The 57,671-nt window shown below is 52.6% G+C and carries 51 protein-coding genes, 1 tRNA gene and 2 rRNA genes (1 of these 54 running past the window's edge); 40 read left to right on the forward strand and 14 right to left on the reverse strand.

Going from position 1 to position 57,671, the window contains the following annotated elements; all coding sequences use genetic code 11:
• From C9J03_RS15420 to mepA, 5 genes are all read left to right on the forward strand, one after another.
• A 23S ribosomal RNA gene (locus tag C9J03_RS15420) occupies window positions 1-257 on the forward strand; the annotation flags it as partial.
• 85 nt (window positions 258-342) lie between these two features.
• Window positions 343-458, forward strand: a 5S ribosomal RNA gene (gene rrf / locus C9J03_RS15425).
• A 14-nt stretch (window positions 459-472) separates the two neighbouring features.
• A tRNA-Asp gene (locus C9J03_RS15430) sits at window positions 473-549 on the forward strand.
• 593 nt (window positions 550-1,142) lie between these two features.
• Window positions 1,143-2,123, forward strand: coding sequence for a sugar-binding transcriptional regulator (locus C9J03_RS15435; RefSeq protein WP_044624122.1), 981 nt, complete (start codon window positions 1,143-1,145; stop codon window positions 2,121-2,123).
• A gap of 116 nt (window positions 2,124-2,239) precedes the next feature.
• Window positions 2,240-3,085, forward strand: a complete 846-nt coding sequence (gene mepA, locus C9J03_RS15440; protein ID WP_044624121.1) for a penicillin-insensitive murein endopeptidase — start codon at window positions 2,240-2,242, stop codon at window positions 3,083-3,085.
• Between the two features lie 35 nt (window positions 3,086-3,120).
• Here mepA and C9J03_RS15445 read toward each other — a convergent pair whose 3' ends face one another.
• The 3 genes from C9J03_RS15445 to rdgC all read right to left on the reverse strand — a co-directional run bounded on the left by C9J03_RS15445 (window position 3,121) and on the right by rdgC (window position 5,955).
• Window positions 3,121-3,375: a YfhL family 4Fe-4S dicluster ferredoxin gene (locus tag C9J03_RS15445; protein WP_044624120.1), complete on the reverse strand. Its 255-nt coding sequence runs from the start codon at window positions 3,373-3,375 to the stop codon at window positions 3,121-3,123.
• A 5-nt stretch (window positions 3,376-3,380) separates the two neighbouring features.
• A complete protein-coding gene (trhP, locus tag C9J03_RS15450; protein WP_044624119.1) occupies window positions 3,381-4,778 on the reverse strand; it encodes a prephenate-dependent tRNA uridine(34) hydroxylase TrhP in 1,398 nt (465 codons plus the stop codon).
• Window positions 4,779-5,043: 265 nt separating this feature from the next.
• Window positions 5,044-5,955, reverse strand: a complete 912-nt coding sequence (gene rdgC, locus C9J03_RS15455) for a recombination-associated protein RdgC (protein WP_197078642.1) — start codon at window positions 5,953-5,955, stop codon at window positions 5,044-5,046.
• Window positions 5,956-6,108: 153 nt separating this feature from the next.
• Between rdgC and C9J03_RS15460 the strand changes: the two genes are divergently transcribed.
• From C9J03_RS15460 to C9J03_RS15480, 5 genes are all read left to right on the forward strand, one after another.
• On the forward strand, window positions 6,109-7,353 hold the full coding sequence (locus C9J03_RS15460; protein WP_044624118.1) for an exonuclease SbcCD subunit D C-terminal domain-containing protein: 1,245 nt from the start codon (window positions 6,109-6,111) through the stop codon (window positions 7,351-7,353).
• 29 nt (window positions 7,354-7,382) lie between these two features.
• Window positions 7,383-11,168 carry an AAA family ATPase gene (locus C9J03_RS15465; protein WP_044624117.1) on the forward strand — a complete coding sequence of 1,262 codons (3,786 nt, stop codon included), beginning with the start codon at window positions 7,383-7,385 and terminating at the stop codon, window positions 11,166-11,168.
• A gap of 167 nt (window positions 11,169-11,335) precedes the next feature.
• Window positions 11,336-12,025, forward strand: coding sequence for a phosphate regulon transcriptional regulator PhoB (gene phoB / locus C9J03_RS15470; RefSeq protein ID WP_039469114.1), 690 nt, complete (start codon window positions 11,336-11,338; stop codon window positions 12,023-12,025).
• A 52-nt stretch (window positions 12,026-12,077) separates the two neighbouring features.
• On the forward strand, window positions 12,078-13,382 hold the full coding sequence (gene phoR / locus C9J03_RS15475; RefSeq protein WP_039469116.1) for a phosphate regulon sensor histidine kinase PhoR: 1,305 nt from the start codon (window positions 12,078-12,080) through the stop codon (window positions 13,380-13,382).
• Window positions 13,383-13,503: 121 nt separating this feature from the next.
• Window positions 13,504-14,499, forward strand: a complete 996-nt coding sequence (locus tag C9J03_RS15480; RefSeq protein ID WP_420813013.1) for a PstS family phosphate ABC transporter substrate-binding protein — start codon at window positions 13,504-13,506, stop codon at window positions 14,497-14,499.
• Between the two features lie 72 nt (window positions 14,500-14,571).
• Here the strand turns inward: C9J03_RS15480 and ppx are convergent, their stop codons facing one another.
• From ppx to C9J03_RS15495, 3 genes are read right to left on the reverse strand one after another with little or no spacing between them, the layout of a single operon-like run.
• On the reverse strand, window positions 14,572-16,080 hold the full coding sequence (ppx, locus tag C9J03_RS15485) for an exopolyphosphatase (protein WP_044624116.1): 1,509 nt from the start codon (window positions 16,078-16,080) through the stop codon (window positions 14,572-14,574).
• Window positions 16,077-18,167, reverse strand: a complete 2,091-nt coding sequence (gene ppk1 / locus C9J03_RS15490; protein ID WP_044624115.1) for a polyphosphate kinase 1 — start codon at window positions 18,165-18,167, stop codon at window positions 16,077-16,079. Before ppk1 ends, ppx begins: the two co-directional genes overlap by 4 nt.
• A 34-nt stretch (window positions 18,168-18,201) precedes the next feature.
• Entirely contained in the window at window positions 18,202-18,705 is a 504-nt protein-coding gene (locus C9J03_RS15495) for a glycine cleavage system transcriptional repressor (protein ID WP_044624114.1), read from the reverse strand.
• A 262-nt stretch (window positions 18,706-18,967) separates the two neighbouring features.
• On the opposite strand from C9J03_RS15495, the gene C9J03_RS15500 reads away from it, so the two are divergent.
• From C9J03_RS15500 to phoU, 4 genes are all read left to right on the forward strand, one after another.
• Window positions 18,968-21,190 carry an ABC transporter permease subunit gene (locus C9J03_RS15500; protein ID WP_082060670.1) on the forward strand — a complete coding sequence of 741 codons (2,223 nt, stop codon included), beginning with the start codon at window positions 18,968-18,970 and terminating at the stop codon, window positions 21,188-21,190.
• Between the two features lie 64 nt (window positions 21,191-21,254).
• Window positions 21,255-22,868 carry a phosphate ABC transporter permease PstA gene (gene pstA / locus C9J03_RS15505; RefSeq protein ID WP_044624112.1) on the forward strand — a complete coding sequence of 538 codons (1,614 nt, stop codon included), beginning with the start codon at window positions 21,255-21,257 and terminating at the stop codon, window positions 22,866-22,868.
• A gap of 18 nt (window positions 22,869-22,886) precedes the next feature.
• Complete coding sequence (gene pstB / locus C9J03_RS15510; RefSeq protein WP_039469130.1) at window positions 22,887-23,705, forward strand: phosphate ABC transporter ATP-binding protein PstB; 819 nt, start codon at window positions 22,887-22,889, stop codon at window positions 23,703-23,705.
• A 10-nt stretch (window positions 23,706-23,715) separates the two neighbouring features.
• Window positions 23,716-24,426: a phosphate signaling complex protein PhoU gene (gene phoU / locus C9J03_RS15515; protein WP_039469132.1), complete on the forward strand. Its 711-nt coding sequence runs from the start codon at window positions 23,716-23,718 to the stop codon at window positions 24,424-24,426.
• 62 nt (window positions 24,427-24,488) lie between these two features.
• On the opposite strand, the gene C9J03_RS15520 is transcribed toward phoU, so the two are convergent.
• The 5 genes from C9J03_RS15520 to C9J03_RS15540 form a co-directional block, all read right to left on the reverse strand.
• A complete protein-coding gene (locus C9J03_RS15520) occupies window positions 24,489-25,049 on the reverse strand; it encodes an outer membrane beta-barrel protein (RefSeq protein WP_044624111.1) in 561 nt (186 codons plus the stop codon).
• Window positions 25,050-25,116: 67 nt separating this feature from the next.
• The gene (locus C9J03_RS15525; protein ID WP_044624110.1) at window positions 25,117-25,656 is read right to left on the reverse strand and encodes a porin family protein; all 540 of its coding nucleotides are present in this window, start codon (window positions 25,654-25,656) and stop codon (window positions 25,117-25,119) included.
• 271 nt (window positions 25,657-25,927) lie between these two features.
• The gene (gene ppk2, locus C9J03_RS15530; protein WP_044624109.1) at window positions 25,928-26,731 is read right to left on the reverse strand and encodes a polyphosphate kinase 2; all 804 of its coding nucleotides are present in this window, start codon (window positions 26,729-26,731) and stop codon (window positions 25,928-25,930) included.
• Window positions 26,732-26,861: 130 nt separating this feature from the next.
• A complete protein-coding gene (locus tag C9J03_RS15535) occupies window positions 26,862-27,608 on the reverse strand; it encodes a copper homeostasis protein CutC (RefSeq protein ID WP_044624108.1) in 747 nt (248 codons plus the stop codon).
• A gap of 221 nt (window positions 27,609-27,829) precedes the next feature.
• Window positions 27,830-28,438 (reverse strand): peroxiredoxin, encoded by a 609-nt coding sequence (locus tag C9J03_RS15540; protein WP_039469144.1) that lies wholly within the window; start codon window positions 28,436-28,438, stop codon window positions 27,830-27,832.
• 132 nt (window positions 28,439-28,570) lie between these two features.
• Between C9J03_RS15540 and C9J03_RS15545 the strand changes: the two genes are divergently transcribed.
• The 3 genes from C9J03_RS15545 (at window position 28,571) to aceA (ending at window position 33,207) form a co-directional block, all read left to right on the forward strand.
• Window positions 28,571-29,467 carry a hydrogen peroxide-inducible genes activator gene (locus C9J03_RS15545; protein WP_044624107.1) on the forward strand — a complete coding sequence of 299 codons (897 nt, stop codon included), beginning with the start codon at window positions 28,571-28,573 and terminating at the stop codon, window positions 29,465-29,467.
• 667 nt (window positions 29,468-30,134) lie between these two features.
• Complete coding sequence (gene aceB / locus C9J03_RS15550) at window positions 30,135-31,745, forward strand: malate synthase A (RefSeq protein ID WP_044624106.1); 1,611 nt, start codon at window positions 30,135-30,137, stop codon at window positions 31,743-31,745.
• 154 nt (window positions 31,746-31,899) lie between these two features.
• Window positions 31,900-33,207, forward strand: coding sequence for an isocitrate lyase (gene aceA, locus C9J03_RS15555; RefSeq protein WP_044624105.1), 1,308 nt, complete (start codon window positions 31,900-31,902; stop codon window positions 33,205-33,207).
• A gap of 76 nt (window positions 33,208-33,283) precedes the next feature.
• Here the strand turns inward: aceA and C9J03_RS15560 are convergent, their stop codons facing one another.
• Both C9J03_RS15560 and C9J03_RS15565 read right to left on the reverse strand, forming a co-directional pair.
• Window positions 33,284-33,874 carry an acyl carrier protein phosphodiesterase gene (locus tag C9J03_RS15560; RefSeq protein ID WP_044624104.1) on the reverse strand — a complete coding sequence of 197 codons (591 nt, stop codon included), beginning with the start codon at window positions 33,872-33,874 and terminating at the stop codon, window positions 33,284-33,286.
• 48 nt (window positions 33,875-33,922) lie between these two features.
• Window positions 33,923-34,381, reverse strand: coding sequence for a CBS domain-containing protein (locus tag C9J03_RS15565; RefSeq protein ID WP_039469155.1), 459 nt, complete (start codon window positions 34,379-34,381; stop codon window positions 33,923-33,925).
• A gap of 228 nt (window positions 34,382-34,609) precedes the next feature.
• On the opposite strand from C9J03_RS15565, the gene C9J03_RS15570 reads away from it, so the two are divergent.
• From C9J03_RS15570 to secF, 6 genes are all read left to right on the forward strand, one after another.
• Window positions 34,610-35,716 carry a S1 family peptidase gene (locus tag C9J03_RS15570; protein WP_044624103.1) on the forward strand — a complete coding sequence of 369 codons (1,107 nt, stop codon included), beginning with the start codon at window positions 34,610-34,612 and terminating at the stop codon, window positions 35,714-35,716.
• Between the two features lie 65 nt (window positions 35,717-35,781).
• Window positions 35,782-36,834, forward strand: coding sequence for a tRNA preQ1(34) S-adenosylmethionine ribosyltransferase-isomerase QueA (gene queA / locus C9J03_RS15575; protein ID WP_044624611.1), 1,053 nt, complete (start codon window positions 35,782-35,784; stop codon window positions 36,832-36,834).
• 267 nt (window positions 36,835-37,101) lie between these two features.
• The gene (tgt, locus tag C9J03_RS15580; protein ID WP_039469158.1) at window positions 37,102-38,232 is read left to right on the forward strand and encodes a tRNA guanosine(34) transglycosylase Tgt; all 1,131 of its coding nucleotides are present in this window, start codon (window positions 37,102-37,104) and stop codon (window positions 38,230-38,232) included.
• 16 nt (window positions 38,233-38,248) lie between these two features.
• Window positions 38,249-38,581: a preprotein translocase subunit YajC gene (yajC, locus tag C9J03_RS15585; RefSeq protein ID WP_039469161.1), complete on the forward strand. Its 333-nt coding sequence runs from the start codon at window positions 38,249-38,251 to the stop codon at window positions 38,579-38,581.
• Window positions 38,582-38,604: 23 nt separating this feature from the next.
• Entirely contained in the window at window positions 38,605-40,452 is a 1,848-nt protein-coding gene (gene secD, locus C9J03_RS15590; RefSeq protein WP_039469163.1) for a protein translocase subunit SecD, read from the forward strand.
• Between the two features lie 12 nt (window positions 40,453-40,464).
• Window positions 40,465-41,412: a protein translocase subunit SecF gene (secF, locus tag C9J03_RS15595; RefSeq protein ID WP_039469166.1), complete on the forward strand. Its 948-nt coding sequence runs from the start codon at window positions 40,465-40,467 to the stop codon at window positions 41,410-41,412.
• A gap of 335 nt (window positions 41,413-41,747) precedes the next feature.
• On the opposite strand, the gene suhB is transcribed toward secF, so the two are convergent.
• Window positions 41,748-42,548 (reverse strand): inositol-1-monophosphatase, encoded by an 801-nt coding sequence (suhB, locus tag C9J03_RS15600; protein ID WP_044624101.1) that lies wholly within the window; start codon window positions 42,546-42,548, stop codon window positions 41,748-41,750.
• 336 nt (window positions 42,549-42,884) lie between these two features.
• On the opposite strand from suhB, the gene trmJ reads away from it, so the two are divergent.
• The 17 genes from trmJ to hisS all read left to right on the forward strand — a co-directional run.
• Window positions 42,885-43,616, forward strand: a complete 732-nt coding sequence (trmJ, locus tag C9J03_RS15610; protein ID WP_044624099.1) for a tRNA (cytosine(32)/uridine(32)-2'-O)-methyltransferase TrmJ — start codon at window positions 42,885-42,887, stop codon at window positions 43,614-43,616.
• 113 nt (window positions 43,617-43,729) lie between these two features.
• Window positions 43,730-44,236, forward strand: coding sequence for a Fe-S cluster assembly transcriptional regulator IscR (gene iscR, locus C9J03_RS15615; RefSeq protein WP_082008684.1), 507 nt, complete (start codon window positions 43,730-43,732; stop codon window positions 44,234-44,236).
• Window positions 44,237-44,266: 30 nt separating this feature from the next.
• Window positions 44,267-45,481, forward strand: a complete 1,215-nt coding sequence (locus C9J03_RS15620; protein ID WP_039469177.1) for an IscS subfamily cysteine desulfurase — start codon at window positions 44,267-44,269, stop codon at window positions 45,479-45,481.
• Between the two features lie 33 nt (window positions 45,482-45,514).
• The gene (gene iscU, locus C9J03_RS15625) at window positions 45,515-45,901 is read left to right on the forward strand and encodes a Fe-S cluster assembly scaffold IscU (RefSeq protein ID WP_039469180.1); all 387 of its coding nucleotides are present in this window, start codon (window positions 45,515-45,517) and stop codon (window positions 45,899-45,901) included.
• Window positions 45,902-45,919: 18 nt separating this feature from the next.
• Window positions 45,920-46,243, forward strand: coding sequence for an iron-sulfur cluster assembly protein IscA (gene iscA, locus C9J03_RS15630; protein ID WP_044624098.1), 324 nt, complete (start codon window positions 45,920-45,922; stop codon window positions 46,241-46,243).
• A gap of 94 nt (window positions 46,244-46,337) precedes the next feature.
• Complete coding sequence (hscB, locus tag C9J03_RS15635) at window positions 46,338-46,853, forward strand: co-chaperone HscB (protein ID WP_044624097.1); 516 nt, start codon at window positions 46,338-46,340, stop codon at window positions 46,851-46,853.
• A gap of 38 nt (window positions 46,854-46,891) precedes the next feature.
• Window positions 46,892-48,742: a Fe-S protein assembly chaperone HscA gene (hscA, locus tag C9J03_RS15640; protein WP_044624096.1), complete on the forward strand. Its 1,851-nt coding sequence runs from the start codon at window positions 46,892-46,894 to the stop codon at window positions 48,740-48,742.
• 2 nt (window positions 48,743-48,744) lie between these two features.
• Window positions 48,745-49,083, forward strand: coding sequence for an ISC system 2Fe-2S type ferredoxin (fdx, locus tag C9J03_RS15645; protein ID WP_039469191.1), 339 nt, complete (start codon window positions 48,745-48,747; stop codon window positions 49,081-49,083).
• Window positions 49,084-49,272: 189 nt separating this feature from the next.
• The gene (gene iscX, locus C9J03_RS15650) at window positions 49,273-49,473 is read left to right on the forward strand and encodes a Fe-S cluster assembly protein IscX (protein WP_039457914.1); all 201 of its coding nucleotides are present in this window, start codon (window positions 49,273-49,275) and stop codon (window positions 49,471-49,473) included.
• A 378-nt stretch (window positions 49,474-49,851) separates the two neighbouring features.
• Window positions 49,852-51,147, forward strand: coding sequence for an aminopeptidase PepB (pepB, locus tag C9J03_RS15655; protein ID WP_044624095.1), 1,296 nt, complete (start codon window positions 49,852-49,854; stop codon window positions 51,145-51,147).
• A 58-nt stretch (window positions 51,148-51,205) separates the two neighbouring features.
• The gene (gene pepB, locus C9J03_RS15660) at window positions 51,206-52,483 is read left to right on the forward strand and encodes an aminopeptidase PepB (RefSeq protein ID WP_044624094.1); all 1,278 of its coding nucleotides are present in this window, start codon (window positions 51,206-51,208) and stop codon (window positions 52,481-52,483) included.
• Between the two features lie 27 nt (window positions 52,484-52,510).
• Window positions 52,511-52,939: a nucleoside-diphosphate kinase gene (ndk, locus tag C9J03_RS15665; RefSeq protein WP_044624093.1), complete on the forward strand. Its 429-nt coding sequence runs from the start codon at window positions 52,511-52,513 to the stop codon at window positions 52,937-52,939.
• Window positions 52,940-53,269: 330 nt separating this feature from the next.
• Entirely contained in the window at window positions 53,270-54,391 is a 1,122-nt protein-coding gene (rlmN, locus tag C9J03_RS15670) for a dual-specificity RNA methyltransferase RlmN (protein WP_044624092.1), read from the forward strand.
• Window positions 54,392-54,468: 77 nt separating this feature from the next.
• Window positions 54,469-55,227 (forward strand): type IV pilus biogenesis/stability protein PilW, encoded by a 759-nt coding sequence (gene pilW, locus C9J03_RS15675; RefSeq protein ID WP_044624091.1) that lies wholly within the window; start codon window positions 54,469-54,471, stop codon window positions 55,225-55,227.
• Window positions 55,217-56,182, forward strand: coding sequence for a cytoskeleton protein RodZ (rodZ, locus tag C9J03_RS15680; protein ID WP_044624090.1), 966 nt, complete (start codon window positions 55,217-55,219; stop codon window positions 56,180-56,182). Before pilW ends, rodZ begins: the two co-directional genes overlap by 11 nt.
• A gap of 12 nt (window positions 56,183-56,194) precedes the next feature.
• Window positions 56,195-57,310 (forward strand): flavodoxin-dependent (E)-4-hydroxy-3-methylbut-2-enyl-diphosphate synthase, encoded by a 1,116-nt coding sequence (ispG, locus tag C9J03_RS15685; RefSeq protein WP_039457928.1) that lies wholly within the window; start codon window positions 56,195-56,197, stop codon window positions 57,308-57,310.
• A gap of 102 nt (window positions 57,311-57,412) precedes the next feature.
• A protein-coding gene (hisS, locus tag C9J03_RS15690; protein WP_039457932.1) for a histidine--tRNA ligase crosses the window boundary here: on the forward strand, window positions 57,413-57,671 show its 5' end (the start). The gene runs 1,010 nt beyond the window's last position; 259 of the gene's 1,269 nt are visible here — the first part of the coding sequence; the start codon lies at window positions 57,413-57,415; its stop codon lies beyond the right edge, outside the window.

Below are 57,671 nucleotides of genomic sequence, written 5' to 3' on the forward strand. Positions count from 1 at the left end.
GCTCCTAGTACGAGAGGACCGGAGTGGACGAACCTCTGGTGTTCGGGTTGTGTCGCCAGACGCATTGCCCGGTAGCTAAGTTCGGAATCGATAACCGCTGAAAGCATCTAAGCGGGAAGCGAGCCTCAAGATGAGTCATCCCTGAACCTATAAGGTTCCTGAAGGGTTGTTGGAGACTACGACGTAGATAGGCAGGGTGTGTAAGCGTTGTGAGGCGTTGAGCTAACCTGTACTAATTGCCCGTGAGGCTTAACCATACAACACCCAAGGGGTTTTAGCGGACTCCACGAACACTTGGATGAGTGTTGAGAACATCAGCTTTCTAAGATTGTAAGAATTTTGCTTGGCGACCATAGCGCTGTGGACCCACCTGATCCCATGCCGAACTCAGTAGTGAAACGCAGTAGCGCCGATGGTAGTGTGGGGCCTCCCCATGTGAGAGTAGGACATCGCCAGGCTTCCAATTTAGTGCGGAGTGGTAGTTCAGTTGGTTAGAATACCGGCCTGTCACGCCGGGGGTCGCGGGTTCGAGTCCCGTCCACTCCGCCACTTATTAAGAAGCCTCGTCGAAAGACGGGGCTTTTTTACATCTGTCGGTTATGTTCGCCTTGTTGGCGAATGAGTCCCGCTGGTGCGCCAGCCCGGCCCTCCGCCAATCATTAAGTCCCTAGCAGCAATGCTGGGGACTTTTTGTATGTGCAGTACAGAGCGGTAGTTCAGTTGGTTAGCCTATTAACCTTGAAGACAGCGGCCTGTCACGCCGGGGGGCGCGGGTTCGAGTCCCGGTCGTGTGCGACCCCAGCCCTCCGCCACTTATTAAGTCCCTAGCAGCAATGCTGGGGATTGTTCGTATGCACAGTACAGCTATTTTAGCTTTTTGACTATAATGCCACAAAAGCTGCGCGTGAATTTAAGTTGTTTAAAATCATATGCTTACTTGAGGTTTGGTGACGGCCAAGTTTAGGTTTTTCTTCTTGTGCAGCAAAAGGGATATTTTACTTCCGGGAGCTGAACGAAGGACGGTGTTTCATTTCGGCAGGCTGTCCGAGTCTGGCTCTCGCTGTCTTTTCCGATAACCGCTAAAATAGCCTTTCAGATTAATCCCTATTTGTAACCCTTAGTTAGTAATAAAAGGTATGGCCATGACAGCGCCCCATAATGACACCACCCATGTAGACAGCGATCTGCTTACTGAGATTGCCATCGCCTATTATCAGGATGGGGCTACCCAGGAAGAAATCTCCAAGATGTTTGGGATGTCTCGTGCCAAAGTCGGCCGTTTGCTGCGCCGTGCCAGAGACGAGGGGGTAGTTGAAATTACCGTGAAGTATCACCCGGTATTTAGTGAGAAACTGGAGCAGCAGCTGGTAGATCGCTTTAATTTGAAGCGGGCGCTGATTGCCCTTGATCAGCCTGATGATGAAAGCCAGCGTCAGCAGGTGGCCAGCCTGGTGTCGAGTTATCTGTCCTCCATACTGACCGATGATATGGTAGTCAGCGTCGGTCAAGGACGTAATATTGCCTCAATCGCCAGCCATGTCGGGGTTGTTCCTCACCGTAATTGCCGCTTTGTCTCGGGGATTGGGGGAACTCACCGCTCCGGTAATGCGATCAATGCCGATCATATCTGCCGCCAGCTCGCCAAGAAATACGATGGCATCAGTGAGACTTTGTATGCGCCAGCCTATGTGGAAGATATCAAGGTAAAAGAAGCCTTTATGAAGAATGGTACGGTGAAGGAGACCCTTGATCGGGCAAGGCGCGCTGATGTGGCACTGGTTGGTGTCGGGGATATGAATGAGAACAGCCACATGGTGAAGTTGGGCTGGTTTACCCCTCAGGAGATCGTCGAAGCTAGGATCCGCAAAGGAGTGGTAGGTGATATCGCCGGTTATGACTTTTTTGATAGCCAGGGCCTACGTGCCGATACCATGATGAGCGACAGGGTGATCGGATTGACGATGGAAGAGCTGCGCCATATACCGACAGTTGTGGTAACCGCTGCCGAGAACAGTAAGGCACTGGCCCTGCTCGGTGCACTGCGCTCTGGTGTGGTTGATGTACTGGCAACCAGCGTCAGCAATGCCCTGACCATTTTGAATCTGGATCAGCAGATGAAATAAAGATCGCCATCTTGTTTGCCGATCCTAAATGATCAAGCTGCCTGCGGGCAGCTTTTTTGTGGCTTGCTATGCTCAAAAGTATGCGGATAAAAAAGTGACAAAAGGAACAGATAGGCATGAGGTACTTTTTTTCCCTATTGCTGGGTATTGCGTTGGGCTTGCCGGTATCTGCCAGCCCGTGGGAAACTGTGAAGGTTCCGAGTCAGGGCGAGTCGGAGTCGATTGGTACATACAATAACGGTTGTCTAGCAGGTGCCGAACCTTTGCCGTTAGAAGGGGAAGGGTATCAGGTGATGCGATCGCAGCGAGGGCGATATTATGGTCACGAGTCGATGATCCGTTTCCTTCATGATTTATCAAACAGTGTTCATAAATTGGAGTTGGGTCAGTTGCTGGTCGGTGATATTGCGATGCCAAGGGGCGGACGTTTCTCATCGGGACATAACAGCCACCAGACCGGGCTCGATGCGGATATTTGGCTTAAGCTCAGCGATGGCCCTCTTAGCGAGGAAGAGCTGATTGATGTCCAGCCCTTGCCCATGGTGCACATCAAGCAATACAAGATAAACAAGAAAAACTGGGGGGAGCAACAAGCCTTGATGGTCCAGTTGGCTGCAGCGGATGAGCGGGTCGCCAGAATATTTGTCCATCCGGTGATTAAAGAGCAGCTGTGCCAGCGGGAATGGACAGATAGGACTTGGCTACAGAAAGTCAGGCCTTGGTGGGGGCATTATTACCACTTCCATGTCAGATTGCATTGCCCTGACGGGGACAGCAATTGTAAAGCACAACCCGCACCACCAGCGGGTGATGGGTGTGGTGCCGAGCTTGCTTCTTGGAAACCTAAGCCAAAACCGAAAAGGGAAAAAGTTGCCAAGGTGAAGAAAAAGCCCAAAGCAAAGCCCATTCCGCCATCACAGTGCTTGGCCCTGCTTAGAAAACCGAGTGAAGGGCCAAACTGAAGAGACAAAAAAAGCGCCTTTCGGCGCTTTTTCTTTTATGCCAATCCCTGCAGGGTGACAAATTTTTCGAACAGGGCTTCTTCTGTCTCGATGTTGTCGGGATCGGTAATGATACAGTTGGTGATCGGACACACCGACTGGCACGTCGGCTTGTCGTAATGTCCTTTACACTCGGTGCATTTGTCCGGGTCGATTTCGTAGATTTCGGCCCCCATGGTGATCGCCTCGTTCGGACACTCGGGATCACACATGTCGCAGTTAATGCACTTACTGGTAATAAGTAGTGCCATGGCGATTACTTACCGTCTTTTGGTGCGTGTGGGTTACGGGTGTTCTCACCTGAGTTTAGGTTACGCATCAGTAGGCCGTATGCCAGATCCATATCTTCTGGTACTGGGATAAACACGAAGTGGCCGTTACCCTTGGCGTCAGTTACCGCTTCAGACTTGCGGTTTTCCATCGCTTCAAGGGTGAAGATCACGTTGCCCTGCGGCGTCATTAGCTCAAGGCTATCACCAACTACAAACTTGTTCTTCACTTCGACTTCAGCCAGATCGCCACGGCGCTTACCGGTGAACTCACCCACGAACTGCTGGCTGTCAGAGATTGAGTAGCCATAGTCGTAGTTCTGGTAGGCATCATGGGTGTGTCGGCGCAGGAAGCCTTCGGTGTAACCACGGTGGGCTAGGCTTTCCAGAGTACCCATCAAACTTTCGTCGAATGGCTTGCCAGCAACAGCGTCATCAATCGCTTTACGGTAAACCTGTGCAGTACGGGCACAGTAGTAGAATGACTTGGTACGACCTTCGATTTTCAGCGAGTGAACACCCATCTTGGTCAATCGCTCGACGTGCTGGATAGCACGAAGATCTTTCGAGTTCATGATGTAGGTGCCGTGCTCGTCTTCGAACGCTGCCATCTTCTCTTCCGGACGGTGCGCTTCGCTTAGCAGTACCACTTCATCGGTTGGCTTGCCGCGGCCGATTGTTGTCTCAGGGCGCTCGTCCTGTACTTCGATAGCCTGGGCATCGCTAGGGTTGAATTCTTCAACGATCTGGCCGGCGTCGTTTTCAGTGCCTTTTTCCACTTTGTATTCCCAGCGGCAGGCATTGGTGCAGGTACCCTGGTTAGGGTCACGCTTGTTGATGTAGCCAGATAGCAGGCAGCGGCCAGAGTAAGCCATGCAAAGTGCACCGTGGACGAATACTTCCAGCTCGGTGTCAGGGCAGTGCTCGCGGATCTCTTCGATTTCTTCCAGAGACAGCTCGCGAGAGACGATCACGCGCTCGACGCCATTGGCGGCCCAGAACTTCACGGTTGCCCAGTTGACGGCATTGGCCTGAACCGACAGGTGGATCGGCATCTCAGGGAAGTTCTCACGCACCATCATGATAAGACCTGGGTCAGACATGATCAGTGCATCCGGCCCCATTTCCACAACAGGCTTCAGATCGCGGATAAAGGTTTTCAGTTTCGAGTTATGCGGCTGAATGTTACATACCACGTAAAGCTTCTTGCCCTGGGCATGCGCTTCGTCGATACCGATCTTCAGGTTCTCGTGGTTGAACTCGTTGTTACGAACGCGAAGGCTGTAACGTGGCTGGCCGGCGTAAACAGCATCTGCACCGTAGGCAAATGCGTAGCGCATGTTCTTCAGGCTGCCCGCAGGCGATAACAATTCAGGTTTAAACATAGCTCTTATATTCCAGTGTCTGATTGCAAATCAGGCCGTATCGCAGGGGGATACGGAGTTGAGGCGGGATTTTACTGTGATCTACCCCTCAATAGCAATGTTATTGCCGAATTAGGCAAAGTTTAGTCGTTGGTGACTGTAAACAGTTGATTAGAAGGTTTCACTGCAGGGGGGCATCAGGTGGTTTAATTGTATTGCGAGGGGGGAACGAGATAGGCAGAGAATGTGGCATCGAGTAACTCAGTGCCACAAATATACATGCTGACTAAGCTTTGGCTTCTAGGCCGCCTAGTACTTCGAACAGATTCGGCAAGAAAGCAGAGAATTCGCCAGCCATCAGTGATAGATCGGCATCGATACGCTGGGCCATTTCATCGCGGTCGATATCGTCGTTCTGCTCTTTCAGCTCGTCGGAGAACTTCAGGCGCTTGATGGACAGATCGTCAGCCAGTACGAAATCGATGCGGTCCTGCCAGTTGATAGACAGCTTGGTCACCAGCTTGTCGGCTTCGATGTGGGCCATGATTTCATCGCTTGATAGATCCTGCTGCTTACAGCGGATCACACCGCCATCTTCCAAAATGGCTTTCAGCTCCGCTTCTTCGCCGATGGTGAAACCGTCAGGTGAGGTGTTCGAGCGTACCCACTCGGTCATAGTCAGCTCGGCAGGTTTTTCTGGTGTGACCGGGATAACTGGCAGGCTGCCGATAGATTTGCGCAGTAGCGCCAGCAGATCTTCGGCTTTCTTGAAGCTACCAGCATCAACCAGTACATAGCCTTCTTTTGGCATGATCAGTGCGTAGGTCTGGCTCTTGCGGCTGAAGGCACGCGGCAGCAGATCCATCACGATTTCATCTTTGATGGTGTCTTTTTCGCTTTTCTTCAGCTTGCGGCCTTGCTCGGCTTCCTGGGCCTCTACTTTCTCGTTCAGTGTCTCTTTGATCACTGACGCCGGCAGCATCTTTTCTTCTTTGCGCGCACAAATCAGGATGTTGTCACCAATTACATGGGTGAACATGTCGCCGTGCTTACCCAGCGCATGAACCCAGCCAAACTTTTGCTGATCCTGGCTGCCACACGGGGTGAAGCGGAACTCTTCCAGCTGTTTTTCCAGTTGGTCAGGATTGAGGTCGATCTCGCGGCTGAAGCGATAGGTAAGTACGTTTTTAAACCACATCATGGCTGTTACAAATCCTTGGTTGTGCATTTGGCTGTCAATCTTATTGCATTGGTCGGCTTTTGTCTTAAGTTTTCGTGCTCTGCTGCTTGGGCATACCGCAAAGTGCGGTACAATCCTAACAAGTGTTTCCATAACGGCATATCGACCGCAATGAAGATCCTCCATACCTCAGACTGGCACCTGGGTCACCAGCTGCACGGTTATAACCGCGATTTCGAGCACCAGGCATTTCTTGATTGGCTGGCGCAAACCCTTGAACAAGAGCAGGTCGACGCCCTGCTGGTGGCCGGTGACATTTTTGATACCGCCAACCCGCCGGCGAGTGCCTGGCGGATGCTGTACCGTTTCTTGGCCCGAATGGCGAAAAGTATGCCGGCGTTGAATGTGGTGATGATCGGCGGCAATCACGATTCGCCGAGCAAGCTGGATGCCCCGCATGAACTGCTCAGGGCATTCGACCTGCACATCGTCGGTGGCATTCATCGTCTTGCCGACGGCGAGCTGGATACCGAGCGGATGCTGGTCCCGCTGACCAACAAGGCGGGTGAGCAAGCTGCCTGGGTACTGGCGGTGCCGTTCCTGCGCAGTGCTGATTTGCGAACTGAAGATCTGGATGAAGAAGATGATCGCCTGATCAAAGGGGTGGAGACTTTGTATGACGAGGTGACCGAGGCGGCGCGCCAGCTTCAGCAGCCGGAACAGGCGTTGATTGGCATGGGCCACGCCTACATGGCCTCGGGCAAGCTGTCGGAAATGTCCGAGCGCAGGGTGCTCGGGGGGAACCAGCACGCTTTACCTGCCTCGATCTTTGCCGATGATATGGCATACGTGGCGCTGGGCCACCTGCATTTGGCCCAGCGTGTGGCGAAGAAGGAACAGGTGCGTTACAGCGGCTCGCCGCTGCCGCTGTCGATGTCTGAGCGGGGATACAACCATCAGGTGGTATTGGTGGAGCTCGATGGCGCATCGGTCGCCAGCATCGCGCCGCTGTCCGTGCCGCGTGCCGTCGATATGCTCAAGGTGCCATCGTCTCCGGCACCGCTGGAGCAGGTACTCGAAGAGCTCAAAGCGCTGGATGTGGATGAGCGTCCGCGAGAAGAGCAGCCGTTTTTGGAGGTGCATATCCAGCTGGATACACCGCAGGCGCTGCTGCGGGAAAAAGTGCTCGAAGCGTTGGCTGGCAAGGCGGTCAGGCTGGCCAAGATCACCCCGCATTACTTGCAGCAACAAGCACAGAATGGCCTGGGACAGCGCCGTCTTTCCGATGTTACGCCGCAGCAGGTATTCAGTTTGAGCTGGAGCCAGAAGTATCAGGGCGAACCGGATGAGGCGATGGCGGCGGCTTTTGAGAGCTTGCTGATTGCCGTGGAAGATAGCGACGCTGTCGAGTCATAAACTTAGCCAAGAGAAGAAAGAGAATAACGATGAAAATCTTAGCGCTACGTGGTGAAAACTTGGCCAGCCTACAGCAGCCATTTGAGATTGATTTTGCCGGCGGCCGCCTGGGCGACGCGGGCTTGTTTGCCATTACCGGCAAAACCGGGGCCGGTAAATCGACCTTGCTTGATGCGATCTGCCTTGCTTTGTATGACCGCATCCCCCGTTTGCAGTCGAACAAGAAAAATGACGCGGAAATCGGCCGCGATGGCGACAATGGCCGGATCAAGGCCAACGATGTCCGCAGTATCTTGTCCCGCGGCAAAGCCGAAGGTTATGCCGAGGTTGATTTTGTGGCCAATGACGGCAGTCATTGGCGGGCCCACTGGCATGTCCGCCGGGCGCGCGGCCGGGCCGATGGCCGTATCCAAGCCTCGGAGCAGTGGCTGGAAAGCCTCGAGACCGGCCAGCGCTTTGCTGGTAAGAAAGCCGAGTTGCAGGCGGAAGTCGAACGTTTGGTCGGTCTGTCTTTTGAGCAGTTCCGCCGGGCGGTGATGCTGCCCCAGGGCGAGTTTGCCGCATTCCTCAAAGCGGGGGCGGATGAGCGCGCGGCCTTGCTGGAGCGAATGACCGGCGGTGAGATCTACGGCCGACTGTCGATGGCGGCTTACGAGCGGGCACGGGACGAAAAGCAGAAACTCGACGCCCTGCAGGCCCAGCTTGGTGATATTGAGCTGCTTGATGATGAGCAAAAAGCGCAATTGACCGGGCAGTTGGCGGTGCTCAAGCAGCAGCTGGAGCAGTGGGAGCAGTCAATCAATGCGTTGGCCCAGCATCACCAGGCGCTGCAAGTCCAAGCAAGACTGCATCTGCAGCAGCAGGAAGCCGAGCAGGCGTTGGTTAAAGCCGAGGAGCAACTTAAAGAGGCCGCTCCTCGTCAGGAGCAGCTGAAACAAATTGCCAAAGTCCAACCTGCCCGCAGTGACTTCTCCCTGTTGCAGCAAACCCAGCTGCAGCTGAGCAAGTTGCAGGCATCGCTCGCCAGGGCGACAGAGGAGCTGGCTCAGCACAAGCAAGGCTTGTTAGGGGCGGACCGCCGCGTACAGAGCACCAAACAGGCACTGGCGACAGCCAAGCAGCACTGGGATGATTTGGCGCCGAAACTCAAGCAGGTCGCGTTGCTCGATGAGCAGCTAGCGGCCGGGCAGCGTCAGCTGGCCGAGCTGGATACCGATCACCAACAGCAGCTCAAGCTGTTTAATGAACATCAGCAGGCCACAGAGCAGAAGAAACGCCAGCGCCAGCAGTTGCAGCAACGCCATCACCAGTTGGCGATGGTGCTTGAGCAAAACCGCGAGCTGGCCGGCGTTGCTGAGCAGTATCAGCCGGTACTGGACAACCTGGATCAGTACTTGTCCGCTCACCGGACACTGGCGACATTGTCGCGAGAAAAGCAGCAACTGCAGTTCGAGCAGCAATCCCATGACCGCAATGCGGCTATGCTGGAGGCCCAGCAAAAAGAAGTGGCAGGCCAACTTGACGCGGTCAACAAGGTGCTGGAGGAGCTCAAGGTCGAGCAGCAAGAGCAGGCGATTGCCGATAGTCAGAAACAATTTGCCAGCAAACAGGCCGAACTCGATGTCCTGCGTCAGGCGATGTCGGGGACCAAAGAGTGGTCGACTCTGCTCGAGCAGGTGGAAAAACTCAAGGCCGAGCATCAAGAGCTGAACCAGCTCAAGCAGCAGACCGAAGCCCGCCTCGAGGCGCTGGTACCGGACATGGATCAGCTCTTTGCCCGTTATCAAGAGGCTGAGCAGCAACTGCAGCAAAGCATGGCGGTGGTGAACCTGAATGAGTACCGCAGCCATTTGAAGCCAGACTCTCCTTGCCCATTGTGCGGCTCTCTCGAACACCCTTATGCCGAGCAGCATCCTGTTGTGGAAGGCTTGCTGCACAGCCAGCAGCAGCGCTTGCGTGAGTTGCAGCAGCAACTGCAAAACGGCGAGGGTGAGCGCCGCCACTTACAGCAGCAGTTGCCGCAATGCCAGCAACGGCTGGCAGTGATTGATAATGAGCTGGCTCGTTACCGGGCCTACAGCGATCAGATTGTCAACCAGTTGCTGGCGATGCTTGAGCAGGCCGAGTTGTCGACCTCGCTTACCGCCGAGGCTGGCAGTGACCACCTCCATAACCAGCTGGTTCAATGGCAACAGCAGGCGGAGCAGGCATATGCCGAGATCCGGGCCTTGCAGCAGGGAATGGAAACTGCCCAGCAGCAGCTGCAGCAGGGACGTCAGTTGCAGTTCCAGCGTCAGCAGCTGCAACAGGCGGAAGCCGAAATTAAAGAACATGTGCACCAGCAGTCGCAGGCGGAAACTCAGCGCACCGAACGGCTGCAGTCGATTGAGCAGCAGAGCCAGACCCAGCAGGATATCCTGTCTTCGCGTGGCGAAGCCCTGAATGAGCAATACGGTAACGATCAGTGGCTTGATATGCTGCGCCAGCACGGTGCCGAACAGTATATCCAGCAGCTCAAGCAGCAGGTGGAGCAGTACCTGTCTAGCCATAAGGCGCAGCAAGAGGTGGAGCGAGAGCTGCATGAGCTGGCCCCGCAGCTTGCCGAGCTGGAAGCGAGTATGGCGGCGAGCTACAAACAGGCACTCGAAAAGCAGCAAAAAGCCGAGCAGTTGCAGCAGCAGGTTCAGTCTTTATGGCAGCAGCGTGTCGGCTTGTTCGGCGAACAGGCAGCCGATGCGATTGAGCAGCAAGCACAAATGGCCTTGTCTGAAGCTCAGCAACAGCATGAGCAAGCCGAGCAGGCACAGCGCCAGGCTGGGGAAACCATGGCGGCAGCGACGGCTGCCCTGGCAGGCCTGCAGCAGCAAGAAAAGGAGCTGTCGGCGGAGCATCGCCAGATTGTCCATAACTGGCTGGGCTGGCAGGACAAGTTGGCGCTCAATGAGCATCAGCTGATGCAGTTGCTCAGTAAGGACGAAGCCTGGCAGTCCCAAGAGCAGGCGGCACTCAAGGCCCTTGATGATGCCCGTACCGAGGCAGCCACCCGGGTGCAGGAGCGTGCTGCTGCGATTGCCCAGCACCAAGCGGCGGCTGAGCAGGCCGAGCAGTGGTTTGCCGGTCACCAAATCGATCCGGCAGCGTTATCTGTCGATGAGGATCCTGTGCGCCAGCTGCGCGAGCAGTGGAGCGCGGAAAAACAGTCTTGCGATGAACAGATCTTCCAGTTACGCCAGCGCTTGGCGATGGCCGAACAAGCCTTGCAGCAGGCTGGTGAGCTGACCGAAAAAATGGCCGCGCAGCAAAAGCAAACCGAGCTGTGGCTGCAAATGAGCGAGCTGATTGGGTCGGCAACGGGCAACAAGTTCCGTACATTGGCCCAGGGCTTGACCCTGCAGCAGCTGGTGATGCTGGCCAATCAGCACTTGCACGATCTGGCGCCACGCTACGCCTTGCAGCCCGTGCCGAACAGTCCGTTGGCCTTGCAGGTCGTCGACCATGACATGGGCGATGAAGTGCGCAGTGTCGAGTCGTTATCCGGTGGTGAAAGCTTCCTGGTGTCGCTGGCATTGGCGTTGGCGCTGGCCTCTCTGGCTGCCGATACCCGTCAGCTCGGGTCGCTGTTCATCGATGAGGGGTTTGGCACGCTTGATCCCGACAGCCTGGAAATGGCGTTGGCCTGCCTTGATGCCTTGCAGGCCGATGGCCGACAGATCGGGGTAATTTCCCATGTCGGTACCTTGGTGGAAAGGATCGGTGTACAGGTTGCCGTCGAGGCACAGGGAGGCGGCCGGAGCCAGATCAAGGTAAGGGGCTAATTCCTAATCATGTTTTTTATCAGTATGTTGCAGCTAAGTGCTACAAGATGCTATATGACAGTATGATATACGTGCAGTTACGTATTTATCCGTAAAAGTCACAAAAGTGTCATACTTAACACACATAATGGCGCTCGAAAGACAGCAATTAATAGGTATTGATTACGATGGTAAGACGGATTCTTGTTGTAGAGGATGAAGCTCCAATCCGCGAGATGCTTTGCTTCGTTCTCGAGCAGAAGGGATATCAGGCGATTGAAGCCGAAGATTATGACATGGCACTGGAGAAACTGTGCGAACCGTATCCGGAGCTGATTCTGCTCGATTGGATGCTGCCTGGCGGCTCGGGAATAAATCTTATCAAGCACTTGAAGCGTGATGAAATGACCCGCCAGATCCCTGTCGTGATGCTGACTGCCCGCGGCGAGGAAGAGGACAAGGTACGAGGTTTGGAAGTGGGAGCGGATGACTACATTACTAAACCTTTCTCGCCGAAAGAGTTGATGGCTCGCCTCAAGGCTGTGATGCGCCGCGTATCACCGACCTCTCTGGATGATGTGATTGATGTTCAGGGCCTTAAGCTTGATCCGGTATCGCACCGCGTGACCTCCAACGAGCAACCGCTGGACATGGGGCCGACCGAGTTCAAGATGCTTCACTTCTTCATGACTCACCAAGAGCGTGTGTACAGCCGCGAACAGCTGCTGAACAACGTTTGGGGTACCAATGTGTACGTAGAGGACCGCACGGTTGACGTACATATTCGTCGCTTACGCAAAGCGCTGGAGACCGGTGGTCACGATAAATTGGTTCAGACGGTGCGCGGAGCGGGATACCGTTTCTCGACCCGAGTTTAGTAGTCACAATCAAGCAGGCGCACGGCGGGGTAACGCGGTGACGGAGATATAGATGGTAGAACGGCTTTCGTGGAAGAAGCTAGTCTGGGAACTACTCTTTTTCTACTTGCCTTGGATCGCACTGGGGTGGATTTTCGGTTACATGCCCTGGTTTTTGCTGGTTGCAACGTGGATCCAGCTGGTTTGGCATTTTCATAATTTGCTCAAGATGTCCAATTGGTTATGGAAAGAGCGTAGCCTGACCCCGCCTTCGGGCTCGGGAAGCTGGGAGCCGCTGTTCAATGGGATTTACCGTCTGCAGCAACGCAACCGGCGTCGTCGCAAAGAACTGGCAACCTTGATCCGCCGCTTCAGAAACGGGGCGGAATCCCTTCCTGATGCTGTTGTTGTCTTTCGCAGCGAAGGGAACATCGTGTGGTGTAACAAGCTTGCCCAGCATCTGCTTGGCTTCCGTTGGCCGGATGATGCCGGCCAGCCAATCAGCAACTTGCTCCGCAGCCCGGATTTTGTCCGTTACCTGAGCAAGCAGTCGTTTGAGACCCCGTTGGAAATCACCTCGCCCTTTAACTATGACCGTACGCTCGAGCTGCGGATCATGCACTACACCGAAGGTGAATACCTGATGGTGGTCAGGGATGTCTCGCAGGTCAAGCAGCTCGAAGGTATGCGACGCAACTTCTTTGCCAATGTTTCCCATGAACTGCGCACGCCAATGACTGTTCTGCAGGGCTATCTGGAGATGTCGAAAGATCCCGATATGCTAGTGGGCCCGATGTGGGATAAAGCCCACGGGGTCATGACCGAGCAGCTGACCCGGATGAACTCCTTGGTCGAACAGCTACTGACTCTGTCGAAAATCGAGGCGGCGCCGAATATCGAGCTGGAAGAGACCATCGATGTCCCGGCAATGCTGGATGTGTTGGAAAAAGAAGCCATTTCGCTGAGCGGGGGGAAAGAGCAGCTGTTTAGCTTCGAAGTCGACAAGTCGCTCAAGGTGCTGGGGGATGAAGATCAGCTGCGCAGTGCGATCTCCAACTTGGTCTACAATGCCGTCAAGCATACCCCGCCTGATGCCGAGGTGAAGGTACGTTGGTACCTGACGTCTGCCGGCCCAAGGTTGGAAGTGACCGATCAGGGGCAGGGCATCGAGCCGCAGCATATTCACCGACTGACCGAGCGTTTCTACCGGGTGGACAAAGCTCGTTCGCGGGAAACGGGCGGCAGTGGCCTAGGCCTGGCAATTGTTAAGCACGCCTTGAGCCATCATGATTCTCACCTCGAGATAGAGAGTGAGGTCGGAGTGGGTAGTACGTTTGCCTTCACCCTGCCACAGCGGCTGATTGCGAACGCAGCGTGAAGCGAATGAGGCTGATGACTGGGGATATAGGCCCGGATAAAAATAAGCCTTGAAAAAATATGTTAAGGTATTGAGCGGCCCCAGGGCCGCTTTTGCTGTTTTACGGAGTCAAACGAAGCGCATGATTAATCGGATCTGGCAGGCCATGGGACGATGGCAGAAAATTACGTCCCTTCTCGTGTTGCCTTTATCTGTTTTGGCGACCGCCAGCCCGGCCCTAGCAGATCACAGCCTGCTGCCTCACTATGCAAAGGTACAAGGGATCTCCGGTAATTTATCGTCGGTTGGCTCCGATACCTTTGCCAATCTGATGACCTACTGGTCAGAGGAATTCAAGCGTACCTATCCAAGTGTGAATATCCAGGTCCAGGCTGCGGGCTCGTCGACGGCCCCGACCGCCCTGATAGAGGCTACTGCCCAGTTTGGCCCAATGAGCCGGCGGATGAAGGCGAGAGAAATCGCGGCATTTGAGTCGGAATACGGCTATAAGCCGACGGAGATCCGGGTCGCGATTGATGCCCTGGCGGTGTTTGTCAATGAAGACAACCCGTTGCAGGGGCTGGACTTCAGCCAGCTGGATGCCATTTTCTCAAAGACTTTGCGCTGTGGGGGGAATCAGTCGATCACCCGGTGGGGGCAGTTGGGGCTGAGCGGCAGTTGGGAAAAACGCAGTATCCAGTTGTTCGGTCGCAATTCCGTCTCAGGCACCTATGGTTATTTCAAACAGAAAGCCCTGTGCCACGGGGACTTTCGCAATAATGTCAACGAGCAGCCGGGATCAGCCTCGGTAGTACAGTCGGTCTCGACGTCTCTCAACTCCATCGGCTACTCCGGTGTTGGCTACCAGACTACGGGGATCCGGGCGTTGCCGATCGCCCGCCAGGGCAGTGACTATGTGGCTCCGACCATAGAGAATGCTGCCAGCGGTCGTTACCCATTGGCTCGTTATCTGTATGTTTATGTCAATAAACATCCAGACCGGCCGTTGCCGCCGCTCGAAAGTGAATTTATCCGCTTTATCTTGTCGGACCAAGGGCAGGATTTGGTGAAGAGGGACGGTTATGTTCCGCTGCCAGCCGAGGCCGTGAAGCAAACGTTGGTGGCGTTGGGGTTGTAGCTGGATCTACAGCAGAACAAAGCCGGAGTGACGAGGCCTACTCCGGCTTTGTTGTTAGGGCATACAGGGTGGCTAGTCGTTGTCCGGCATCAGTACCAACTCCCAGCCAGCTTTGCGCCAGTACTCCTGTTCTTGGCGCAAATCGGCGGCCAGTAAGCGGTTACTCTCCTCCCAGCCTTCTGGTAGCGTAAGTCGCCAGTTTTCCTTATCGGCATTGACCACAATCGCCGGCAGTGGGTCGTCGCTGCGTTGGCCATTGAGCACGACAGCCAGCCTTAGGGTGCGGATCAGCGGATAGAGGTGTTTGCGCTTGTAGATGCTCAGCTCCGGCATTTCTTCGAGTTTCAAACTCTTGCGCTGGAAGCGAACCAAGGTGGCTAATACCGTTTGTTGCTCGAGGTTAAAGCCTGGCATGGTGCTATGGCGTAGCAAGTAGGCGGAATGGCGGTGAAAGCCGGGATAGCTGATACTCAGTCCCACTTCGTGGAGCTGGGCCCCCCAGCTCAGCAGGGTCGCCAGCTCGACTTTGGTCATCCCTGGTTGCGGTTCTATCTGATTGTAGAGCAGCTCGGCTGTTGCCTTGACCCGGTTGGCCTGGGCAATGTCGACATTGTATTGCGCAGCCATGGCCGTGGCGGTTCGCACTCTGATGTCGCTATGGCGGAATCGCTCTTCCATTTCGTATAGCAGCCCTTCGCGCAGGGCGCCATCTGAGAAATTCATCTCGTCGATATTGAGTGAGTTGAAAACCGCACAGAGGATGGCAACCCCGGCAGCAAAGACGGGTTTCCTATCCTCGTTGAGGCCATCGAAGTTAAGTTCATCGTAATGCTTGACGGTCAGGATGGCTTCGGAAAGCTGCTGCAAGCGCTTGGCGGTGATCACCCCGTCGCTGTGCCCTTGCCCGATCAGGACTTCGCGTATTGCCTTGATGGTGCCCGACGAGCCGATGGCCGTCTGCCAGCCCTCACGGATATATTGGCTGGCTATGCTTTCGAGTTTCTGCTGGGCCGCGAGTTGGGCGGCAGCCATATTCTTGGCACTGATCTTCCCCTTGGCAAAAAAACGCTTGTGGTAACTGACGCAGCCCATGTGCTTGCTATAGGCCAGCTGAGGCTCAAAGTCGTCACCGATAATCAACTCGGTACTACCGCCGCCGATGTCCACCACCAGCTTCTTCCCGCTGTCGGGTTGGGTATGGGCAACGCCGAGGTAAATCAGACGGGCTTCTTCGGTGCCGGGGATGATTTCAATCGGATAGGAGAGCACGCTCTCTGCGCGTTTGAGGAAAACATGGGCGTTTTTGGCCTGGCGTAAGGTATAGGTTGCAGCGATGCGCACATTTTCGGGCTCGAATCCTTGCAGCCGCTCGGCAAACATTGCCAGGCAATGCAGGCCACGGTTGATTGCGGCCTGATCCAAGTTGCTCTGGCTATCTAGGCCTGAGGCAAGGTGGACGCGTTGCTTGTGGCGGCTGATAATTTGCAGGCTTTGCCCGATGATGCGGGCAACCACCATGTGAAAACTGTTCGAGCCAATATCGATTGCTGCGACTTCTCTTGGGCGTGCAGGTTCTGTCATGTGTGGGTATCGCTCTTTAATTTTTTCTTCAGCTGCTTTTCTGACTGTTTGAGGTAGTCGTAAATCGCGATTTGCGATCGGATCTTGCGCTTGTTGCCTCGTGGTACGTACTTATTGGACATTTCTCTATCAATAATACGTGCCTTCACGGTGTCAGAAAGCTGGATATTGAGTATGTCGATGATCTTCTTTTTCAGCTCCGAATCAAAAACCGGACAACCGACCTCGATTCGGTTGTCGATATTTCGCGTCATCCAATCGGCAGAAGAAATATACACATCTGGTTCGCCGTTGTTCTCGAAGACGACGACCCTGGGGTGTTCGAGAAAACGGTCGACGATACTGATCGCGGTGATGTTGTCACTGATCCCTTTGATGCCCGGGATCAAGGCGCACATCCCACGAACGATGATCTTGATCTTCACGCCGGCACTGCTTGCTTGGTAAAGCAGGTTAATCAGACCCTTATCGACGAGGTTGTTCACCTTTAGTGTAATACCTGATGGCAAGTTTTGCTTGGCATGGGCAATCTCGCGGTCGATCAGGTCGTAGAGACGTGAGCGGGAGTTGCGTGGCGAGACAATCAGGTGTTTGAATTTCACCGGGCGGTAAGGGTTCTGGATATAGTTGAACACCATCCTGACCTCTTCGGTGATTTCTGTCCGGCAGGTCATCAATGAGAAGTCGGTATAGATACGGGCTGTTTTCTCGTGGAAGTTGCCGGTCCCGATATGGGTATAACGCACAAGTTCATTGTCTTCCAGGCGTGTGATGAGGCACAGCTTCGAATGGATTTTTAGTCCCGGCACACCAAACAGTACCTGTACCCCGGATTCGGTCAGGCGGCGGGCCCACTCAATATTGGCCTCCTCGTCGAAGCGTGCCTGCAGTTCGACCACGACCGTGACTTTCTTGCCGTTGTTGGCCGCATCGATCATCGATTCGATGATTTGTGAGTTCTTGGCCACTCGGTAGATATTGATTTTGATACTGCGTACCTTGGGATCGTACGCGGCCTGGCGAACCAGTTCGGTCATATGGCCGAAAGAATGGTATGGGTAGTAAAGCAGGATATCTTGCTGCTTGATGGCATCGAAAGCGTTGCGGGCACTGACAAATTGGGTACTTTCGAGCGGTGGCAGGGGTTTGTTTTCGAGATAATCACGACCGACATTCGGGAAGCCGATGAAGTCCTTGAAGTTATGGTAGCGGCCGCCGGGGATGATACTGTCGTAGCTCGACACTTTAAGCAGCCCACACAGTACGTCGACCATATCGGTAGGCATATCGCGTTGGTAGACAAACCGAACAGGCATCGCGGTCAGGCGTTGGTCCAGGCCTTCGGACATCTGCTCGAGCAGGCTGTGTTCGACTTCCAGGTTTAAATCGTACTCGGCATCGCGGGTCATCTTCATCGCATAGGCTGTCAGTTCGTCATATTCGAACAGGCCACTAAAAATATCATCGAGGCAGAAGCGAATAATGTTATCGAGGAAGATCAGGGTCTTGTGGCGCTTGCCTTTGGCTTCCGGGAGCTGGATGAAGCGCGGGAGTTGATCGGTTGGGATTTCGATGAGGGCATAGCGCTTGCTGTCGCCCTGGCGCATCTCCACGGCCAGATAGGAATACTCGTCTTTCAAGAACTGCAGCAGATCGATGTCGTCGGTCAGCAGGATAGGGGTGACATGAGGCAGAATACGGCTGCGAAAATGCTTTCGCAACCATACTTGCTGGTGGTCATCAAGTTGCTGTTCGTTGACCAGGAAGATATGGCGCCTGGCCATTTCCAGTAGGATTTCGTTGTACAGGGTATCGAAATCCTGGTTGAGCTTGAGCACCCTGCTTTGGATCTTGCTCAATAGATCCTTGGCCTTATCATCGCCGCCCTGCTCCTCGTTGATCAGGATACGGCGTTTGACGTCGGCAAAGCGCACTTTATAGAACTCATCGGTATTGTTCGAATAAATACCGAGGAAGCGAACCCGTTCAATCAGTGGCACCGATTTGTCGGCCGCTTCCTGCAGTACACGCTCGTTAAAAGATAGCCAGCTGAGTTCTTTGTCGAGATAGAGAGGTTCTGCGCTCATTGTCATCCTATTTTGCTAACGGTGCTGAGAGGGATCAGTTATCGTCAATGTCGATGGTCAGATCGTCGGCGATCGTTTCCAGCTCTTCTTGGACATACTCGATACTCAAATCACCTGGCAGCTCCAACTGGAAACGGGCTGAGAATATCGGGTAGCCCCAGTTGGGGGCGCTGTCGGTGTGAGTTTTGAGTTTGTGAATATTTATCCCAAGCTGGTTGAGCTTGGTGGTGACGTCTTTGACAATACCTGAGCGGTCGTTCCCTGTGACCAGAAGGTGGTGTATAGCCGATGTTGGCAGGGCTTGGGTTTCTTCTTCGACAATCTGGACTTGAAGGGCGTCAAGTTGCTTGAGTGCCTTGCTAAGGACGCTGACATATTGGTCGGCGACTTCTACCTGCAGGATACCGGTAAATTGACCGGCCAATTTGCTGAGGCTGCTCGATAGCCAGTTGCCATGGTTGTGGTAAACCGTGTCAGACAGGGTTTCTACTAGGCCGGGGCGATCTTGGCCGATGACAGTGATGATCAGATGCTTCATAACGATGTCCTTATACCGAGAGGCGTCATTGCCTGTTCTGTATAGGTTATTATGTGAGCATCAACACGGACTGTCTAGGCTTATAGTCTGATCAAGGTATTGAATTTTTTACGAAATCACATAACAAAATAATAATGATATTTCATTTCACTTTTATGTCATTGATGCCCTTAAGCTCGGCATGACTGTGGGGATACCTTGTCATATAATTGTCATATTAGGGAAATATTATTAGTAAACGTGTAAATTTATTGAGGTAATGATGGCAAAGGCCGGCGCGATATTGATGGGAGAGAGTCCTGGCCGTAAGGTAAAAGATAAATTGGCCCGATATGGTGTGACTGCCGGTGGAATTTTTGTTCTCATTACCCTCATTCTGATTTTTTTCTATCTTCTGTATGTGATCCTGCCGATCTTCTCATCGGTCAAGGTGACACCCCAGCAGCAATTTTTGACCGCCTTTACTGACAGGACTGCGGATGTTCGCATCAGTGACAATAACGATTATCTTTTCCGGCTTTCCGCGGATGGTTCGCTGAGCCTGATAAGCTTAGCTCCCTCTTCGGGAAGCGATGTCTTAGGGACTGTCGCTCTGCTTGATGGTAATGTCACGAGTATTGGTCGCACGCTGCCCGCAGACAGACTCTATGCTCTGGGCAGTGAGAGCGGCGATGTGTTGATTGCCAAGCCCGTTTTGAGCGGCGTGTCGGGTGATCATGCCCTTGCGCTGGATTATCCGCTGGGTAGCAAGCTTATTGAACTCGACCCTAAAGGCCAGCCTATTGTTCGCTTGGCCGCTTCGGTGCGCGATAAGCAAGCGATCATTTTAGGGATCACCGCTGATGGCAGGGCCAGGGCGGCATTATTTTCTGAGACCAGCAATGTGCTGGGCGGCAATGGTTCTGACTGGCAATCCTCATTCTTTGCCATTAGCGGACTACCCGGGACGGTTGAGGATATTGTGGTGACGCCCGATGCCCGCACCGCGTATGTGCTATCCGATGGCTATCTGTATGTAGTGGCGTTTGGTTCCGCGTCAGGCTGGGTACGGGAAGTGGTGGCGATTGAGCCGGGTGGCAGTCAGGCTCAGCAACTGGCCTTGTTATCCGGGGCAAACTCGTTGCTGATCAGCCACAGTGACCAATCGTTATCCCAGTGGTTTGAGATACGCAAAGACGGCAAGCGGACAATGGTTCGGGCTCGTGACTTTGCGGTCGGAGACAGCCCTGTTGCTATGCTGATCCCTGAGCACACCCGAAAGGGCTTTTTTGCCTTGCAGCAGGACGGGCAATTATCGGCATTTTACACCACGATAAAAGGGGCTATTTATCGCGATAGGTTCTTTACCGAGGGGTTACCCCAGCAGCTCGCTATCTCGCCGCGGGCAGATCGCTTGGTTGCGTTGCATGGCAATGATTGGCACGTTTTTACGGTGGAGAACCCCCATCCAGAGATAGGGGTTGCTTCACTGTGGCAGAAAATTTGGTACGAGGGCTACCCAGAGCCTGATTTTGTGTGGCAGTCGACATCGGCCAGTGATGAGTTTGAACCTAAGCTGAGCTTAGTCCCATTGGTCTTCGGCACCCTGAAAGCGGCTATTTATGGCTTGGTTTTTGCTGTTCCGTTGGCGTTGGCCGGTGCCATATATACCGCTTATTTCATGTCTTCGCGGATGCGTGGGATCGTAAAGCCTACCGTGGAACTCATGGAAGCGCTGCCAACTGTTATCCTAGGGTTTCTGGCCGGGATCTGGCTGGCTCCGATTGTAGAATCATATTTGGTCGGCATGTTAGCGTTGGTCGTGATGTTCCCGCTAGGTATGCTGCTGGCTGGGATCGGCTGGGCATTGTTACCGTTAGGCTGGCGCAGCCGGATCCCGAGTGGATTCCACGTCCTGTTGCTGATGCCAGTTATCGTGTTGATCGCTTATGTGTGTTTTGACCTGAGCCCTTGGCTGGAGCAAATCTGGTTTGCCGGCGATGTCAGGGCATACCTGAGCGATGAGTGGGGGATTGGTTATGACCAGCGCAATGCCTTGGTGGTCGGTATCGCCATGGGGATTGCAGTCGTCCCCACAATCTTTTCTATTGCCGAAGATGCGATTTTTTCGGTTCCGGGCCACTTGACCAGCGGGTCACTGGCTTTGGGGGCAACCCATTGGCAAACCCTGACAAGGGTGGTGTTGTTGACCGCAAGCCCGGGGATTTTCTCGGCCATTATGATGGGGCTCGGCCGGGCCGTCGGCGAAACCATGATTGTACTGATGGCCACCGGGAATACCCCGGTGATGGATTGGAATATCCTTGAAGGGATGCGGACGCTATCGGCGACGATTGCGATAGAGATGCCGGAAAGCGAAGTGGGAAGCTCCCATTACCGGGTGATGTTCCTTGCCGCTTTTGTGCTGTTTGTGTTTACGTTTTTGTTTAATACTGTCGCTGAGTTAGTACGCCAGCGCCTGCGTGAGAAATACAGCTCACTCTAATACCTCGGATACAGGACATTGATGAAAGATCTGCAAGCATTCATAACAGTGAACAATACATTTAATGACTAGGTGGTTAAGATCCGGCGCACCTTGGGTATGGCTGACGGCCGGGGCGGTTAGCTTGAGCCTGATCGTGGTGCTAGGCTTGTTGCTACTAATTGGCTGGAAAGGGTTGGGGTATTTCTGGCCGGCACCTGTGTATCAGTTTGAAGTCCAGCAAAATGGACATCAAAGCATTGTGATCGGAGAAGTGTACGGGCGTAAGGCCGTGCCTGTTGAGCAACTGACCGAGGCGGGGATTGATACCTCGGGCTTCGACGGTGAAAAAGTGCTCCGCTATGTGATCAAAACCGGTAACCGTGATGTATTGGGCAGTGACTTTGTGACCGTACTTGAACCGCATATTGTTAGCCAGGTGCCAGCAGCTGGCGTGGCGGTGATAGAGCGACTGAAAAACGGCCGTTTCTATGGCATTCCTGTCGGGTTGACTGATGATGGCGTAGCAATCCCGCTGGAAGAGCTCGAGCACAGCCTGGATCAAGCCGATAGTGTCCGTGACTTAATTCGTCAGATTGAGAAAAAAGATCTGGTTGCACTGAACCACCAGTTTGAGCAGCTCAATGCTCAGCTCCGTAACAGCGGTGATTCCCTAGAGCTGATGGAAGAGCGTCAACGACTGGAGCAACGCTTTGCCCAAATTGAACAACAGTTGTTATTGCTCCACCAGCAGCTTGGGCGCGATAGCTTGATCGTGAAGGAGATGACCGGACAGGAAATCACCCTGCCTATCGAGCAGATCCTGGATATCTGGTACCCCAACGATTTTACTGCCGCCGGGAAGTTCGGTCACTGGTTGCGTCAACTTGGGCATTTTGTCAGTGACGATCCCCGTGAAGCAAACACCGAAGGTGGTGTCTTTCCCGCTATTTTCGGTACCGTCTTCATGGTGCTGCTGATGAGTGTGATTGTCACCCCTCTTGGGGTGCTGGCGGCGGTTTACCTCCATGAATATGCCGGCAAGAGTGTGTTTACCAAACTGCTCCGGGTTGCGGTTATCAATCTTGCCGGTGTGCCGTCGATTGTGTATGGCGTCTTCGGGCTGGGCTTTTTTGTCTATATCGTCGGGGCACAAATCGATGATCTGTTCTTTGCCGAGCAGTTACCGGCACCGACCTTCGGTACGCCAGGAATTTTATGGTCGGCGTTGACCTTGGCTATTTTGACCCTGCCGGTGGTGATTGTTTCGACTGAAGAAGGCCTGGCCAGGATCCCTAACTCGATCCGTCATGGCTCGTTGGCCCTGGGGGCTACCCAGGCTGAGACCTTATGGCGCACTGTATTGCCGATGGCCAGCCCGGCGATTATGACCGGGCTGATACTGGCAGTGGCAAGGGCGGCGGGCGAGGTGGCGCCGCTGATGCTGGTGGGGGTGGTGAAAATGGCACCGTCGCTGCCGATTGACGGGCAATTTCCCTACCTGCATTTGGATCGAAAATTCATGCATCTCGGTTATCATATATATGATGTTGGTTTTCAAAGCCCGAATGTGGAAGCGGCACGGCCGTTGGTTTACGCCACATCATTTTTGCTGGTCACCGTGATCGTCGGTTTGAACCTGACAGCCATCGGGATCCGTAACCACTTGCGTGAAAAATTCCGCTCCTTGGAGCAATAGTGAGATTCAGGAAAAAGTATGTTTTCGATTAATTCCCCAATTGGCCTGTTTGAGCCTGTTGATCTGTCAGCGTTGCCGGAAGAGAAAACGGCGCTGTCTATCGAGGGGCTGGATCTCCATTATGGTAGCCACCAGGCGCTGTACGACATCAATATGCGCATTGCCAAAGGGCAGGTGACGGCATTTATCGGCCCGTCGGGATGCGGCAAATCGACGTTGCTGCGCTGTATCAACCGGATGAATGAGCTGGTTGAAGGCTGCAAGGTTGACGGTAAAGTGATGCTGCACGGCCAGAATATCTACGACAGCAAAGTCGATGTGGCGTCGTTGCGTCGCCGGGTGGGGATGGTGTTCCAGCGTCCGAACCCGTTCCCCAAGTCTATCTACGAGAATGTGGTCTATGGCCTGAGGCTTCAGGGGATCAAAGATCGCCGGGTGCTTGATGATGCGGTGGAAAGTTCGCTGCGCGGTGCAGCCCTGTGGGATGAGGTTAAAGATCGCCTGCATGAAAATGCCTTTGGCTTATCCGGCGGCCAGCAGCAGCGTCTGGTGATCGCCCGGGCCATTGCGATTGAGCCTGAGGTGTTGCTGCTCGATGAACCGACCTCGGCCCTGGATCCGATTTCTACCCTGACCATTGAAGAGCTGATCAACGATCTGAAAACCAAATACACGGTGATTATTGTGACCCACAACATGCAGCAGGCGGCACGCGTGTCCGATAACACTGCTTTCATGCATATGGGAGAGCTGGTGGAGTACACCAGCACCAATGATATTTTCACCACCCCGAAAGAGAAACGTACCGAAGATTACATTACGGGTCGATACGGTTAAGGAGAGAGTAATGTTAGATAATTTGAGCCTTGGCCGTCATATCTCCGGCCAGTTTAATGCCGAGCTGGAAAGTATTCGTACCCATGTGCTGGCGATGGGCGGTTTGGTCGAGCAGCAGCTAGCCGATGCCCTTAAGGCCATGCACAAGCAGGATATCGAACTGGCACGCCGTGTGATCAAAGATGACCACAAAGTCAATGCGATGGAAGTGGCCATTGACGAAGCCTGTACCCGCATTATTGCCAAACGCCAGCCGACGGCCAGTGACTTGCGTCTGGTGATTGCGATCATCAAGACGATTACCGACCTTGAGCGTATTGGTGATGTGGCAGAAAGTATTGCCAAGGTGGCGTTGGAAAACTTCACCAACAAGCAGTACAACTTGCTGGTATCACTCGAAGCGCTTGGCCAGAGTGCAGTGAGGATGCTGCATGAGGTGCTGGACGCGTTTGCCCGGATGGATGTCAAGGCGGCCATTGAGGTCTATCAGGAAGATGATCGGATTGACCGTGAATACGAAGCGATCATCCGTCAGCTGATGACCTATATGATGGAAGATCCGCGCTCGATCCCGAATGTGCTTCAGGTGATGTGGTCGGCACGCTCTATCGAACGGGTGGGGGACCGCTGTCAGAATATCTGCGAATACATCATCTATTTCGTGAAGGGGAAGGATATTCGCCATACCAGTCAGGAAGAGCTGGAAAATATCTTGAAATAAAGGTGTAGTGCTCGCCTTTATCCGAGGTGAGAAAGGCCGGGGCGAGCACGAGCGAAATAGCGCTAGAAGCGGTAGTTAATACCAAACCCGTAGCTGCGATAGTAATTGTCCTCACCAAACAGGTCTGCTTTTTGGTAATTAAAATAGCCCACAATATCAAGGTTTAGCGTAACCTCTCGCCCAACCTCAAAGCCATAGATCCCAGTCGTATCCTGATCGCGATCTTTGCGATACCCTTCGCCTAGAACATAATACTTACGGCTCTCTTCTATTCGGCTGGCTCCTAGAACCGCTGCAATATAGGCGGGCTGGTTACCCATGGCCATAAAGTGATACTTGGGTTTTAACACCGCACTGTAGCTGTAGGTTTTATAGTCGATAGCGGTAAAGCCTTTGAAGAAAATACTATCGCCGAGTTCCGTTGCATTGAGCTCCATACCCAATGTTACCCTGGGGGTAATGTCAAACGCATAACCCGCGGTTAAGCCATACTGGCCGGGTAGGGTAGCTTTGCTGTAATCGGTAAAGCCCAGCTTCAGGCCTACATATGGCCCTGAAACCGAGCTGGCAAACGCGCTGGTCGAGAGGAGTGCAGCAAGTAACAATGCGATTGGTGTTTTCATCGTGTTGGCATTCTTTGTTGGTAGGCAAAATAGGGCTGGCGGTATGATACCGCCAGTCCGACCAGAATTAGAACTTGTAGTTGGCACCGATGTAGAAGGTGTCGGCGTCAAACGTCACCCCTATCAACTCTGCTTGATAGGCTTTGTAACCACCCTTAATGACAACATTTCTATTGATCTCGTAACCGGCTTCAATACCGTATGCCAGGTTAGTATTGCTTTCTTTGATACTTCCAAAGAAGTCATCTTTGGCATCGAGGGTTGTGTTATGAAGGCCAAGCGCTACGCCAGCATAAAATTTATCGTTGAAGAAGTACCTAGGCTTTACGTTAAAACCATAAGAATACGCTTTGTCTTTCCAACCAAAGCCCTCGATGTAGCTACCGCTATCTTCGCCAAAATGACGGTATTCACCCTCAACACCAATCACGACCTGTGGGGCTACTTGAAAGTCATAACCTGCGACTAGGCCAAAGCCCATACCAAATGAAGTACTTTCAATATCGTTAGCGCTGATATCTGCCCCAATGTAAAAGCCTTCTTTTGACGCCATAGCAGGAGCCGAAAGCAGAGAGGCGATAGTTAGAGCAAAGATCGTCTTTTTCATGTGAAATCTCATAAGTCAGTTAGAAATCGGCTAGCACAGATAAGCGTGTTATCCCTTGCTATGGCGAGAATATTAAATTGAACGGTGTGCACAATCTAATTAGTTTGATTGATAAGGCTAATAAGTCGTGCTTATTGCACGCTGTATTATTATTTTGAAATAAAAGGGGGATAGATTCAGTTGAGCTGGTCATACGCCAGCGTAAAACTACCCCGTTCGGTGTCATTGACGTGGAAAGTCAGTTATCGAAGGGGAGCACTTTTGGTGTCACCTAGTCACCATTGAACAGGTCGGGAACAAAGGTCTGGTTTTCTTCCGGTGCGCGGATATAGCCTTCCTTGTTGACTTCCGGCAGTTCAATCTCTGGATAGTCGATATCCTGATAGGGGATATGGCTCAACAGGTGGGAGATACAATTGATCCTGGCTTTCTTTTTGGAATCAGCATCGACTACCCACCAAGGGCATTGCTTGGTATCGGTGTAGGCAAACATCCGGTCTTTAGCTGCGGAATAGGCTGCCCATAGACTGCGGGACTCCAGATCCATCGGGCTGAATTTCCAACGTTTTACAGGAGTGTTGATTCGTTCGAGGAAACGTTTTTCCTGCTCTTCGTCGGAGACCGAGAACCAGTATTTCAGCAATATGATGCCGGATCGTTTGAGCATGCGTTCGAACTCAGGACAGGAGCGAAGAAACTCTTCGTACTCATCGTCACTGCAGAACCCCATAACATGTTCGACACCGGCACGGTTGTACCAGCTACGATCAAACAGCACCATCTCGCCAGCGGCCGGCAAGTGGGGGACATAGCGCTGGAAATACCATTGGGTACGTTCTTTCTCGGTGGGCTTGGGCAAGGCGGCAATCCGGCATACCCGGGGGTTGAGTTTTTCAGTGATCCGTTTAATGACCCCGCCTTTGCCGGCTGCGTCTCGCCCTTCAAACACTACCACCACTTTGAGTCCTTCCTGCTTGATCCACTCCTGCAGCTTAACCAGTTCGATTTGCAGGCGCTCAAGTTCAGTATCGTAATCGTTTTTCTTGAGTTTTTTCTTCGGTGGGATATAGGGCATAGCGGGGCTCTGTTAGTTTTCAACTTGATAACAAAAGAGTAACCGCAATTGGGGCTTTTGACGAATAGGGGAATGAATTGCTTGATATAGTTAGCATTTATAGGGGCGTTAGCCCCTAATTAAATGATCTCTAAAGCGTACTCAATGCATTGACGACGGCAACGATTTTTTCCGGATCCGTGACCGGGATAGCGAAGTCATCGATATTGGCGTTACCCATATGGGCGGAACTGGCGTAGCAGCGCATCAGGGATGGACGGGTAGATTTCCCCGACAGGTGTACTTCTCTGATGCCGGTCTGCTGGACGATTTGGGCGGCATTGTTGGCATTGACTCCGGCACCGGCCATGATGGCCAAGTGTTCGCCGCAGTGTGCCACCATCTGCTTGAGCATTGGGATGCCAGCGAAGGCATTGGCTTCGAGGCCTGAAGTGAGTACACGCTCGCAGTTGTGCTGCATGATGGTATCCAGCGCAGCCATTGGCTCGAGGCACTGGTCGATAGCACGGTGGAAAGTCAGCCCCATACCACCCGCAAGTCGGTTAATGTCAGCTAGAAAATCGGTATCTACCGTACTGTCATCGTTCAGTGCACCTATGACCAGGCCATCAAGTCCTGCCTGTTTGGCCATGTGGGCATCGGCCAGCATGACTTCCTTATCTTGGCTCGAAAACAGGAAGTCCCCTTGGCGTGGTCGGATCATGGCATAGACCGGTACCTTGGCATGCTTGGCGGCCAGTTGCATTAACCCGGCGTTGGGGGTGAGCCCGCCTAATGCGAGCGAAGCGCAAAGTTCGATACGGGTTGCGCCACCTTGCTGGGCGAGGTGGAGGGATTCGATGTTGTCGATGCAAACTTCAATATGATCAATGGTCATAGCAGCGGTTAGGTAAAGGGTAGAGATGACAAGCAGTGTAGTCGATATTGGGGGCAGAGACGATTGGTCAGATCAAGGTTCTGATGGGCTACGGGCGAGGTGTGCAGATAGAAAAAGGGCCCGGTGTGTCCGGGCCTCATTATTTTGTCGTTGGCTGACAATTGGCTTTACGCTTTTGCGTTTATTACCTTCACACCGTTGAGCGTGGTGTGATTGCTAAATTACTTAGCTAGGTCTGCAGTGTGCTCAGATAGGTAGTCGGCAACACCTTTAGGAGATGCGTCCATACCTGCTTTACCTTCTTCCCACTGTGCTGGGCAAACTTCACCGTTCTTCTGGTGGAAGTTAAGAGCATCAACCATGCGTAGCATTTCGTCGATGTTACGGCCTAGAGGTAGGTCGTTAACTACCTGGTGACGTACAAGACCGTCTTCGTCGATTAGGAAAGAACCACGGAAAGCAACGCCTGCTTCTGGGTGCTCTACGTCGTAAGCCTTACAGATTTCGTGCTTAACGTCAGCAACAAGTGGGTACTGAACCTGACCGATACCGCCGTTTTCAACAGCAGTGTTACGCCATGCGTTGTGAGAGAACTGAGAGTCGATAGAAACACCGATTACTTCAACGCCTTTCTCTTTGAAATCAGCGAAACGCTTGTCGAAAGCGATTAGCTCAGAAGGACATACGAATGTGAAGTCAAGTGGGTAGAAGAAAACTACTGCTTTCTTACCTTTAGTGAATTCTGCGAAGTTGAAGTTATCAACGATTTCGCCGTTACCTAGAACAGCTGCAGCAGTAAAATCTGGTGCTTGACGACCTACTAGTACCATGTTGGTGCTCCTAAATTATTCGGTTTGTCGCCTACCTTTCCGGTCGGCTCTCTGTTTGGACGAGACAAACTATATCGAAACTGGTAAATTCAAAAAAGCGGAATAAATAGATTGATGTAATCGAAATTTACGATGAACAAGTTTCCTTCTCTAAAACAACTGCACTATTTAGTGACTTTATTTGAAACCCGTCATTTCGGTGAAGCGGCCAAACGCTGTTTTGTTAGCCAGTCGACGTTGAGCTCCGGGGTGCAGAACCTCGAGGAGCTGATTGGCTGCCAGCTGATCGAACGGGACAACAAGTCTTTGGTCTTTACTTCTACCGGCGAAGATGTGGTGGTACGTAGCCGCGAGTTGCTGGCGAGAAGCCAAGACTTGATGGAGCTGTCCAACTGTACTGGAGATGGAATGGAAGGCCAGTTGCGGGTGGGGTGTATCCCGACCATCGCCCCTTTCCTGCTGTGCGATTTGGTACAGGAAGTGAACCGCCTCCATCCGAACCTCAATTTATTGCTGCGTGAAGATACCACGACTAATTTGCTGGCCGCACTGCGCAATGGCGAGATGGATGTCCTGATCTTGGCTCTGCCAGTAGAGATTAATGGTATGCACAGCCAGCTCGTTGGCCGTGATGCGTTTAAGATGGTGATTAGCCGCAATCAAGCAGAGCAGGTGACTACGCCATTGCGCTACGCCGATCTTCCTGACGAGTCAGTCTTTCTGTTGGAAAAAGAGCATTGCCTGACGGACCATGCGGTTTCCGCCTGTAAGCTGACCACCAAAGAGAAGATCAACCCATTCACTGCGACCAGCCTGCATACGTTAGTACAAATGGTCGCCAATGGGTTGGGCACGACATTTATACCGCAAATGGCGATTGATCATGGGTTGCTGCATAACCAGAACCTGGTTGTGGTCGATCCCCCAGGGCAGGAAGCTTATCGTGAAATCGGCTTGGTATGGCGGCCGACGTCAAGCCGTACCCGTACCTTCCATCGCCTGGCCGACATTGTTGAAGGGTTATTGTAACCACTTCATTCCCACCTTGTTTTTTTTTGTAGCCGCGTGTATTGCGGCTACTTTGCAATATTTCCTTTCTGTAAATTAAGTGCTGGTAAACAACTGCCTCCTACAGCACAAAATGCTGATTTCTCACCTTGCCGTGGTATTTCCCGATAACCCAATCTAAAGAAACTGCCTGAAATTTGTAGGTTTATTATGTTTCGCAATAAAAATAAATGAAACCTGTTGATTAAGGGTCTATGCTTGCTGTGTATAAAAAACAACCAAATCGCTGAGCTTACTAACTGTTTTGAGGGCGTTAATTTGCTTCTGTGGAATGGCTGATTTGTTTGAAACGCAGATCGGGACGCCTGTTTAAAAATGCTCTTTTGGTAATTTAATTACGTAAGTTGTTACGAAAATGAGGGGGATAAGTTCTCGGTGATAAAACCGAGTTTTTTCCTGAATTTTGTTTCAATTCAGTGTTTTGAGTTATTGCTCTATATTTTGCAAGTTATTGTTTTTATTTGGATTGGGTGTCCGCTTTAGAGTGTGGGCAATTTGCCTGTCCTTGCAATTACGCGTATGTTACGGCAACGTAAATAGGGCGTTAAGACCAGGTTTGTTTGCGTTGAGACAAAAGTGAACATGGTTCAGGTGGTGATTAAGTTACATTCGTAAGGGAGCATTTAAGATGGAAAATGAACTGTCTACTAACCATGAAGTGAAGCTATCACTACAAACGCCGCTATCGGCAGAGCAGGCAGACATCCTCAATGATGAGGTGTTGGCCTTTCTCGAGCGCCTCGTACAGCGGTTTGCTGGACGGGTTCCTGAGTTGCTGGCGACACGCGAATCTCGCCAGTCAGCCATCGATGCCGGCAGCCTTCCCGACTTCCTTCCTGAGACGGCGGAGATCAGAAATCGCTCGTGGACGATTCAGAATATTCCGCAAGACTTGCAGGATCGCCGGGTGGAGATCACCGGACCTGTAGAGCGCAAGATGGTGATCAATGCCCTCAATGCCGACGTCAAAGTTTTCATGGCCGATTTTGAGGACTCCTTTGCTCCGGCGTGGGGAGAAGTTCTTGCTGGGCAGCAAAACTTAAAGGATGCGGTAAATGGCACCATTTCTTACACCAATCCAGAGACCGGCAAGCACTATCAGCTCAAAGACGATCCGGCGGTACTGATCTGCCGGGTACGTGGTTTGCATTTACCTGAAAAGCATTTGCTGTGGCAGGGAGAGCCAATTCCGGGGTGCCTGTTCGATTTTGCCCTGTATTTCTATCATAACTATCAGCAACTGCTACAAAAAGGCAGCGGCCCCTACTTCTACCTTCCTAAACTACAAGCTTATCAGGAAGCCGCTTGGTGGAGTGAGGTGTTCAGCTTTACGGAAGATACCTTTGGGCTGGAAAGAGGCACTATCAAAGCGACGGTGTTGATTGAAACCTTGCCGGCAGTGTTTGAGATGGATGAGATCCTCTATAGCCTCAAAGAGCACATTGTTGGCCTCAATTGTGGTCGATGGGATTACATTTTTAGCTATATCAAGACATTGCGAAATCACCCAGACCGTATTTTGCCGGACCGACAGGTCGTCACAATGGAAAAACCCTTCCTCAATGCCTATTCACGCCTACTGGTGAAAACCTGCCACCGCCGAGGGGCGTTCGCAATGGGAGGGATGGCCGCCTTTATTCCGTCGAAAGACCCTGAGCGTAACGAATGGGTGCTCAACAAAATCCAGACCGACAAGTCACTGGAAGCCAACAATGGCCACGATGGTACTTGGGTTGCCCATCCTGGGTTGGCCAGTACGGCCAGAGCCGTCTTTGATGACGTGCTGGGCGAGCGCAGCAACCAGCTTGATATCTCGCGCAGCGACGATGCCCCCATTACAGCCGAGATGCTTCTCGAACCGTGTGAAGGGGACAGAACCGAAGAGGGGATGCGGCACAACATCCGTGTCGCGGTGCAGTATATCGAAGCCTGGATTTCCGGCAACGGCTGCGTGCCTATCTACGGCTTGATGGAAGATGCCGCTACGGCTGAGATATCACGGGCTTCTATCTGGCAGTGGATCAAACACGGCAAAACCTTGAGCAACGGCAGTGTAGTGACCAAGGCGTTGTTCGAGCAGATGCTTGAAGAGGAAATGCAGGTGCTAGAGCAAGAGCTAGGCCGCGAGCATTTCCAGCAAGGAAGGTACCGAGAGGCTGCGGTCTTGATGTCACAGCTGACCACCAGTGATGAACTGGTTAACTTCCTGACCTTACCCGGGTATGAGTACCTGCCGTAATAACGGCAGGGAATTTGAGAATAAGTAACACCCCAAAGCCAATAACGAGAAAGGCCCTGTGCCGGTGTCAACCTGCCGGGCCGAGATGAAAAGTCAGTTTGCCAATAACAAAATGTGATGCGGATTATCGCCAAATGAAACGAGGGACATCATTATGACATTGACTCGCCAGCAACAAATCGAAGCATTGGAAAAGGATTGGGCGGAAAACCCACGTTGGAAGCATGTAAAGCGTACCTATACCGCAGAAGAGGTCATTAACCTACGCGGCTCGTTTGCCCCGGCCAACACGATTGCCCAGCGTGGTGCCGACAAACTGTGGGATTTGGTCAACGGCGATGCCAAAAAAGGCTATGTCAACTGCTTGGGAGCACTGACTGGCGGTCAGGCAGTTCAGCAGGCCAAGGCTGGCATCGAAGCGATTTACCTTTCGGGCTGGCAGGTGGCCGCGGATAACAATACCGCCTCGAGCATGTACCCCGATCAGTCGTTATATCCTGTGGACTCGGTACCGGCCGTGGTTAAGCGTATTAACAACTCGTTCCGCCGTGCAGACCAAATCCAGTGGTCGAACGGGAGTTCACCGGAAGAAGGGATTGATTACTTCCTACCGATAGTCGCGGATGCCGAAGCCGGCTTCGGTGGGGTATTGAACGCCTACGAGCTCATGCGCAATATGATTGATGCAGGGGCGGCTGGGGTGCACTTTGAAGATCAGCTCGCGTCGGTGAAGAAGTGCGGTCACATGGGCGGGAAGGTACTGGTTCCGACTCAAGAAGCGGTACAGAAACTTGTCGCAGCGCGTCTGGCAGCTGATGTGGCGGGTACCACGACTTTGGTGATTGCCCGTACTGATGCCAACGCGGCGGATCTGCTGACTTCAGACTGCGATCCGTACGATAAGGACTTTATTATCGGCGAGCGTACCCCAGAAGGCTTCTATCGCGTGCGCGCCGGTATTGATCAGGCCATCGCCCGTGGGCTTGCCTATGCGCCTTACGCCGATCTAATTTGGTGTGAAACCGCAACACCTTGCTTGGAAGAAGCGCGTAAATTTGCAGAAGCCATTCATGCTCAGTACCCGGACCAGCTGCTGGCCTACAACTGCTCGCCGTCGTTCAATTGGGAGAAGAACCTGGATGCCGATACCATTGCCAAGTTCCAGCAAGAGCTGTCGGATATGGGGTACAAGTACCAGTTCATTACCCTGGCAGGTATCCACAACATGTGGTTCAACATGTTCGAGTTAGCCCATGCTTATGCCCAGGGTGAAGGGATGCGTCATTATGTTGAGAAAGTTCAGCGTCCTGAGTTTGAAGCCGCAGATAAAGGCTATACCTTCGTGGCTCACCAGCAGGAAGTGGGTACCGGCTACTTCGACAAGATGACCAATACCATCCAGGGCGGAAACTCGTCGGTCACTGCGTTGACGGGGTCGACCGAAGAAGATCAGTTTAAATAACTTAACAACCTGAACCTCCTAGTAATTGTTATATTTTCGTTGATGTTTGAGCGCCGCAGTGGCGCTCTTTTTTTATTCAGAGACTGCGGTACGGCCGGAATTGCTGTGCGGCCTGCTCGACTTGTGGGTAAATCAAAAAGAATGCCTCTTCTAGCTGTCGGTAGTTGGCCATCAGGACCTCGGGGGTCAGGGCGAGCTGGTGGAGCCTTGGCCTGCGCTCGGCCATGCGCAGCAGTGCGGTGTTCAAGGTCTCGGGGTATTGGTATTGCAGCAGCCAGTTTTGCTGCCACATTCGGTTCATGGTTAGCAGGTAGCTCTCTGGCATGTTGTGTTGGTATTTCTCGACTTCTGCCCGGGCTGCGGTGACAAAATCGGGTAGCGTTTGGGGGTGGAACTGTTGCCAATGGCGCGCAAGAAAGTGATCCCAAGCCATATCCAGAGCGATGCCGCTGACTCTGCGGGTTGTTGGACCAAAGAGTTGCCGGCACTGGCGCACTTCCGGCATGGCATCGATATAGCTGTCGACAAAGCGGTGGAGTTTGATCCCGTCTGCGATGTCCCGGTCGAATTGTCGGTAGGGATCGCCTCGGACAAAGTCGGCCAGTAAATTCCCGGCAAGGTGACTATTGCACTGCTGGGCGAGGTGGAGGTGGGCCAGAAAGTTCATGTGCTGTCGGTGGTCACGGGATTTTCTGGCCCCGTACCGGATAAATATTCAGTAGCTGGATGTAGAGTCGTTTTCAAGCGGTTCGACCTCTTCCTGGAGCTCCAGAAGGTTGATGGCAATGGAGACGAAATCAGTATCGGTGATGATCCCTACTAACTTATTGTGGTCGACTATCGGCAAACAGCCAATTTGGTGCTTTTGCATATAGATTGCCGCTTCCTTGAGCCCTGCTGTCGGGTCAACGCACCTCAGGTTGCGGTGCATAGTTTGCTCCAGTGGAATATCAAGGGCAGAAATGAACGTGCTTTTTGAGATTTGCTCAAGGCTCGATTCCTGGGCTGAAAGGATATCCCGTTGGCTCACCAGGCCAATCAGGTGATTGTCTTTGTCGGTGATCGGGACATGGTGGATGTGATGTTTGGTCATGAGCCGCTTGGCATCGGCAAGCGTATGCGATGCGCTCAAGGTATGGGGATGGGGCGTCATCATATCGGCGACGGTAAACATAGAGCCTCCTCAATAACGGTAAGTTATTTGTTGTTTTTGCCCATTTTTGCGGGTTTCTCAGTTCCTTTTTTTTCTTCTTCTATGAATGTAGCCAATCCTGTGAACGCGACCTATGACGCTAGTCAAAGATTTCGCAAGTTATTTAGGTGTTTCTCATTTGTTTCTCATGCGTTAAAAAAGAGATTGTGTCGTATACTCATTAAAATGATGCCGTAGAGGAATGAGTCAATGCGTAAGCTGCTGTTTATCATGCTGTCTTGGGCGATGTGGTTGCCATTCTATGTACACAGTGATGATCCTGTACCTCAACCGAAAATTATCGGCGGTATTGAGTCCGGGTCCAGCGAAATACCTTGGCAGGCTTACCTCAATATGACCTTTGGCGAAGGTGCGAACGAAAGAACCTTCATTTGTGGCGGTGTGGTGATCAGCGCCGATGTCGTGCTGACTGCTGCCCACTGTATGCGCAATGGCTTCGAGACCGCCAAACCGAGCAAGGTGAAGGTGTGGGCTGGTATCACCAGTATCTTCAGCGCGGGCTCGCTCAATGCGGTGGCGGTGCATGAAATCGTACTTCACCCCCAATACAATGCTTCACGGTTTGCCAACGATATGGCCATTGTCAAGCTGTCCAGCCCGTTGCCGGACAATGCGCAGCCTATCCGGCTAGCATCGGCGGATGACCAGCAGCGAGCGGACGAGGCTTTTGCCAATGGCTGGGTCACCAACGGCGAACGCCAGCCGAACTTGTTGGTGTCAGGCTGGGGCAGTACCGATGCCAGTAATGCCAGCTCGGGGGCAACCCGGCTTCGGCAGACCTTGTTATCTGGGGTGCCTGACAATATTTGCGACTCCATGTGGGGCGCAAACATCAATAGCAGCGAATACGGTATCTTCTTATGTGCCGGTTCCGTGTCGCCAACACTCGGCCGAGACAGCTGCTTTGGTGATTCCGGCGGCCCGCTGGTCTGGCAGGATCCATTGCGGGCGGCAGACAGTGACTTTGGCTTGCGCCTAGTAGGGCTTGTCAGTTTTGGTGAAGGCTGCGCCGGCCGGTTGCCAGGCGTCTATTCGGAAGTCGCGAGCCAGAGGAGCTGGCTGGAATCGGAAATAGGTCAGGGGGCGTTGGATCAGCCGATGGCGACTTTTGCCGTCGATCCTTTCTTGGCCAACTATGAAGGGGCGGGGGAAGTGGTCGATGGGGGCCAGTCCGTGGCCAGCGGCGGAGGAAATAGTGGCAGTAGCGGCGGGGGGCTCGGCCTCGGCGGGCTAGCGTTGCTCGTGGCTGTTACGTGGTTGCGCCGACGTGTCATGGGCCAGGCGCTGTCGAGGTGATCTTTGCTTGATATTGCAGTGGGGCAGCCTATACTAGCTGCCTGCTGTAATTTAGGGCCCTAATGATGCAAGTTTCTGATTTTGACTTTGACCTTCCTGATGAGCTGATCGCTCGCTACCCGCAACCTCAGCGTACTGCTAGCCGCTTGCTGCAGCTGACCGGCAACACTGGTGAGCTGGCACACAAAGGCTTTAAGGATGTTCTGGATCTGGTTGAGCCGGGTGATTTGTTAGTGTTCAACAATACCCGAGTGATCCCGGCACGTTTGTTTGGGCGCAAAGCGTCTGGCGGTAAGCTGGAAGTGCTGGTTGAGCGTATGCTGGATGACAAGAGCATTCTTGCCCATGTACGTGCGTCAAAATCTCCGAAGCCGGGTAATGAATTGTTCCTTGGTGACAATGATGAATATCAGGCTGAAATGGTTGCTCGCCATGATGCATTGTTTGAAATCCGTTTCAACAGCGACAAAACGGTGTTGGAGATCCTTGAAGAAGTGGGCCACATGCCGCTTCCGCCATATATCGATCGCCCAGATGAAGATGCCGACAAAGAGCGCTACCAGACGGTATACAACGCCAAGCCGGGTGCGGTTGCCGCGCCGACGGCAGGCCTGCACTTTGACGATGAGCTGATGGCGGCCCTCAAGGCTAAGGGCGTGAACTTTGCTTTCGTGACCTTGCATGTCGGTGCGGGTACTTTCCAGCCGGTTCGCGTGGATAATATCAATGACCACCATATGCACGCCGAATATGTGGAAGTACCTGAGGAAGTGGTTGCTGCGATCAACGCGACCAAGGCCAACGGTAAGCGCGTGGTGGCGGTAGGCACGACATCAGTGCGCTCGCTGGAGAGTGCCGCTCAGGATGCCAAGCAGAAAGGCACTGAACTCAAACCATTTTTCGGTGATACCGAAATCTTCATCTACCCGGGCTATGAATATCAGCTGATTGATGTGCTGATCACCAACTTCCACTTGCCGGAATCAACCCTGATTATGTTGGTGAGTGCGTTTGCCGGCTATGAGCATACGATGAACGCATACAAGCAAGCTGTTGAAAACAAATATCGTTTCTTCAGTTACGGTGATTCGATGTTTATTACCCGCAAAACGGTGTAATCACACGTTTCATTGATGAAGTCAGTGTCACTTAAGGCTGCATTTGCTAAAATGCAGCCTTTGTGTTTTTCATCTCTGGCAAATTAAGATCAGACGATGACAAATTCTTCCACTAGGCTTTAGGGCGGAGTGGAATACCTGCCGATAATGCGGCTGGTGATATTGGGCTTGGCGGGCGTGCTGCCTGCTAATGCCATCGTTGTACCCCTGACCTTAGCCGGATGGGGGTGTTGATGTCAGATTGTTTCTCTGGCTGTTGGAGGCTTTGTGAAATTTGAATTAGATAAAACCCAGGGACGTGCCCGCCGCGGTCGTCTGCAGTTTGAGCGTGGCACGGTAGAAACACCGGCCTTTATGCCGGTTGGTACTTACGGTACGGTAAAGGGCATGACACCGGAAGAAGTCAAAGAGACCGGTGCGCAAATTCTGTTGGGTAATACCTTCCACCTGTGGTTGCGTCCTGGCCAGGAAGTGATGAAGATGCACGGCGACCTGCACGATTTCATGCAGTGGCAAGGTCCTATCCTGACCGATTCAGGCGGTTTCCAGGTATTTAGCTTGGGTGATATTCGTAAGATCACGGAGGAAGGTGTTCACTTCCGTAACCCGGTGAACGGTGACAAGATTTTCATGGACGCCGAGAAGTCGATGGAAATCCAGAAAGACCTTGGCTCTGACGTCGTGATGATCTTCGACGAGTGTACGCCTTACCCGGCGACACACGATGAAGCGAAGAAGTCGATGGAGATGTCACTGCGTTGGGCACAGCGCAGCCGCAACCACTTTGACAAACTTGGTAACAAAAATGCGCTGTTCGGTATCGTCCAAGGTAGTGTATACGAAGACTTGCGCGATGTGTCAGTCGAAGGCCTGACTAAGATCGGCTTTGACGGTTATGCGGTAGGTGGTCTTGCCGTCGGTGAGCCGAAAGAAGACATGCACCGTGTACTTGAGCATACCTGCCCTCAACTACCTGAAGACAAGCCGCGCTACCTGATGGGTGTGGGCAAGCCAGAAGATTTGGTTGAAGGTGTTCGCCGTGGTATCGACATGTTCGACTGCGTTATGCCGACTCGAAATGCCCGAAATGGCCACCTGTTTGTGACCGGAGGTGTGATCAAGATCCGTAATGCGAAACATAAAACGGACACAACCCCTCTCGATCCGCACTGTGACTGTTACACTTGTCGCAACTATTCGAAGGCGTACCTGTACCACTTGGATAAATGTAATGAAATCCTGGGTGCGCGCCTTAACACAATCCACAACTTGCGTTACTACCAGCGTTTGATGGAAAGTATCCGCAAGGCGATTGAAGAAGATCGTTTCGATGTGTTCGTAGAGGAATTCTATGCACGTCGCAACCGTGAAGTTCCACCATTAAATGACAACAAATAATCGAGGACGTTAGTAAATGAGTCTGATTTCTCAAGCACACGCAGCAGCTGAAGGTGCACCACAGGGCGGCGGTATGCAGCTATTCATCATGCTTGGCCTGTTTGCCGTTATCTTCTATTTCATGATTTACCGCCCGCAGGCAAAACGTGTGAAAGAGCACAAGAACCTGATGTCTTCCATGGGCAAAGGTGATGAAGTGCTAACCAACGGTGGCCTAGTAGGTAAAATCTCTAAGGTTTCTGAAGAAAACGACTACATTGTAATCGCGCTGAACGACACAACTGAAGTGACTATCAAGAAAGACTTCGTTACTGCCGTTCTGCCAAAAGGCACAATGAAGTCTCTGTAATATTTGCTTGAAGGATCATAGCAGTGCTAAACCGTTATCCCTTGTGGAAGAACCTGATGGTAGTGTTCGCGCTACTTATCGGTTTGCTCTACGCACTTCCCAATGTATACGGTGAAGATCCAGCAATTCAAATCTCCGGGGCGCGTGGCGCCTCGGCAGATATGTCCACGCTGGATGCCGTCACCGAAGATTTAGAACAAAATCAAATCTCCTATAAATCAGTCGCTTTCGAAAACGGTACTGTCCTGGTCCGCTTTAACGACACTGATACCCAAATCAGTGCTCGCGATATTCTTAACGAACAGCTTGGCGACGATTTCGTCGTAGCCCTTAACCTTGCCCCTTCTACCCCAGACTGGCTTGAATCCATCGGTGCGAACCCAATGAAACTGGGCCTTGACCTGCGCGGCGGTGTGCATTTCTTGATGGAAGTAGATATGGACGCAGCAATGGAGAAATTGCTGGGCCAGCAGGAAGAAACATTCCGTACTGAGTTGCGTGAAGCGAAGATTCGTTACCGTGCGATCAGCAAAACCGATGAAGCGGTTGAAGTTCGTCTGCGTAATGCCGAGCAATTGGCTGAAGCCAAGCGTGAGCTGCAGCGCCTTCACCCGGATATGCAGTTTACTGATACCACCAGTGGCTTCCTGCTCAGTGCGACATTTACCGATGCCCGCCTGCAGGAAATTCGCAATTATGCCGTTGACCAGAACATTACCATCCTGCGTAACCGTGTAAACGAGCTGGGTGTCGCCGAGCCACTGGTTCAGCGCCAGGGGGCTAACCGTATTGTGGTTGAGCTACCAGGGGTACAAGATACTGCCCGTGCCAAGGAAATCTTGGGTGCAACGGCAACGCTTGAGTTCCGTGAAGTCGATAATTCGGCTGACTTGGCCGCAGCGGCATCAGGCCGTGTGCCACCGGGCAGCGAAGTGAAGTTCACTCGTGATGGGCGTCCTGCGGTGCTGAAGAAACGTGTGATCCTAGGTGGTTCTCACATTACCGATGCCAGCTCAAGTGCCGATGAATATGGTCGTCCTCAGGTAAACATCTCGCTCGATAGCGAAGGTGGAAGCAAGATGACAGCCTTCTCGCGTAACAACGTAGGCAAGTTGATGGCGACACTATTCACCGAGTACAAAGACAGCGGTGAACGTGACGAAAACGGTAAGGTTATCCTGGAAAAACACGAAGAAGTGATTAACCAGGCGACTATCCAGACCGCACTTGGCCGTAACTTCCGTATTACCGGGATTGATTCACAGGCAGAAGCTCACAACCTAGCACTGCTATTGCGTGCTGGTGCACTGATTGCGCCGATCTCTATTGTTGAAGAGCGGACCATCGGCCCATCAATGGGTCAGCAAAACATCGACATGGGTATCCAGGCGATGGTTTGGGGTATGGTGGCGGTCATGCTGTTTACCCTGCTTTACTACCGTCGCTTCGGTCTATTCGCCAACATGGCACTGCTGATGAACCTGGTATTGATTATCGGTGTGATGTCGATGATCCCGGGGGCGACCATGACCCTGCCGGGTATTGCCGGTATCGTTCTGACGGTGGGTATGGCGGTTGATGCCAACGTACTTATCTTCGAGCGTATCCGTGAGGAGCTTCGCGAAGGCCGCAGCCCGCAGCATGCGATTCAGCAAGGTTATGCCAATGCATTTAGCACCATTGCCGATGCCAACATCACCACTTTGATCACCGCAATCATTCTGTTTGCTGTGGGTACCGGTGCGATCAAAGGCTTCGCCGTCACCCTATCAATTGGTATTTTGACTTCCATGTTCACGGCTATCATCGGTACCCGTGCACTGGTTAACTTGGTTTACGGCGGTAAGCGCGTCGATAAACTGTCGATCTAAGGAGACGCTGACATGTTTCAGATAATGAAAGCGGATAAGGCGATCGACTTTATGCGCTGGTCGAAAGGCGCATTTGTCCTTTCGATCATTATGATTATCGCTGCAATTGGTACCGTGACCACCCAGAAACTGAACTGGGGCTTGGATTTCACCGGCGGTACCCTGATTGAAGTGGGCTTCGAGCAGCCTGCTGACCTGGGCTTGATCCGAGAATCACTGGAAGAGGCTGGCTTTGGTGATGCGATTGTGCAGAACTTCGGTACGGCACGTGATGTGATGGTTCGCCTTCAGCCGCGCGAAGATGCACAGGGCGAGAAACTCGGTACCCAGATCATCGATGCCTTGAAAGTTGGTACGGGCCAGGACGTTGAAATGCGTCGTATTGAATTCGTTGGCCCGAACGTGGGTGACGAGCTGGCAGAGGCGGGTGGCTTGGCTATCTTGGTCTCGCTGATCTGTATCTTACTCTACGTTTCAATGCGCTTCGAATGGCGCTTGGCGGCAGGTGCGGTATTGGCACTGGCCCACGACGTTATCATCACTATCGGTATCTTTTCGTTTACCCAGATCGAGATCGACCTGACTATCGTGGCAGCCCTGCTGACCGTTGTCGGTTACTCGCTCAACGATACCATCGTGGTCTTTGACCGTATCCGTGAAAACTTCCGCAAGATGCGGAAGGGTGATGCGGTAGAGGTGATGAATAACTCAATCACTCAGACCCTGAGCCGTACCTTGATCACCTCTGGTACCACCTTGTTCGTGGTTATCGCCCTGTTCATGAAAGGCGGTAGCATGATCCACGGTTTTGCCGCTGCCTTGCTGATCGGTATCACTGTCGGTACCTACTCGTCGATCTACGTGGCTTCGGCACTGGCGCTTAAATTGGGTATTACCCGTGAGCACCTAATGCCACCACAAGTTGACAAAGAAGGCGAAGAGTTTGACGCCATGCCGTAAGGCGGGGTTGACTCACAATGAAAAACGGAGCCGCTTGGCTCCGTTTTTGTTTGGAGCGGTACTGTGGTAGGGAAGAGCGGTACTATGGTTCTGCGGGGAGAAGAGCGAATCTATGAATAAGGTAAGCACGATAATCCATGAGGTTTGCTGGAAGTATGATAAATTTTTGAATGTATTTGGATAGTCAAATGTAGCTCAGAGAGCCTTTACTCAGAACCTCAGAACCTCAGAACCTCAGAACCTCAGAACCTCAGAACCTCAGAACCGTTTTTGAATAAAAAAACGCCCCGGTGATGTCCATCACCGGGGCGTTTGATGTTTTCAGCTAGCGATGATTATTTTGCTAGTGCTTCGCTACCGTGTTCACGGATTTTGCTCAGCAGCGGCTTAACAACACGAGCGTTACCAGCAACGATGTTGCCAGTCACAAGGTGGTTAGTGTTGCCAGTGAAGTCTGCACAGATAGCACCTGCTTCGCGCGCGATAAGCTCACCTGCTGCAATTTCCCAAGGCTTCAGGCCTAGGCGGAACACGCCGTCAACACGGCCAGCCGCTAGGTAACATAGGTCTAGGGCAGCACAGCCAGACATACGCATATCGTCACAGTCTACAAACAGAGCGCTCTGGATTTTCATGTAGCTTTCGGCGTGCTGCTTGGCAGCAAACGGTAGGCCTGTTGCCAGAGTTGTACCGGTTAGGTCACGTGGCTGAGATGCACGGATACGCTGGCTGTTAAGCTGAGCGCCTGCGCCACGGGTAGCTGTGAATAGCTCGTTGCGTGCTGGATCGTATACTGCTGCCACTTCAGTGCGGCCGCGCATACGTAGTGCAACAGAGATAGCGTAGTGAGGGTAACCACGAACGAAGTTCTTGGTGCCATCCACTGGGTCGATGATCCACTGGCATTCTTTGTCCTTGCCTTCAATCGTACCGCTTTCCGCTGCTACGATGCAGTGCTCAGGGTAAGATTTGCGGATAGTGTCGATAATGATAGCTTCTGCTTCGTTATCGATGTTAGTAACAACATCATTGCCTTTGTTAGCTACTTCAATAGCTTGCGATTTTTCTAGAGATTTAATGACATGGTCACCAGCCTTTCGTGCAGCACGAATGGCAATATTCAGCATAGGATGCATAGGATCTTCCCAACGGATGTTAAAGAACTAAAAAGCGGCGGCGAGTATATCAGAGCTAGGGCAAAAGGGAAGTGGTTATTTTTTATTCGTGTGGCCATGCTCGGCCAGAGGGGGGGGATTTTCGTCGTTAAAGCGCTCGTTTCAATCTCAAATGCCCGTGAAAGTGGCTCGTTATTCCATTCGGTTATTTACTTTGAACAGAACGTATTGCGTAAAATCAGAATCGTGCAACTTGAAGCCACTTAGGTATAAAGTTTTTACATGTTTTCACCTTTTTTAAAATCCCTGTGTTAAAATCTTTCGGTTCGATTGATAGAGTTGAAAGTTGCACCTCCTATGTTAGATAAAGTCAGTGTCGTTCTCGTGGGTACCTCACATCCCGGCAATATTGGTTCTGCGGCCCGGGCGATGAAAGTGATGGGCCTGACCAACCTGGTTCTGGTCGATCCGGCCTGCGAAATAGACGAAACCACATACGCACTGGCGGCGGGTGCTTCAGATATCGTCGAGCAGGCGAAGATCGTCTCGAGTCTCGATGAAGCCATCGCCGATTGCGGCTTGGTGGTGGGCTCCAGTGCCCGCTCGCGCACGTTGGAGTGGCCGCAGTTGGATCCCCGTGAATGCGGGATCAAGGCGATTGCCGAAGCGCCGTCCCACAATGTCGCAATCCTGTTTGGCCGTGAGCGTACAGGCCTGACCAATGAAGAATTGCAGCGTTGTCATTGCCACGTCTACATTCCGGCTAACCCTGAATACAGCTCGTTGAATCTGGCGATGGCCGTACAGACGGTGAGTTATGAAATTCGCATGGCGTTTTTGGCGTCGGAAAAATTCCAAACTCAACAGCAGGTTGAAGAATACCCGCGAATGAAGGAGCTGGAATTGTTCTACCAGCACCTTGAAAAGGTGGCGACCAAGACCGACTTTATCAGTAAAGACAAGCCATCGATGGTAATGACCAAAATGCGCCGCCTGTTTTCCCGGGCTCGACCGGAATCACAGGAGCTGAATATCTTACGTGGTATCCTTTCCTCAGTAGAAAAGTCACTCACTCGTCCAGAGAAATAGACACAAACTCTACATGGTTAAAAGCCTGACTAAAATAGTCAGGTAAATACTTGACCGTTTTAGTCAGGTATGCGACACTCCTCCCCATAGACAAACGTGGGTAGCGGTGTGTTATGAGATTGACATCAAAAGGAAGATACGCAGTCACGGCCATGTTAGATGTGGCTTTGCACTCTCAGGACGGTCCGGTTCCTTTGGCTGACATTTCAGAACGTCAGGGGATCTCGTTGTCCTATTTGGAACAATTGTTCTCCCGCCTGCGCAAAGCTGGCCTGGTGGCCAGTGTTCGTGGACCGGGCGGGGGGTATCGTCTTGGCGAAGACGCCAACCACATTGCTGTGGGTATGGTGATTGCGGCCGTCGATGAATCGGTAGATGCGACCAAGTGTCACGGCAAGGGAGACTGTCAAGGTGGGGTTCGCTGCCTGACACACACGCTGTGGCGTGACCTGAGCTCCCGCATCAGCGGCTTTTTGAATAACATCACTCTTGGTGAGTTGATGCAAGACAATGACGTACAAGAAATATCTGACCGTCAGGATCAGATCCTAACGAAGTCGTCATTTGGACATAAAAATACACACGACAGCACCTCAATCGGTGTCGATGTTCGCTCCTAGAGACCAACGTCCGTGTTTTCGGAGATGAAGATGAAACTGCCAATATATTTTGATTATTCCGCTACTTGCCCAGTAGATCCGCGCGTTGCAGAAAAAATGATGCAATGTATGACCATGGATGGAAACTTCGGTAACCCGGCTTCTCGTTCTCACCGCTTCGGTTGGCAGGCTGAAGAGGCGGTTGATACCGCGCGTGAGCAAATTGCTGAGCTGCTAAACGCAGACCCACGCGAAATCGTATTTACTTCAGGTGCGACTGAGTCAGACAACCTGGCCATCAAAGGTGCCGCCCACTTCTACGGTAAGAAGGGCAAGCACGTTATCACCTGTAAGACAGAACACAAAGCTGTACTTGATCCATGCCGCCAGCTAGAGCGTGAAGGCTACGAGGTGACTTACCTTGAGCCTGAAGCCAACGGTTTGATCGATATGGCAAAACTGCGCGATGCGATGCGTGAAGACACGGTATTGGTGTCAATCATGCACGTGAACAACGAAATCGGTGTCATCCAGGATATCGCTGCTATCGGAGAGCTATGCCGTGAGAAGAAAGTGATCTTCCACGTCGATGCTGCCCAGTCTGCAGGTAAGCTACCTATCGATGTCCAGGAAATGAAGATCGACCTTATTTCTCTTTCTGCGCACAAAATTTATGGTCCTAAGGGTATCGGTGCCCTTTACGTTCGTCGTAAGCCGCGTATCCGCCTTGAAGCACAGATGCACGGTGGCGGTCACGAGCGTGGTTTCCGCTCTGGTACCCTGGCGACCCATCAGATCGTAGGTATGGGCGAAGCTTTCCGTATTGCCAAAGAAGAGATGGACAAAGATTACCAGCACGCCCTTGCCCTGCGCGAGCGCATGTTGAAAGGCCTTGAAGGTATCGAGGCAATGACCATCAATGGTGACCTGGAGCAGCGTGTACCAAACAACCTGAACATCAGCTTTGCATTCGTTGAAGGTGAATCACTGCTGATGGCACTGAAAGATCTTGCTGTATCTTCAGGCTCGGCATGTACTTCTGCCAGCTTGGAGCCATCTTACGTTCTTCGCGCCCTAGGTTTGGACGACGAACTGGCACACAGCTCAATTCGCTTCTCTTTCGGTCGCTTCACGACGGAAGAAGAAGTAGACTACGCAGTTTCACAAATCCGCGGTGCGGTTGAGAAACTACGTGACATGTCTCCGCTTTGGGATATGTATAAAGAAGGTATTGACCTAAACACGGTCGAGTGGGCACACCACTAATCTTGCGGTCATCACGTATTCGAGGAAACTGTCATGGCATATAGTGAAAAAGTTATCGATCATTATGAGAACCCGCGTAACGTGGGCTCATTTGACAAAAACGACAAAAGTGTTGGTAGCGGCATGGTAGGTGCTCCTGCCTGTGGCGACGTAATGAAACTTCAGATCAAAGTGACTGAAGAGGGCATCATCGAAGACGCCAAGTTCAAAACGTACGGCTGCGGTTCTGCGATTGCTTCAAGCTCACTGATCACTGAGTGGGTGAAGGGCAAGACACTGGACGAAGCTGCTAGCATCAAGAATTCGGCGATTGCCGAGGAACTTGAGCTTCCACCTGTAAAAGTTCACTGCTCAATTCTTGCGGAAGACGCAATCAAAGCCGCAGTGAGTGATTACAAGAAGAAACACGAAGAACATTAATTTTCTAAGGGTTGTTGTATGGCCATAACGATTACTGAAGCGGCCGCGAGTCGCGTAGCTACTTTCCTAGAAAACCGAGGAAAAGGCATCGGCCTTCGGCTGGGTGTCCGGACTTCAGGCTGTTCGGGAATGGCCTATGTACTGGAATTTGTTGACCAGCTAGAAGAAGGTGATCAGATCTTCGAAGAGAAAGGGGTGAAGATCATCATTGATGCCAAGAGCATGGTGTATCTAGATGGTACCGAGTTGGACTTTGCCAAAGAAGGTCTTAACGAAGGCTTCAAATTCAACAACCCTAATGTATCCAGCGAATGCGGCTGCGGTGAAAGCTTCAACGTATAATCGCTGAGCCAATTGGACCTGATTGCTGCCTTTTTCCGAGGGAGGGTCAGGTTCAGTTATTTTCAGACTCGGTCTTTGCAGAAACTCACGCGATATGAATCATTTCGAACTCTTTGGGCTACCATTTCAGTTTCAGCTGGACGGTAGCCTTCTTGCAACCCAGTTCCGGGAGTTGCAGCGCCACTTCCACCCTGACAACTTTGCCACGGCTTCTGAGCGCGACCGCTTGCTGGCGGTACAGAAAGCTGCGCAGATCAACGATGCCTTCCAGACGTTGAAAAATCCCATTTCCCGTGCAGAGTATATGTTATCGGTCTACGGCGTTGATATCCGGGGCGAGCAAAAGACGTTGCAGGATCCGGAATTCTTGATGCAGCAAATGGAGCTGCGTGAAGAGTTGGAGGCGATCCCGGAGTCGAGTGATCCACAAAGCGCGTTGTTTGATTTTGAACAGCACGCCTCAACCCTGTACAAGGCACAGCTGGTTGAGCTTGAGCAATTACTTGTTGATGAAAACTGGGAAGTGGCGGCTGACGCCGTGCGTAAGCTGAAATTTATTGTTAAGCTGCGTGAAGAAGTCGAGCGCTTGGAAGATAGCCTGCTTGATTGATTTTATCCAAGCCCGGTAAAAACACCACAGGAACGAAAATGGCACTGTTACAGATTGCTGAACCCGGTCAAAGCGCTGCGCCGCACCAACACAAATTGGCGGTGGGTATTGATCTGGGCACTACAAACTCTCTCGTGGCTGCAGTACGCAGCGGCGTTCCGGAAACCCTGAAAGATGACCAAGGCCGTGCGATTCTGCCATCGGCGGTTCACTACAGTGAAAGTGACGTGGTCGTTGGCCATGAAGCCCGCGATATCGCCCAGCAGGATCCGATTAATAGTATTATTTCTGTTAAGCGTATGATGGGCCGCTCTCTGGCGGATATCCAAGCACGCTATCCGCAGATGCCATATCAGTTCAGTGCAACGGATAACGGTTTGCCTCAGCTGATCACCCGTGGTGGTGAGGTTAACCCGGTCCAGGTGTCGGCTGAAATTCTCAAGACCCTTAACCAGCGTGCGCAAGATACTTTGGGTGGTGAGCTGGAAGGTGTGGTGATCACTGTCCCTGCCTACTTTGATGATGCCCAGCGTGCGGGTACTAAAGACGCGGCGAAGTTGGCGAACCTCAATGTTCTTCGCCTGCTTAACGAGCCCACGGCGGCTGCGATTGCCTATGGTTTGGACTCAGGTCAGGAAGGCGTGATCGCTGTGTATGACTTGGGCGGCGGTACATTCGATATCTCTATTCTTCGCCTGTCGAAAGGTGTGTTTGAAGTAATGGCCACGGGTGGTGATTCTGCGCTAGGTGGTGATGACTTTGACCACCTGCTTGCGGATTGGATTGCCGAGCAAGCCGGTATCACCGAGCGCGATGCGATTGCCCAACGCAAGCTGCAAGATGCTGCGCAGGCAGCCAAAGAAGCGCTGTCCGATGCGGATGAAGTCTCGGTCGATGTGCTTGACTGGCAGGGTACTGTTTCCCGTGAGCAGTTCGATACCTTGATCCAACCTTTGGTGAAAAAGACGCTGATGGCATGCCGTCGGGCATTGAAAGATGCAGAGGTCACTGCCGAAGACGTGATCGAAACCGTCATGGTTGGTGGTTCAACTCGCGTACCACTGGTGCGTGAAATGGTTGGCAACTACTTCGGCAAAGAGCCACTGACGTCGATCGACCCGGATCAGGTGGTGGCGATTGGTGCGGCTATTCAGGCTGATATCCTTGCCGGTAACAAGCCTGATGCTGACATGCTGCTGCTGGACGTGATCCCGTTGTCGCTGGGTATCGAAACCATGGGCGGTATGATCGAGAAAATCATCCCGCGCAACACCACTATTCCGGTTGCTCGCGCCCAGGAGTTCACCACGTTCAAAGATGGCCAGACGGCTATGTCAGTCCATGTGGTTCAGGGCGAGCGTGAAATGGTGAGTGACTGCCGTTCACTGGCACGCTTTACCTTGCGCGGCATTCCCGCGATGGCCGCAGGTGCAGCACATATTCGTGTTACATATCAAGTGGATGCAGACGGCTTGTTGTCTGTAACTGCAATGGAAAAGAGTAGCGGTGTGCAATCTTCTATCCAGGTGAAACCTTCATATGGCCTGACCGACGATGAAATTGCGACTATGATCCGTGATTCAATGACCTTTGCCCAGGACGACAAAGACGCCCGTGCCCTTGCCGAGCAACAAGTGGAAGCGGATCGTGTACTGGAAGGGTTGATTGCAGCGCTGGCTCAGGATGGCGATACTCTACTGAGCAAAGAAGAGCGCGACGAGCTGGAAGCCGTCATGATGGAACTGGTTCAATTGCGCCAGGGCACCGACCCGTACGCGATTGAAGCAGGAATTAAGAAAACAGATAAGGCGAGCCAGGAATTTGCATCGCGCCGGATGGATCAGTCTATCCGCCGTGCCCTGGCTGGTCAGTCGATTGATGAGGTTTAGGCATGCCTAAAATTGTTGTATTACCCCATGATGAGCTTTGCCCGGAAGGGGCAGTGCTAGAAGCGCAAGAAGGCGAGACCATTCTTGACGTGGCACTGCGCAACGGTATTGGCATTGAACATGCGTGTGAAAAATCCTGTGCCTGCACCACGTGTCACTGTATCGTCCGTGAAGGCTTTGACTCACTGGAAGAAAGTGATGAGCTGGAAGATGACATGCTGGACAAAGCGTGGGGACTAGAGCCTGAATCGCGTTTGAGCTGTCAGGCCAAGGTTGCCGATGAAGATTTGGTGGTGGAAATTCCGAAGTACACCCTGAACCTAGCATCGGAAAACCACTAAAATATTGAAAGCCCCGATGGTGCAACCCTCGGGGCTTTTTTTATCGTCGATGTTTGTTATGCTCGCCGGGCTGTTGGCTACACTAATAGGGCTAGAGGCTAGAGGCTAGAGGCTAGAGGCTAGAGGCTAGAGGCTAGAGGCTAGAGGCTAGAGGCTAGAGGCTAGAGTAAGGAAGTAAAGGAGAAAGGTATGGGCTTGAAATGGATAGATTCACGCGATTTGGCAATTGAACTTTCTGAACTGCACCCTGATGTCGATCCGGTGACGATCCGCTTTACCGATTTGAGAGAGTGGGTCTTGGCGCTGGATGACTTTGACGATGATCCCAACCATTGCAGTGAGCGCGTGCTCGAAGCCATCCAGATGTGCTGGATTGAAGAGGCTGATTGACCCTCGGTGTTGCTTTTCTAGCACTCCTCCCATTGCCACCCCATGATCTTGCTCTTAGTCTCGTTGTAAACAGCTTGTTTCTTGGCTGCAACCAAGGCAGAGTAAGATAAATTCTGAAAACGGGTCAGAAGGCCATATTTTCAACTCTATAGTCCTCCTTTATGCTGGAGAACTGCACGGAACGTGCTGAAATCGCTGTGAAACCCCTTGTAATACAGAAATGAGCCCCAATAACATCTGTTATCGCGGGTAACATTATTGTCATTCATTTGTTGTTCAAATGAGTGCGAGAGTATGTATTCAGGCGTTAGACACGTCCTATCACATCCCGTTACCGCGTCGGAGCTGGCGGGGTAACAACAATCCAAGGAGTATTTCATGTCTGCCAATATGCGTGTACTACTGACTGCGGAAGCAGCTGACGAAAAGTGGGGCAAAAACGCCCTGGTAACCTTTGAAGCTGACGGTGCGGTAGTACACCTGACAGAAGACAATGTGCTGGCGTCTTTGCAGCGCGCTGGCCGCAAACTGGATGCACAAGGTATCAAGAACGTCGAGTTGGCCGGTGACGGTTGGGATCTGGAGTGTATTTGGGCATTTATTCAGGGACATCGCAACGCCAAGCCGGGTAACGCGGTCAGCTGGAGCGGTCTGTCTGAAACGGATGAAGCCGAGCTTCAGGCCCGCCTGATGGCGACCAACTGGGTGCGCGAGATTATCAACCAGTCGGCGGAAGTGGTACGTCCTTCGCAGCTAGCCTCGCGTGCTGGCGAGTTCATCAAGTCGTTGGCGCCAGAGCATGTGAGCTACAAAATTATCAAGGGCAACGATCTGCTGGATGAAGGCTGGAACGGTATCCACACTGTCGGTCGTGGCTCAGAGCGTTCACCGGCAATGCTGCGTCTTGACTACAACCCGACGGGCAACGCCGAGGCTCCGGTACACACTTGCCTGGTTGGCAAGGGCATCACCTTCGACTCTGGCGGCTACAGCATCAAGCCGTCAGCGGGTATGACGGCGATGAAAGCCGATATGGGCGGCTCGGCACTGGCAACAGGGGCGCTGGCACTGGCGATTGCCCGTGGCACCAACAAGCGTATCAAGTTGATCCTGTGCTGTGCCGAAAACATGGTTTCGGGCCGTGCGTTCAAGCTGGGTGATATTATCACTTACAAGAACGGCACAACCGTTGAAGTGCTGAATACCGATGCAGAGGGGCGCTTGGTACTGGCGGATGGCTTGATTTACGCCAGCAGCCAGAATCCAGAGCTAATCATCGACTGTGCGACCCTGACGGGGGCGGCGAAGAATGCGCTGGGCAATGATTATCACGCGCTGTTTAGCTTTGACCATGGCCTGGCCCAAAAAGCGCTGATGGCGGCAAGCGATGAAAATGAAGGGCTGTGGCCGCTGCCGTTGGCGGATCATCACCGCGCCATGATGCCATCGAATTTTGCGGATCTAAGCAATATCTCGCAGGGTGACTTTATGCCAGGTGCCAGTACCGCCGCCGCCTTCCTGTCTTATTTTGTCGAAGATTACCAGAATGGCTGGATGCACATCGATGCCAGCGGTACATATCGCAAGTCGGCTAACGACAAGTGGGCGGCTGGGGCAACAGGCATGGGGGTCCGCACCCTGGCCAACATCCTGTGTGATCACGAACAAGACTAAAACAAAAAATAACCGATTGCTGCCGCCCAAGGGCGGCAGTGTTTTTCAGGAAGAAAGTATGTTAAAGATTTCACTCTCGTCGGCCCAATACTCGGGAGTATGGGGCGACAAGGCGTTGGTGGCCTATGAAGCCGACGGTGCCGTGATCCATTTTGCCGGTGACCATCCCTTGCGCCGCATCCAGCAGGCTGCCCGCCAGTTGCAGTCGCAGGGGATCACCCGAGCCAGCCTGACTGGCGAAGGCTGGAGCTATGAGCGCCAGTGGGCGTTCTACTGTGGCTTCGCGACGCCAAAGGTAGAGGTAGAGCTGCGCTGGGCCTCGATTGACGAGGACGAGCTTGAGCTGCTCAATGCCCGCCGCCGCAGTGCCGACTGGGTTCGCAAGGTCGTTAATGCCACGCCGGAAGAAATGTATCCGCAGAAACTTGCCGATGAAGCGGTGTCATTCCTGTCGGCGATCGCCGGGGATGCCCTCTCCCATCATATCCTGGTCGGCGACGCCTTGGCCGAGCAAGGCTGGGTAGGGACCCACAGTGTTGGCCGCGCTAGCAGCAGGCCGCCGGTGATGCTCACCGTGGACTTCAATCCGACGGGTGATGCGGATGCGCCCGTGTCGGCGTGTTTGGTCGGCAAGGGGATCACCTTCGACTCCGGCGGCTACAGTATCAAGCCAAGTGCCGGCATGGTCACCATGAAGTGCGATATGGGCGGTGCAGCCACCGTCACCGCCGCATTGGGGTACGCTATCGAGCAAGGTTTGCGTCAACGTGTGAAGTTGATCCTGTGTTGTGCCGAAAACCTGATTGCCGGCAACGCCTATAAGCTTGGTGATGTGCTAACGTACAAGAATGGTCAGACAGTAGAAATCGTGAATACCGATGCTGAAGGTCGTTTGGTATTGGCTGATGGCTTGATTGCGGCTAGCGAAACCAAGGCCCCCCTGATCATCGACGCGGCGACCCTGACCGGCGCTGCCATGATGGCGGTGGGTACTGACTACAATGCACTGTTTGGCTTGGATAAGGAGTTGGTGTTCAAGGCCCAGCAGCTTTCCGACTTGGTTAACGAGCCAGCCTGGCCGTTGCCGCTGGAAACCTGGCACCAGGCCAATTGCCCGTCGTACTATGCTGATACGGCCAATAGCCGGGTCATGAAAGGTGGCGGTATGGGCGGTGCATCCAATGCCGCCGCCTTCCTGTCGCGCTTTGTTGATACCGACAATTGCGGTTGGATCCATTTTGATTTGGCAGCTTGTTTCCGTGACAGTGCCGATGCCCGCTGGGCGGCAGGGGCTACGGGAGCAGGGGTTGCCAACATTGCAGCCATGTTGCTTTAGAAGATTTAAGCCTGAGGGACAATAATAATGACAATTGAAAGAACATTCTCAATCGTGAAGCCAGACGCCGTTAAGCGTAATTTGATTGGTGCCATTTATAACCGTATTGAAAAAGCGGGGCTTAGAGTGGTGGCTGCCAAGATGATCCGTATGGATGCCAACAAGGCCAAGGGCTTTTATGCCGAGCATGAAGGCAAGCCGTTTTTTGATGATCTGGTTGCTTTCATGACCTCTGGCCCTGTGATGGTGCAGGTACTGGAAGGCGAAAATGCTGTTGTGCGTTACCGTGAGTTGATGGGCAAAACCAACCCTGAAGAAGCAGCCTGCGGTACCCTGCGTGCCGACTATGCACTGAGCCTGCGCCACAACTCGGTGCACGGTGCCGACAGCCCTGAATCTGCGGCGCGCGAGATCGCTTATTTCTTTGCAGACGACGAGATCTGCCCTCGCGACTAAGCCTGCCTAGCTATTTAATCGGTGAAAATGAAACGGGAAGCCATGTGCTTCCCGTTTTTATTTACTTGGCAGTAGTAACCGCACCTGTGAACAAGTGGAATCTCACCGCCAAAGCCTGTACAATTTCGCGCCTTATACCCAGCTGGCTTCAGGTAATCCTCTCATAAATAGGTACCTTGAACTTACCCGGGTATAAAACCAAACTGATAAACAAGCAGGTGGATGAAAGCCTCTTGCTGGTCGTTTGGTAGTCAAAGGTCCTGTCGTATACCGTATGTCGGTATGCCCAAGGCACAGATAACGTCACGTAATTTAAAGAGGCAACAACCGATGACAACTGTTAAAACGAATCTGCTGGATTTTGATCGCAAGGGGCTGCGTAAGTATTTTGCCGAGGAGTTGGGCGAAAAAGCCTTCCGCGCTGATCAGATTATGAAGTGGATTTATCATTTCGGTTGTGATGATTTCGATCAGATGACGAACATCAACAAGAAATTGCGTGAAAAACTCAAGCTGGTGGCTGAAATTCGTGCACCGTATGTATCGGCAGCCCAGCATTCTAGCGACGGTACCATCAAGTGGGCTATGAAGGTCGGCGATCAGGATGTGGAAACGGTTTACATTCCGGAAGATGACCGTGCAACCCTGTGTGTGTCGTCTCAGGTTGGTTGTGCGTTGGAATGTAAGTTCTGCTCAACAGCCCAGCAGGGCTTCAACCGTAACCTGCGTGTGTCGGAGATCATCGGCCAGGTTTGGCGTGCAGCCAAGGAGATTGGTGTCGAGAAGGAAACCGGCCGTCGCCCAATTACCAACGTGGTAATGATGGGCATGGGTGAACCGCTGCTCAATATGAAGAACCTGATCCCTGCGCTTGAAATCATGCTTGATGACCTTGGCTTTGGCCTGTCCAAGCGCCGCGTAACAGTATCAACATCAGGTGTTGTGTCTGGCCTGGATCAGATGACCGGCAATATCGATGTGGCACTGGCAATTTCACTGCACGCGCCAACCGATGAGCTGCGCTCTGAAATCATGCCAATCAACGACCGTTGGAATATTGATGACTTCCTAGCCTCGGTGCGTCGATACATTGCGTCATCGAATGCAAACCGTGGTCGAGTGACCGTGGAATATATCCTGCTCGATCATGTCAATGACGGGATGGAGCATGCCCGCCAGTTGGCCGAAACGCTGAAAGATACCCCGGCTAAAGTAAACCTGATCCCATTTAACCCTTACCCGGGCTCGCCGTACAACAAGCCGAGTAACTCGCGTATCGATCGCTTCATGAAAACCCTGATGGAGTACGACTTTACCGTCACGGTCCGTAAGACCCGCGGCGATGATATCGATGCAGCCTGCGGACAATTGGTGGGCGATGTGATTGACCGCACGAAACGCACACAAGCCAAGGCTCAAAACGGTGAACAAATCCCGGTAAAATCAGTCTAATAGACGATTACCGAACCCGAGCTGGTAGAATGCTTGCTCGGGTTGCGCATTAATATGGATATTAAGGTGGGAATGAAATGGTACGGTGGACGATGTACCTAATATTGTGTAGTTTTATGGCCGGTTGTGTTACGGTCGATGAAACTGGCAATGCCCCCCAGAGCGTGAATAAGACCGAGGCTGCAGAAGCCAGATTGACGCTTGGGCTGGGGTATTTGGAAACAGGGCAATGGCAGCGGGCACGCGATAACTTTGAGCTGGCCCTGCAGTATGCGCCGCGTTATTACCGGGCGCTAAATGCCATGGCCTATTACTACCAGCGGGTGGGTGAGCCAGAGTCAGCGGAAGCCATCTATCGCCAAGCACTGCAATATTCGCCAAAAAATGGCGATGTTAGAAACAACTATGGTGTATTCTTGTGTAGTCAGGGGCGCTATGATGAGGCGATCGATGAGTTTGAGCGTGCCATCAAGCAACCGTATTACTATCTGACTTCGGCCAGCTATGAAAATGCTGCCTTGTGTAGTCTTGAGCAGGGCAATCAGCCTCAGGCTCGAGGGTATTTTGAAAAGGCGCTGGCTTATGAGCCCTACAGGGCAAAATCAATGCTGCAGTTGTCGAAGTTGGATATTGAGGCGCAGAACTTCAAAGAAGCCCGCGTCAGGCTGTTTACATTTAACAAGAGATATGGGTACAAAGCTGACAGCCTATGGCTGTTGATCCAGCTCGAGCAGCGGGCTGGCTATGATAGCCAAGCGGATAAGTATGCTGGCATTCTCAAAGCTCAGTACCCGGAATCTCAGCAATATCAAAATTATCTAGCCAATGAATACTGAACAGAACGAAGAACGATCAACCGAAGAAATCATTCTTCCAGGGGATATGCTGCGTCAGGCTCGAGAGAAGCTAGGCTATTCACAGAAGGATGTTGCCAGCCGATTGAGGCTTCGCCTCTCGGTGGTCAGCGATATCGAAGATAACCATTTCGAAGAAGCGCAGTCAGCCACGTTTACCCGTGGCTATGTGCGCTCTTATGCCAAATTTGTCGGCCTTAACGAGGCTGAGGTCTTGGCTAAACTTGACCAGCACGGTCACGCCCAACCCCAAGAGCAGGAAATGCAGAGCTTTTCACGCCGTACCAAGCGTGAAGCGCACGATAACCGTATTATGCGACTGACCTGGGTGCTGGGCGCCTTGTTCATCGGCCTGACCGGGATGTGGTGGTGGCAGAGCCTGCAGATGACGCCCGAGACCGAACTGTCGGCCACGTCTGGCCAGGTGCAGGCGCTGGACGAGTCGATTGCCAATGCCGGTAACGGTGCAAGCCCAACCAGCTTGACTACGGTCACTGAGCTAGGTGCAGAAGAGAGCCCGAGTGTGGTTGAAGCTGAACCTGTCCAGCTGCCTGAGATCGCGCCTGAGCCCCAGGCCAGTTTCGAAGACAGCTTTACCGAGTCGCAAGAGCTGGCTGATACTGACGTTGACAGTGCCGATAGTTTGGCTGCCGAGCTGCAGACTGATGTGGCCTCGGAAGAGGAGGCCGTGGTGGCCAGTTCTGATCTTGAGCTGAGCTTTAGTGGCGACTGCTGGATTGATATCCGCGATGCTAACGGCCGCCGCTTGGATACTGGGATCAAGAAAGCCGGCGATGTCCTTAAGCTGGACGGCAATGAACCTTTCCGCGTGGTGCTGGGTGCACCGAGCGTAGTAACCATGAGCTACAAAGGCGAACCTGTTGATTTGAGCAGGTACCCTGCTGGTAAAGTGGCGCGATTGAAACTGCCGCAGTAAAGAGTAGATGTAATGCATAACGAGTCTCCAATTAAACGCCGTCAATCCACCCGCATCTATGTCGGCGATGTGCCAATCGGTGATGGCGCGCCAATCGCGGTGCAGTCAATGACCAATACTCGCACCACAGATGTGGCTGCGACCGTTGCGCAGATCAAATCGCTGGAAAATGTGGGTGCCGATATTGTTCGTGTTTCTGTGCCAACCATGGACGCGGCCGAGGCGTTTAAGCAAATCAAGCAGCAGGTGAACATCCCGCTGGTGGCTGATATCCATTTTGACTACCGTATCGCGCTCAAAGTAGCGGAATACGGCGTTGACTGCTTGCGTATTAACCCGGGCAACATCGGGCGTGAAGACCGTATCCGTGCGGTGGTAGATTGTGCTCGCGACAAGAACATCCCAATCCGTATCGGGGTGAACGGCGGCTCGCTGGAAAAAGATATCCAGCAGAAATACGGTGAACCAACGCCGGACGCCTTGGTTGAATCGGCAATGCGTCACGTCGATATCCTCGATCGCCTCAACTTCGACCAATTCAAGGTCAGTGTTAAGGCATCCGATGTCTTCCTGGCGGTAGACTCCTACCGTAAGCTGGCTCAGCAGATCAAGCAACCGCTGCACTTGGGGATCACCGAAGCCGGTGGTGCGCGTGCCGGTGCGGTGAAATCCGCTGTGGGGCTGGGTATGCTGCTGGCGGAAGGTATTGGTGATACGTTGCGGGTGTCGCTGGCGGCCGATCCGGTTGAGGAGATCAAAGTCGGCTTTGATATTCTGAAGTCACTGCGTATCCGCTCGCGCGGCATTAACTTTATTGCCTGCCCAACCTGTTCACGCCAGGAATTTGATGTGATTGGCACCGTGAACGAGCTGGAGCAGCGTCTGGAGGACATCACCGTACCTATGGATGTCTCCGTAATTGGTTGTGTGGTCAATGGCCCGGGTGAAGCAGAAGTGTCACACCTGGGTATTGCCGGCGGCAACCGCAAGAGTGCGTTTTATGAAGACGGCCAGCGCCAGAAAGAGCGCTTCGACAACGACAACGTTATCGAGCAGCTGGAAGCTAAAATCCGCGCTAAGGCATCAATGATGGATACGGCAAACCGCATTGATGTGAAAGAAAAATAACGAAATTGATAAGAATCGCCCCTACTCGCGTTGGGGCGGTTCACTCTTTGCGTTATAACCTATATATTCAACTCCATTCCCCATCGGTTAACGAGAATAAACGTGGCGAAACAAATTCAAGCAATTCGAGGCATGAACGACTGCCTTCCAACCCAATCACCACTTTGGCAGAAAGTGGAATCGACCATTAAACAAGTAGTAAGCGCTTACGGCTACAGTGAAGTCCGTATGCCTATCGTCGAGTCGACGCATTTGTTTAGTCGGGCAATCGGTGAAGTAACGGATGTTGTTGAAAAGGAAATGTATACGTTCGATGACCGTAACGGTGATAGCCTGACTTTGCGCCCGGAAGGGACGGCAG

Source organism: Photobacterium gaetbulicola, assembly GCF_003025515.1.
Taxonomy (GTDB): domain Bacteria; phylum Pseudomonadota; class Gammaproteobacteria; order Enterobacterales; family Vibrionaceae; genus Photobacterium; species Photobacterium gaetbulicola.

Coding starts and splice junctions, on each gene's coding strand:
- C9J03_RS15435 (WP_044624122.1), top strand. CDS start 1,143: ATGACAGCGCCCCATAATGACACCACCCATGTAGACAGCGATCTGCTT.
- mepA (WP_044624121.1), top strand. CDS start 2,240: ATGAGGTACTTTTTTTCCCTATTGCTGGGTATTGCGTTGGGCTTGCCG.
- C9J03_RS15445 (WP_044624120.1), bottom strand. CDS start 3,375: ATGGCACTACTTATTACCAGTAAGTGCATTAACTGCGACATGTGTGAT.
- trhP (WP_044624119.1), bottom strand. CDS start 4,778: ATGTTTAAACCTGAATTGTTATCGCCTGCGGGCAGCCTGAAGAACATG.
- rdgC (WP_197078642.1), bottom strand. CDS start 5,955: ATGTGGTTTAAAAACGTACTTACCTATCGCTTCAGCCGCGAGATCGAC.
- C9J03_RS15460 (WP_044624118.1), top strand. CDS start 6,109: ATGAAGATCCTCCATACCTCAGACTGGCACCTGGGTCACCAGCTGCAC.
- C9J03_RS15465 (WP_044624117.1), top strand. CDS start 7,383: ATGAAAATCTTAGCGCTACGTGGTGAAAACTTGGCCAGCCTACAGCAG.
- phoB (WP_039469114.1), top strand. CDS start 11,336: ATGGTAAGACGGATTCTTGTTGTAGAGGATGAAGCTCCAATCCGCGAG.
- phoR (WP_039469116.1), top strand. CDS start 12,078: ATGGTAGAACGGCTTTCGTGGAAGAAGCTAGTCTGGGAACTACTCTTT.
- C9J03_RS15480 (WP_420813013.1), top strand. CDS start 13,504: ATGATTAATCGGATCTGGCAGGCCATGGGACGATGGCAGAAAATTACG.
- ppx (WP_044624116.1), bottom strand. CDS start 16,080: ATGACAGAACCTGCACGCCCAAGAGAAGTCGCAGCAATCGATATTGGC.
- ppk1 (WP_044624115.1), bottom strand. CDS start 18,167: ATGAGCGCAGAACCTCTCTATCTCGACAAAGAACTCAGCTGGCTATCT.
- C9J03_RS15495 (WP_044624114.1), bottom strand. CDS start 18,705: ATGAAGCATCTGATCATCACTGTCATCGGCCAAGATCGCCCCGGCCTA.
- C9J03_RS15500 (WP_082060670.1), top strand. CDS start 18,968: ATGGCAAAGGCCGGCGCGATATTGATGGGAGAGAGTCCTGGCCGTAAG.
- pstA (WP_044624112.1), top strand. CDS start 21,255: ATGACTAGGTGGTTAAGATCCGGCGCACCTTGGGTATGGCTGACGGCC.
- pstB (WP_039469130.1), top strand. CDS start 22,887: ATGTTTTCGATTAATTCCCCAATTGGCCTGTTTGAGCCTGTTGATCTG.
- phoU (WP_039469132.1), top strand. CDS start 23,716: ATGTTAGATAATTTGAGCCTTGGCCGTCATATCTCCGGCCAGTTTAAT.
- C9J03_RS15520 (WP_044624111.1), bottom strand. CDS start 25,049: ATGAAAACACCAATCGCATTGTTACTTGCTGCACTCCTCTCGACCAGC.
- C9J03_RS15525 (WP_044624110.1), bottom strand. CDS start 25,656: ATGAAAAAGACGATCTTTGCTCTAACTATCGCCTCTCTGCTTTCGGCT.
- ppk2 (WP_044624109.1), bottom strand. CDS start 26,731: ATGCCCTATATCCCACCGAAGAAAAAACTCAAGAAAAACGATTACGAT.
- C9J03_RS15535 (WP_044624108.1), bottom strand. CDS start 27,608: ATGACCATTGATCATATTGAAGTTTGCATCGACAACATCGAATCCCTC.
- C9J03_RS15540 (WP_039469144.1), bottom strand. CDS start 28,438: ATGGTACTAGTAGGTCGTCAAGCACCAGATTTTACTGCTGCAGCTGTT.
- C9J03_RS15545 (WP_044624107.1), top strand. CDS start 28,571: ATGAACAAGTTTCCTTCTCTAAAACAACTGCACTATTTAGTGACTTTA.
- aceB (WP_044624106.1), top strand. CDS start 30,135: ATGGAAAATGAACTGTCTACTAACCATGAAGTGAAGCTATCACTACAA.
- aceA (WP_044624105.1), top strand. CDS start 31,900: ATGACATTGACTCGCCAGCAACAAATCGAAGCATTGGAAAAGGATTGG.
- C9J03_RS15560 (WP_044624104.1), bottom strand. CDS start 33,874: ATGAACTTTCTGGCCCACCTCCACCTCGCCCAGCAGTGCAATAGTCAC.
- C9J03_RS15565 (WP_039469155.1), bottom strand. CDS start 34,381: ATGTTTACCGTCGCCGATATGATGACGCCCCATCCCCATACCTTGAGC.
- C9J03_RS15570 (WP_044624103.1), top strand. CDS start 34,610: ATGCGTAAGCTGCTGTTTATCATGCTGTCTTGGGCGATGTGGTTGCCA.
- queA (WP_044624611.1), top strand. CDS start 35,782: ATGCAAGTTTCTGATTTTGACTTTGACCTTCCTGATGAGCTGATCGCT.
- yajC (WP_039469161.1), top strand. CDS start 38,249: ATGAGTCTGATTTCTCAAGCACACGCAGCAGCTGAAGGTGCACCACAG.
- secF (WP_039469166.1), top strand. CDS start 40,465: ATGTTTCAGATAATGAAAGCGGATAAGGCGATCGACTTTATGCGCTGG.
- suhB (WP_044624101.1), bottom strand. CDS start 42,548: ATGCATCCTATGCTGAATATTGCCATTCGTGCTGCACGAAAGGCTGGT.
- trmJ (WP_044624099.1), top strand. CDS start 42,885: ATGTTAGATAAAGTCAGTGTCGTTCTCGTGGGTACCTCACATCCCGGC.
- iscR (WP_082008684.1), top strand. CDS start 43,730: ATGAGATTGACATCAAAAGGAAGATACGCAGTCACGGCCATGTTAGAT.
- C9J03_RS15620 (WP_039469177.1), top strand. CDS start 44,267: ATGAAACTGCCAATATATTTTGATTATTCCGCTACTTGCCCAGTAGAT.
- iscU (WP_039469180.1), top strand. CDS start 45,515: ATGGCATATAGTGAAAAAGTTATCGATCATTATGAGAACCCGCGTAAC.
- iscA (WP_044624098.1), top strand. CDS start 45,920: ATGGCCATAACGATTACTGAAGCGGCCGCGAGTCGCGTAGCTACTTTC.
- hscB (WP_044624097.1), top strand. CDS start 46,338: ATGAATCATTTCGAACTCTTTGGGCTACCATTTCAGTTTCAGCTGGAC.
- hscA (WP_044624096.1), top strand. CDS start 46,892: ATGGCACTGTTACAGATTGCTGAACCCGGTCAAAGCGCTGCGCCGCAC.
- fdx (WP_039469191.1), top strand. CDS start 48,745: ATGCCTAAAATTGTTGTATTACCCCATGATGAGCTTTGCCCGGAAGGG.
- iscX (WP_039457914.1), top strand. CDS start 49,273: ATGGGCTTGAAATGGATAGATTCACGCGATTTGGCAATTGAACTTTCT.
- pepB (WP_044624095.1), top strand. CDS start 49,852: ATGTCTGCCAATATGCGTGTACTACTGACTGCGGAAGCAGCTGACGAA.
- pepB (WP_044624094.1), top strand. CDS start 51,206: ATGTTAAAGATTTCACTCTCGTCGGCCCAATACTCGGGAGTATGGGGC.
- ndk (WP_044624093.1), top strand. CDS start 52,511: ATGACAATTGAAAGAACATTCTCAATCGTGAAGCCAGACGCCGTTAAG.
- rlmN (WP_044624092.1), top strand. CDS start 53,270: ATGACAACTGTTAAAACGAATCTGCTGGATTTTGATCGCAAGGGGCTG.
- pilW (WP_044624091.1), top strand. CDS start 54,469: ATGGTACGGTGGACGATGTACCTAATATTGTGTAGTTTTATGGCCGGT.
- rodZ (WP_044624090.1), top strand. CDS start 55,217: ATGAATACTGAACAGAACGAAGAACGATCAACCGAAGAAATCATTCTT.
- ispG (WP_039457928.1), top strand. CDS start 56,195: ATGCATAACGAGTCTCCAATTAAACGCCGTCAATCCACCCGCATCTAT.